Source organism: Hydrogenophaga sp., assembly GCF_030651625.1.
In the GTDB taxonomy this organism is placed as follows: Bacteria; Pseudomonadota; Gammaproteobacteria; order Burkholderiales; family Burkholderiaceae_C; genus Hydrogenophaga.
In genome coordinates this window covers 57,511-113,172 of the sequence record NZ_JAUSCF010000022.1, presented here as the reverse complement: position 1 = coordinate 113,172, position 55,662 = coordinate 57,511, and the positions used below count along the sequence as shown (strand labels likewise).

Below are 55,662 nucleotides of genomic sequence, written 5' to 3'. Positions count from 1 at the left end.
GGCAACGGTGAGTGGCCGAACATGGCGCCCGTGTCACCCAGGCAGAAATCCACCAGTGTGTGACCATCTTCGTCGACCACGTGGGCGCCGCTGGCGTGCGCCACTTGCAGAGGGAAAGGGGTGCCCCAGTCGCGCATCCAGTGCAGGGGCACACCGAACAGCAGGTGCGCGTCGGCCTGTGCCGCCAGCGCTGCCGAACGCGGATTGCGCGCTGCATACATCGCGCGCTCACGCGCCAGGAAGGACTGGGCGCGGGGCCAGTCCAGGCGTTCTCGGCCATTCGGAGACGGCGTAGCAGGTTGGTTCGCGGGCAAAAGGAATCTCCCGTGGGCAAAAAGGGATGAATCGATGTTGGGGCATTGAACCAGACGACGGTGTCGATGGGGAGGCCAATGGAGGCCTGGTCGCGGGTGTCATTTCGGCATATTGCATTTGGAGATGCAGAGGCGAAAAAAAGGCGGCCGAAGCCGCCTGGGTTGCTGATGCGGCGCGCTCCAATGGGGCAACTGCGCCGAAAGCAGAGTTCCTTATTCCACCTTGGCTTTGTCTCGCAGCGACTGCTGGAATTCGGCCATCTTCTGCTGGGTCATCTGTTGCTCGATCTGCGGCTTGACCTCTTCAAAAGCTGGCAACTGGGCTTCTCGGATGTCGTCCACCCGGATGACGTGCCAGCCAAACTGGCTCTTGACTGGCACTTCGGTCATCTGACCCTTGTCGAGTTTGACCATGGCCTCGGAAAACTCTGTCACGTAGCTGGCGGCCGCTGCCCAGTCCAGGTCTCCACCGTTGGCACCGGATCCAGGATCCTTGGACTGCTTTTTTGCGATGTCCTCAAACTTGGCACCGCCCTTGATGGATTTGACGATGGCCTTGGCCTCGTCTTCCTTCTCGACCAGGATGTGACGGGCTCGGTATTCCTTGCCGCTGTTGGCCGCCTTGAATTTGTTGTATTCGGCCTGCATGTCGGCCACAGACACCGGGTTCTTGGCCTGGTAGTCGGCAAACAGGGCCCTGATCATGATGGTCTGGCGCGCCAGCTCCATCTGGGTCTTGTATTCCTCGGTAGCGGCAATGCCCCGCTTCTGAGCTTCCTGCATGAAGATTTCTCGCAGGATCACTTCTTCCTTGATCTGCGCACGCACTTCGTCGTTGATTGGACGTCCGGAGGCCTCAATCTGCTGCGCCAGGGCATCGACCCGCGCGGTGGGCACGGCCTTGCCGTTCACGATGGCCACGTTTTGTGCGGCGGCCCAGGGTGACGCCGCGATGATCACAGCCACTGTCAGGGCCGACATTGAGATTTTCATGGAATTCCTCGGTTCGAAAAAATGGAATTTGAGCACGTGGGTTCGGCAAAGTTGCTCCTTGGCCCGGGCTCAAGGTGTCAGAAGGTATCGAAGCCGAAGGCCATCACCCTGGGTTGGCCCCGAAGGCAAGTGGCTTCGTCAGGATTTGATTTCAATGGCCAATGCGTGAAGACCGGCCGCGGTGAATTTGCGCAGCGCATCATACACAAGGCGATGTTGCGCGACGCGACTCTTGCCAGCAAACGCAGGGCCGCCGATCCGGACCCTGAAATGGGTGCCGCGGCCCAGGCCATTGGCTCCAGCATGACCTGCGTGGGCAGCGCTTTCGTCGAGTACCTCAAGCAACACGGGCGACAAGGCCGACTGCAGGGTCGTGTGAATCGCTTCCGCAGTGGGTACGCTGTCGGCAGGCAATGGTGTTGGGATCATGATTTCTCGACTCCGTCCTCATCTTTGAGGTAGCGCGATATGTAGAGCCCCTGACCCACGATGAAAACGAGGGGGAAGGCGTATCCCCACAGCTTGAAATTCACCCAGAATTCGGTCGAAAAATAGGCTGCCACATAGGCATTGATGGCGGCCATGAACAGAAAGTAGCCGATCCATATCACCGTCAAGCGCGCCCACACGCCATCGGGCAACGTGAGCTGGCTGCCCAGGAGAAGCTGAAGGAAATTCTTCTTCCAGATCCACAAGGCAGCACCCAGCACGATGGCCATGCTGGCATAAAGCACCGTGGGCTTCCACTTGATGAAACGCTCGTCCTGCAGGAACAGCGTGAGTGCACCAAAGACAATCACCAGCACCAGCGTCACCTTGTGCAGCGTCTGAAGCTTGCGGTCGATGGCATAGATGATGCCGGTCTGCACCAGCGTGGCCAGCATGAGCACGGCGGTGGCGGTGTAAATGTCGTGCAGCTTGTAGGCAGCGACAAACAGCCCGATGGGGAAAAAGTCAATCAGAAATCGCATGAGGGGATTATCGACGCAAGGCGAAGTGCCGTCTGTAGGAGGGGCTCGCCACCGTTTCCACCCCACTGAACTACATTGCAGTTCTGTCCATTCAAACTGCGCAAGCCACCCATGAAAAACAGCGAACAACAAGCCCTGCTCACCATCGCCCTGATGGCCGCCTTTGCAGACGGCGAGAAGGCCGACTCGGAGCGCGAGGCCATCAGGTCACTGGCGGAATCCCTTGGGCACGAAGCCGGCGGCGCGGGTCTTGCGCGTCTTTACCAAGATGTGTTGCTTGAACGAGTTTCGCTGTCAGAGGCAGTGAAGGGCCTGGGCAATGGTGGCCAGAGCCAACTGGCCTATGAAATGGCTGTCTGTGTGTGCGATGCCGATGGCCGGCGAAGCATTGCTGAATCGGCCTTTCTGTCCAGTCTGAAGGACATGCTGGGCTTGGACGTGGCGGCTGTAGCCGAATTCGAGCGTGAAGAGCAGGCCCTGGTTGCAGCTGCCGATGTCTCGCTGCCAGTGCTCATCCAGCCGACTACCGGGGTGGACACGCCTCCTTCGCCAGGGGCGACGGCACAACCATCCGCGAATGCTGAGCTTGATGCAGAACTGGATCGCGCGATCCTGAGCGCAGCCAAACTCAATGGTGCACTTGAATTGTTGCCCCAGTCATGGGCGTCCATGGCCATCATTCCATTGCAGGTGCGCATGGTCTACAACATCGGCAAGGCCCACGGGGTGGAGCTTGACCAAGGGCACATCCGCGAGTTCATCGCTGCCGTCGGCGTGGGGATGACCTCTCAATACCTTGAGCAATTCGGGCGCAAGCTGCTGGGCGGCCTGATCGGCGCGGTGGCCGGTCGAATGATCGGGGGCATCGGGCGGGCGGCCACAGGTGTGGCCTTTTCGTTCGCCACCACCTACGCGCTCGGGCAAGTGGCCAAACGGTACTACGCTGGCGGCCGGGTCATGAGCACTGCCTTGCTGCAGGAAACCTTCCAGAGCCTGCTGGGCCCTGCCAAACAGCTGCAAACACAGTGGCTCCCGCAAATTCGCGAGACGGCCGGCACACTGGACGCAGGCAAGGTGATGCAACTGGTGCGGGGCGCCTGAGAGTCGCCAAAGAGAGAAAGGGGGGTGACGAGCCTTGACCCCGGCACTGGCTACACAGTTAGGGCTGCTTGGTTCCCCACCTGACCCGGTTGGCCGCTTCACCATGCGGGAAGGCCCGTCATTTGCCATTGTAGGCGATGGTGATCACCCCCGTTGTTGACCTGTGCTCCGAAATGCATGCGAGGGGCGCCGCTTAGAATCGTTCGCATGTCTTACGTCGTCCTTGCCCGCAAGTACCGCCCGCGAAATTTCTCCGAAATGGTCGGGCAGTCTCACGTGGTGCAAGCCCTGAGCAACGCCTTGACGACCCAGCGGCTGCACCACGCCTACCTTTTCACGGGTACCCGGGGGGTCGGCAAGACAACGGTGTCGCGCATATTGGCCAAGTCGCTCAACTGTCTGGGCACAGACGGGCAGGGCGGCATCACGGCAGAGCCCTGCGGCGTGTGCCAGGCGTGCACCGACATCGACAGCGGCCGCTTCGTTGATTACACCGAACTCGACGCCGCCTCCAATCGGGGTGTGGATGAGGTTCAGGCGCTGCTGGAGCAGGCGGTGTACAAGCCGGTGCAAGGGCGATTCAAGGTCTTCATGATTGACGAGGTTCACATGCTGACCAACACGGCGTTCAATGCCATGTTGAAGACGCTGGAGGAACCGCCTGAGTATCTGAAGTTCGTGCTGGCAACCACAGACCCGCAGAAGGTGCCGGTGACGGTGCTTTCGCGCTGCCTGCAATTCAACCTCCGGCCCATGGCGCCCGAGACGGTGCTGGAGCATCTGCAGCAGGTGCTGCAGTCTGAGGCGGTCGACGCCGACACGCCTTCACTGCGCTTGTTGTCGCGTGCCGCGCGGGGTTCCATGCGCGACGCGCTCTCGCTGACCGACCAGGCCATTGCCTTCGGCGGCGGGCGCCTTCAGGAAGCCACTGTGCGCCAGATGCTGGGTGCGGTTGATCGTTCCTATGTGTTGCGGCTGATCGACGCGCTGGCCAGGGCAGACGGGGCGACGGTGGTGGACACGGTCGACACCATGCGCCTCAATGGTCTGAACGCAGCGTCGGCACTGGAAGAGATGACGGGCGTGCTGCAACGCATGGCGGTGATGCAGGCGGTGCCAGGCAAAGGCGCAGAGCAAGACTTCGATGACCCTGATGCTGGGGAGATGCTGCGCCTGGCACAAGCGCTGCCAGCGGACGAGACCCAGTTGTTGTACAGCCTTTGCCTGCATGGAAGGGCCGAGCTGGGTCTGGCGCCAGATGAATACGCAGCGCTCACCATGGTGTTGCTGCGCCTCCTGGCGTTCAAGCCCGCATCAAATGTTTCGGCGGCGCAACCGAATCTGGCGGAAAAAAAAACACTGAAAATTGACGCGGGTGTCCCTGCACGCAGGGTTGAACCTGTCAGCTCTCGGCCTGCTGCCCCCGAACCCGCCGTTACGGCGCCCTCGCAGCCTGCTTCGGGCGCGATTGCTGCACCAGCCCCATCAACCGCATCGGTCGCTGCCCAGAAACACGCTCCGGGCGATCACGCGCAGCATGCAGCGCCTGTGCCTGGCGCTTCTGAATCGCCTGCTTCAACGCCGAGCAGCCAAAAGTCCAGCGATCAACATCGGGACGACAACCGCGCGGATGCCGTGGAGGACGACGACCATCCGCCATGGGACGAGATTGCACCCTCTGAAGGCACAGTTCAGGCCACCCGGCCGGTCGTCTCGGTGCCTGTTCGCGACCCGGGTTTGTCCGAGCGCCTGGAACAACGCCATACCCAAGGAGCAGAGCGACCCACCAATGGCGTTCAACGCACGGTCGAAGGCGACTTTTGGTTCGATACGGTGATGGCACTGGCGCGAGCGGAGCTGATTTCTGCTCTGGTACGCGAATTGGGCCTGCAGTCGCAATTGGTGGCGCGCGATGTCGAACAGTGGGTGCTGCGTGTGGAGCGGGAGTCGCTCAACCAGGGCAACAACCGGGATCGCCTCGCGGCCGCCCTGAAGGCGCAGGGCCACGATGTGCGGCTGGTGGTCGAAATCGGTCGTGTCCACGACTCGCCAGCCTTGCGTGTGGCGGAAGATCTGCAGCGCCGGCAACAGGAAGCAGAACAGGTGATCAGGGACGACCCCTTCGTACAGAGCATGATGCGAGACTTTGGCGGCAGAATCGTACCTGGTACGTTGAAGGCGATTTCGGTCTAGCCACATTGCGCCGCACCCCAAGCCCTTTCATTTTTTACACTCAAGACTCAGGAAAACCACATGTTCAACAAAGGACAACTCGCCGGACTCATGAAGCAGGCACAGGCCATGCAAGACAACCTGAAGAAGGCCCAGGATGAACTGGCATTCATCGAGGTCACAGGTGAGTCCGGCGCTGGTCTGGTCAAAGTGCTCATGACCTGCAAGCACGACGTCAAGCGCGTGACCATCGACCCCAGCCTGCTGGCCGACGACAAGGACATGCTGGAAGACCTGGTGGCCGCAGCGTTCAACGCAGCCGTGCGCAAGGCCGAAGAAACTTCACAAGAAAAGATGGGCAAGCTCACTGCTGGCATGCCGGGCCTGCCAGGCGGGATGAAGTTTCCCTTTTGAGCTCCGGCCCAGTGAGCTGCCTGCGCCGCTTGGACGATCATCGTGGCTGAGGCACATTCGCTTGAACTGCTGGTGCAGGCCTTGCGCAAATTGCCCGGCGTCGGGGTGAAGTCGGCCCAGCGCATGGCTTTTCACTTGCTGCAACACGATCGCCAGGGCGCGCTCCAGTTGGCGACGGCCTTGCAGCACGCTTGCCAGCATGTGGGGCACTGTCTTCTTTGCCACACCTTCACAGAAGAAGAAGTCTGTCCGACCTGTCGCGATGCCAGACGCGACCGTAGTCTGTTGTGTGTACTGGAAAATCCGGCTGATCAGGCGGCTCTGGAGCGAACAGGGGCCTACAAGGGCATGTATTTTGTTCTCATGGGCAAGCTCAGTCCGCTAGATGGGGTAGGACCCAAAGAAATCGGCATGCAGAAGCTGCTGGATCGGATCGACGCACTGGTTGACGGCGTGCGGGAGGTGCGAGAAGTCATTCTTGCCACCAATTTCACCGCCGAAGGCGAAACCACGTCGCACGTGATTTCGCAAGCACTCAAGGCGCGAGGCGTGAAGGTGACGCGACTGGCGCGCGGGGTGCCGGTGGGCAGCGAACTCGAGTATGTCGATCTGGGCACGATTGCCCACGCGCTGGTCGACAGGCGTTGACATCTGCAAAGCTCTGCACCCGGATGTGCCCGGTCACGTTCTGTTGATGCCCCTTTTCTGCGATCAGGGTCGGTGAAAACCCGCTTGGGATTGGTCCCGATGCGCTGAGCTGCCCGCGCCACTAAGCTGAAACCCAGACCAAGAAGTATGTGAAGGGATGTTGGCATGTGGAATCGACGGGGCTTGCTGGGTGCAGGCATGACGCTGCTGGGCACCGGCATGCCAGTGGCCTGGACGCAGACCACCGGAGCGCCAGTGAAGGTGGTTATTGCTGTCGACCAGAAGTCGTCCTTTTGCTACCTGCCTCTGACCATTGCCGAGCGCAGAGGGTACTTTGCAGAAGAAGGACTTGACGTTGCGGTGCGCGAGTTGCCCGAGCCCGGCGAGGCGCTGAATGCCGTCAAGTCTGGCCTTGCACAAGTGATGTCAGGTCCTTACAGCACGCTCATCAGCCAGCAGATCAAGGGACACTCCCAAACCGCATTTGTGCTGCAAGGGCGAGCACCGCAAATGGTGATGGGTGTGTCGCTCAAGGCCATGGCTCATTACCGTGAGTTGCGCGATCTGCGAGGGCGCCGTATCGGCGTGATGGCTGAGGGCTCGGCTTCCGAACGCATTGCTCGACTGATGGTCGCGCGTGCTGGTCTGGGCGCGAGGAACGAGGTGCAGTTCATCAGGCTGGCGACTTCCACCGAAGCGCTCACGGCTTTCCATTCCGGCGGCATTGATGCCATTTGCTACAACGACCCGACGATCACCCAGCTGGAGCAGAGTGGTGCGCTTCGTGTGATCGCCGACACGCGCACGCTGCGAGGTTGCACCGAGGTGTTTGGCGGCCTCATGCCCGCGGGGTGCCTGAGTGCGACATCGGAGTTTGTTGCTGGAAATGCCAAAACCTGTCAGGCGCTGACGGATGCGATGGTGCATGGTTTGAAATGGCTGCAGACAGCTGGACCCTCAGACATCATCAAGACCGTCCCCGAACACTACTTCCTGGGTGATCGGGCGCTTTACCTGGCGGCCTTCAGCCGGGCTCGTGAAGCCTGGTCGCCAGATGGCGTGATGCCTGCGACGGGTCCGGGAACCGCAGCCAATTTGCTGGCCACTTTTGACAGCACCGGTGCGGTGCAGCGCGTCGATCTGACACGCACCTTCACCAACGACTTCGCCCGCAAGGCCAAAGCGCGATTCAAGGCTTGAACCCTGGTCCATGAGGACGGAGGATGCGCCACGATCTTCGCGATCGATCTGGCGCGAAACATGAGCAACATCAGCCCGGCGGGCGTTTGCTGCTGGACGCGGGTCTGCTCCCCGATGTGGTCGCGGGCGCCTGGCTGGCGCGAACTGGCTTTTTGGGCGTTGTCTGGGCCGATGCCCTTTTGGTGGAAGCAGGGGTATTCGCGGCGGCAGGCGCACGCGGAGGCATCATCAGTGTGATTCGCTGACCCGTAGTCAGTCTGGCATTGACCCCAAGCTTGTTCCAGCCCGCCACGCTCACAGGGTTCAAGCCGTGTCGGCGAGCCAGTTGCGTGAGGTTTTCACCTTTGCGTGCGCGAACCACGGTGCGCCGTGCCACCACCTCCGGCTGCAGTGTGAGGTGGCCATTGTCTGCAACGTGGATCGGCACGTCTCCGTTGCGTTGTTGGGTGCGGGGTACCAGCAGGCTGGAACCCGCGCGCACCATCATGCGCGGCGGTATGGCGTTGACCCGCCGCAGCTCGGCTTCGCTCATGCCCACGCGAGTCGCCGCTTGGGCCGGGGACATGGTCGTGGGCACGATCCAGGCAGTCCAGGTAGCAAGCGGGCCCGTGTGCGTCTTCAAGCGACTCTCGAAGATCGCCGCGTTGTCCCAGGGCAGGAGAATGTTGGGTGTTCCCGCCGCCATCACCACCGGCCGGTTCAGCGACGGATTGAGCGCCCTGAAGTCATCGATGGCCACCTCGGCCAGATTCGCAATGACATCGACATCCATGTCGCGGTCGATGGTGACCGTGTCGAAGAACGGGTGGTTGCCTATGGGTGGGAGATCAACGCCGAAATTCTTCGGGTTTGCCACGATGTTCTTGACCGCTTGCAGTTTGGGTACGTACTCGCGGGTTTCGTAGGGCATCGAGAGGCTGGTGTAGCTGGTCGGCAAGCCTTCTTTCTGATTGCGCGTGATGGCGCGGTTGACATTGCCCTGACCCCAGTTGTAGGCAGCCAGCGCAAGATGCCAGTCGCCAAAGCGCCGGTGCAGCTGTTCCAGATAGTCGAGCGCGGCTCTGGTGGATGCAAGAACATCGCGGCGGTCGTCACGGAAAGCGTTTTGCTTGAGGTCGAACGATTGCCCGGTAGCAGGCATGAACTGCCACATGCCCGCCGCGCGCGCGCTGGACACTGCCCGGGGGTTGAATGCGCTTTCAATGAAAGGCAGCAACGCCAGTTCCATGGGCAGGTCACGCCGCTCGATCTCTTCAACTATGTGGAACAGATACTTCCGCGAACGGTCGGTCATGCGGAAGATGTAATCCGGCCGACTGGCGTACCACTGCTCGCGGTCGTTCACGAGGGGGTTCTGCAAATCATTCAAGGCGAAGCCTCGGCGGATGCGGTCCCAGATGTCGGCTGGTGCAGCCAACGCCAGCACAGGGGGCGTCTCGCCTGCAGCCACGTTGATTTCGCTGAGTGGGGCGCCATACACAACGGGCGCCAATGGCTGCGCTGGGGTGCCAGTTGAAACGGGTGCGCCGCTCGATGCTTCCCCGGTGTTGGAGGGCGACGAGGGGACGGTGCTGCAGCCAGCCAGCCAGGCTGACATGAGCACAACCATGACCATCGGCCATGTTCTCAGGGAGCGAGGTGCAATTGGCGATGAAGGGGTCAAAAGGGGTGGGGAGCCGGCTTTGGGGTGGAGAGGAAAAGAGGGCATCAAAATCGGTTCTTCCATTCGCGTAGCGCTGTAAACACGGCCACCGGATCGTTGCTGGCGGAACCTGCTTGCGCACGTGCCGCCTCGACAACCTCATCTTGCGTGGTGCGCAGAAAAGGATTGATCCGTTTTTCCAGTCCGATAGAGCTTGGCAAGGTGACTAAGTTCTGGGCACGCAAAAATTCGCAGTGAGACAGGTGCTTCGCGAGATCGGCATTGCTCGGTTCAACGGCCATTGCAAAGCGAAGGTTTGACACGGTGTATTCGTGGGTGCAGCAGACGCGAGTGGCATCCGGCAACTGAGCAAGGCACGTCAGCGAGTTCAGCATCTGCGCTGGCGTACCTTCGAACAGGCGACCACAGCCGCCGGAAAACAGGGTGTCGCCACAAAAAATCAGGGGCTCGCCGTCGATGTCATCACAATAGTAGGCAATGTGCCCTGCCGTGTGCCCGGGGACTTCGATCACGTCGAATTTCAGACCCAGCACCTCGACACTGTGCCCGGCGCCCAGACGCTGGAGTGGTTCGGGCATCTGTTCCCTCAATGGGCCGAATACCCTCGCGCCCGTGGCACTTCGAATGGCGTCAACGCCGCCGGTGTGGTCGGCGTGGTGATGGGTGATCAGGATGGTGTCGAGGACAATGCCGTGCTCCTCCAGCCATGCGAGGACACCTGCGGATTCACCTGGATCCACCACCAACGCCCGTTCGTGATCGTGAAGAATCCAGATGTAGTTGTCTGAAAAGGCGGGAAGTGGGATGAGTTCCATTCGGCTGGGTGGCTGAGGACGTGTAGAGTTCGGCACATCAAGCCCGCAGCCGAGCGATTCAAGCGAAGGAGGCGGGATCATCCATTGCCTGCACACCACAAGCCATGTCTTCGCAAATTATAGGCCTGCAAGAGTGGTTTCAGACCCCTCCAGGCCAGTACCTGCTCGAATGGGAGCGAGCTCAGTTCGACTTGGCAGTGGCCGACCTGTTCGGCTACAACGCTTTGCAACTGGGGCTGCCAGAATTGTGGGCGCTTAAGGCAAACCGCATGCCACACCGGTGGCTAGCGCTGCCTGAAGAGGCGGTGGAGCCTGAAGGGCCTTTGTTGCAGCGGGCTGGAGGCGCTGTACCTCCCGCGACCGCGGCCTCTGTCGATGCGTCCACACCGAAGGTGGCTCTGGTGACAGACTCCGCTGCGCTGCCATTCCCGCCAGGCAGTCTGGACCTGGTGGTGCTGCCACACACCCTGGAGCTGAGCGCCGACCCCCATCACGTGCTGCGCGAGGTGGAGCGGGTTTTGGTGCCTGAGGGCCGGGTGGTGATTTCTGGACTGAATCCGGCCAGTCTCTGGGGGCTGCGGCAGGGGCGTGCTCACATGGCCGGGCGCATGGGCATGTCGGCATTGGGCGCCTCCAAGCTCTATCTCCCGGAAGTGGGCGATTTCATCGGCCCCTGGCGACTGCGGGACTGGCTTCGCCTGCTGAGTTTTGAAGTAGAGTCGGATCGCTATGGGTGCTACCGGCCTGCGGTCCGTACCGAAAAATGGTTGCAGCGCAACGCCTGGCTGGATCGGGCAGGGGCGAAATGGTGGCCCGTGTTTGGCGCTGTCTATTTCGTGGTGGCGGTCAAACGCGTGCGCGGCATGCGCCTGCTTGGGCCTGCCTGGAAGCCACGTCGGGCACCTTCCTCGGCACCGGTTCCAGCCGTCAACCGCCATTGACCACAACGAACTGGTCCTTTTCAAAGTCCGGTAGATTGACCGGCCATTACATCGATGCCTGGAGTTCCTGTTTTGAATCAAGTGGTGATCTACACCGATGGCGCCTGCAAAGGCAATCCCGGACCGGGCGGTTGGGGCGTCTATCTCAAGTCTGGAGACTTCGAAAAAGAGATGTGGGGCGGCGAAAGGGGTACCACGAACAACCGCATGGAGCTGATGGCGGTGATCGAGGCACTGACGGCACTGAAACGCCCATGCAAGGTGGCCCTGTTTCTGGACAGTGAATACGTGCGCAAGGGCATCACAGAGTGGATTCACGGCTGGAAGGCCAAAGGTTGGAAGACCGCCGCCAGACAGCCAGTGAAAAACGCCGACTTGTGGCAGCGACTGGATGCGCTGGTGCATGGCGGTGTGCATCAGATTGAATGGCATTGGGTCAGGGGCCATGCGGGCGATCCCGGCAACGAACGGGCGGACGCGTTGGCCAATCGCGGTGTGCCCATGTAATTGGAGATGCTTGCTGCCGCTGGTGAGCATTGGGGAAGGGAATCGGCACAACCTGTGGGAATGCGGGGTTGGAAGGAACTTGTCCGATGGTATTCCCTCATCCTTGCTACATTTCGACCCTTAGCCCTGAAGGTCGCTCTGCGGCTCCTCAAACTTCAATTGTCCTGAGTCATCGATCCCATGGCCAAAAATACATCGTTCTTGCTGGTGGCTGTGGCGGGCATAGCGCTGGCCTCTGTGGGAGCCTGGTGGGTGCAGAACAAGGATGCATCGGACGCGGCAACCGTGCAGGCACCGACAGGTGCTGGTGGTGGTGCAAATTCGCCTGCTGCGCGCGGTGGGGCGTCTGCTGTGCCCGGCGTAGAGGTTTCTCGCGTGGCGACCGTGAAACTGCAGGACGACGCGCAAGCGGTGGGTACGCTGCGGTCCCGGCAAAGTGTGGTGCTCAGGCCTGAAGTCAGCGGCCGCGTGGCACGAATTGACTTTGCTGATGGCGCCACAGTCCGCCAGGGACAGCTGCTGGTGCAACTGGACGACACCTTGCAGCGTGCGGAACTCAGCCAGGCGCAGGCACAGTTGTCGATCGCCAGGGCCAATCTGAACCGCAACAAGGAACTGGTCGCGGAGGGCTTCGTTGCACAGCGCGTGGTCGAGGAAAGTGAGGCCAATTTGCAGGTGGCCCAGGCCCAGGTGGCGCTGGCTGACGCGCGCCTCAAGCGCATGCGCATCTCAGCTCCCTTCAACGGAACAGTGGGTTTGAGCGGGACCAACCTTGGGGCATACGTGAAAGACGGCGATGCGCTGGTCAACCTGGAGGACACCTCGGCGCTCACGGTGGACTTCAATCTGCCTGAGCGTTACCAGAGCAGGCTTGCCACCGGACAGCCGGTCCAGGTGCAGCTGGACGCCTTGCCGGGTGAAATGTTTGAAGCCAGGGTGCTGGCGGTGGATCCTCTCGTGGATGCGAATGGGCGTTCCATTTCGGTGCGTGCCCAGATGCCAGCTTCTCGCAATGGCGCGCTGCGCCCCGGCATGTTCGCCCGCGTTCTGACCGTGTTCTCGGTTGACGAAGCGGCGCTGGTGGTGCCCGAAGAGGCCATCGTGCCGCAGGCGGGGAAACAGTATGTGTTTCGGATCGAGGAAGAGGGCGAGGGCGATGCGAAGAAGCTGGTGTCACGCCGGACCGAAGTCGAGATAGGGGTCCGTCGTGGCACCGAGGTGCAAATCCTCAGAGGCGTGTCCGCCGCTGATACCGTGGTAGTGGCTGGCCAGCAGCGCCTTCAGCGCGACGGCACCGCCGTGCGCGTGGTCGACATGACCCGTGCAGCCGCTGGCGCAGCGCCTGCGGCGACCGCAGCCTCCGGCAACTGACGCATCCGACCCACCGATTGCGGAGTAGTGCACATGCAACTGCCTGAAATATCGATTCGCCGTCCGGTGTTTGCCACTGTGCTCTCGCTGCTGGTCTTGCTCGTCGGCATGGTGTCCTTCGATCGCCTCACGGTGCGGGAGTACCCCCAGATCGACGAACCCACCGTGACGGTGAGCACCCGGCTGGGGGGAGCATCCAGCGAGGTGATTGAATCCCAGGTGACGAAGGTGCTGGAGGACTCCCTCGCGGGCATTGAGGGGGTTGACATCATCACCTCGATCAGCCGGCAGGAGCAAAGCCAGATCACGGTGCGCTTCAAGCTGGAACGCGACCCCGATTCCGCTGCCGCCGATGTGCGCGACAAGGTCAGTCGTGTTCGCCAGCGCTTGCCGCAGGATGCAGATGAACCGGTGATCGCCAAAGTGGAGGCCGATGCGCAGCCCGTGGTTTGGCTCGCACTGAACTCCGACGTCGTTTCACCGCTGGAGCTCAGCGATCTGGCCAACCGCTATGTCAAACCGAGGTTGCAGACAGCACCGGGTGCGGCGGATGTGCGCATCTTTGGCGAGCGCCGGTATTCCATGCGGATCTGGCTTGACCCTGACCGCATGGCCGCCTACAACCTGACCGTTCAAGACGTGGAAGATGCCTTGCGCCGCTCCAACCTGGAGGTGCCGGCCGGCCGCATCGAAAGTGCGCTGCGCGAATTCAATGTCACGGCCGCCACCGACCTGCAGACGCCGGAGCAGTTCACCGATGTGATGATTCGCAACGTGAATGGTCAGGCGATCCGCATTGGTGACGTGGCAAGGGTGCTTCAGGCACCCCAGGACGAACGCACGTCGGTGCGTTACAACGGGCGAGATGCCATATCGCTGGGCGTCATTCGGCAGGCCACCGCCAATCCGCTCGAACTCTCTGCGGGCGTGCGGGAAATGCTGCCGCGGATCGAGGCAGACCTGCCCGATGGCGTGCGGGTGGAGATCGCCAACGACAACTCCATCTTCATCGACCGATCGATCAAGGCCGTCTACATCACCATTGCCGAGGCGGTGGTGCTGGTGGCACTGGTGATTTTCGTCTTCCTGCGCACCCTGCGTGCTTCCATCATTCCGCTGGTCACCATACCCGTCAGCCTGATCGGCTCGTTTGCGCTCATGGCGCTGTTCGGGTTTTCGATCAACACCCTCACACTGCTGGCGTTGGTGCTGGCCATTGGACTGGTGGTGGACGATTCGATCGTGGTGCTGGAGAACATCTACAGGCACATTGAAGAGGGCATGAAACCCTTCGAAGCGGCCATCAAGGGGGCCAAGGAAATCGGCTTTGCCGTGGTGGCCATGACGCTCACGCTGGCAGCGGTGTACGCACCTCTGGCGTTCACGCCAGGGCGCACCGGACGACTTTTTGCCGAATTTGCACTGGCGCTGGCGGGTGCCGTTGTGGTTTCGGGATTCGTGGCGCTCACCCTTTCGCCCATGATGTGTTCCAAGCTGCTCAAGCACAACCCTCGTCCCGGGCGGTTCGATGCGTTCATGGAGCGGCAGCTCAACCACCTGACTAAGGGCTACGGGCGAGTGCTGGGAGCTTCGTTGCAGGTTCGCTGGATCGTGGTGGGTGTGATGCTGGCCAGTGCAGCGGGCAGTTGGTGGTTGTTGGGGTCCATGCGTCAGGAACTCGCGCCCATGGAAGATCGGGGCGTTGTCCTGGCCACCATCAACGGGCCGGACGGAGCCACGTTGGCCTACACCCGAAAGTACGCTGAGGCCATTGAAGGCATTGCCAGCCAATACCCCGAGTTCGAGCGCGTGTTCACCATCGTGGGGAACCCATCGGTGGCCCAGGGCAGCGTGATCCTGCGCGGCAAGGACTGGGAGGACCGAGACCGCACCACGATGGAGATTGCACGCGATCTCGCACCGAAGATTGCTGCGCTTCCTGGAGTCAGTTCGTTTCCGATCACACCCCCATCCCTGGGGCAGGGCTTTCGGGAGCGGCCCGTCAACTATGTGATCGTGACCAGCGACACCTACGAAAACCTCTCCCAGGTGGTGCGCCAGTTTCAGGACCGGCTGGCGCAGAACCCTGGCTTCGTTCAGGTCGATACCGACCTTCGATTGAACAAGCCTGAGATCCGGATGGATGTGGATCGGGAGCGGGCAGCAGATATGGGCGTTGGGGTGGATGTGATTGCCCGCACGGTGGAAACCATGCTCGGCGGACGCACTGTCACGCGTTTCAAGCGCGATGGCGAGCAGTACGACGTGGTCGTACAGACCGTGTCGGCCAATCGAAGCACACCCGAAGACATCGACCGCCTGTTTGTGCGTGGCCGTGGCGACGCCATGATCCCGCTCGCGGCATTGGTGACCACCAGGGAAGTGGTAGTGCCCCGGGAGCTCAATCACTTCGCCCAACGCCGCAGTGCCTCCATCACGGCCAATATTTCGCCAGACTACTCGCTGGGTGAAGCGCTCAGTTTTCTGGATCAGGTCGCAGGTGATATCTTGCCTGCGGGCTACACGACCGAACTCAATGGCCAGAGCCGGGAGTTCCGGAATTCATCGGGCTCGCTGGCAATCGTGTTTGTGCTTTCATTGTTGTTCATCTATCTGGTGCTGGCGGCCCAGTTCGAGAGTTTTGTGGATCCACTCATCATCATGCTGAGCGTGCCTTTGTCGATGCTGGGTGCCCTGCTGGCGCTCAAGCTCACTGGTGGCACGCTCAATGTGTTCAGTCAGATCGGGTTGATCACCCTGGTCGGACTGATCACCAAGCACGGCATTCTGATCGTGGAGTTCGCCAACCAGATGCAGGAGCAGGGCATGGACAAGTTGCAGGCCGTGAAGCGATCGGCGGCGCTTCGCTTGCGTCCGATTCTGATGACGACCGGTGCCATGGTGCTGGGAGCCATTCCGCTGGCGTTGGCCAGTGGTGCGGGTGCAGAAAGCCGTCAGCAGATTGGTTGGGTCATCGTGGGGGGCATGAGCCTGGGCACCTTGCTCACCATCTTCGTCGTGCCAACCATGTATACGTTGCTGGCGCGCACCAAAAAACATTCTGAGGCCATTCCCGGCGGTGCGACGCCGGCTGAGGGTGGCACATTGACACCGGCCGCTGCCAAGTAGTCTGCGACAAGGCCTGCAGCGGTTCTACAGAGCGCCTTCGAACATCATGACGTCCACGAGGTCGCCCACGGCCACGTTCCCCTGCTCATGGTGCAACACGATCAGGCCATTGGCCTGAACCATGGAACTGAGCACACCCGAACCCTGGTTCCCTGTGGTCCGGACCTGCAGGTTCCCATCGGCTGAGCGAAACACGATGCCGCGCTGGTATTCTGTGCGGCCAGGTTTCTTGCGCAGTGGTTCTGCGCAGTGGGCCTTGAGCAGCACCGATTCGCTTCCACTGCAACCCATGAGGCGGTGCAACGCGGGACGAACAAAGGCCAGGAATGTGACCATCACCGCAACCGGGTTGCCTGGCAACCCGAACAGCACCGCCGATTTTTCGCCTTGTTCAATTCGGCCAACCGCCATGGGCCTGCCAGGGCGCATGGCGATGCGCCAGAACGCCACATCACCGACCTTCTTCATCATCGCCTTGGTGTGGTCGGCTTCGCCCATGCTGACGCCACCACTGGTGATGATCGCATCGGCTTTGGAGGCGGCGTCGCGAAAGGCCGCCTCCAGCAACACCGGGTCGTCACCGATCACACCCATGTCGATGACTTCGACACCCATGCGGGAGAGCAGTCCAAACACGGTGTAGCGATTGCTGTCGAATACGGCCCCCTCGCGAGATTCATCGCCCAGGCTAAGGATTTCGTCACCGGTGGAGAAATAGGCGACCCGAACCCGCCGACACACGTTCACGGCTGGTATTCCAAGGCTGGCGATCAGGCCGAGTGCAGCGGGCCCGAGGCGTTGCCCTTTGCTGAGCGCGGGCTGCCCTGCCATGAGGTCTTCGCCCAGCAGGCGCCTGTTGTCACCAGGCTGCACCACGTCTGGAGGGAGTGCGATGGCATCGTCCTTGTGCTGCACAAACTCCAGCGGAACCACAGTGTCCAGCGCGGGCGGCATGATCGCGCCAGTCATGATCTTCAGGCACTCGCCCGAACCCACCGTTCCTTGCCATGCCTTGCCTGCGAAGGCGGTGCCCACGACGCGAAGGGTCAGCGCTTTTCCAGGCGGCATTTGGCGGCTGTCGAAGGCGAAGCCGTCCATTGCCGAGTTGTCATGAGGCGGGACACTGATCGGCGAGACCACGTCCTCCGCCAACACCCGACCGAGCGCGTCCATGACGCTCACCGATTCGGATTGTGGCACCGGCTCAACCAGTCTGGCGAGAAATTCGTTGACTCGGTAGGCACTGAGCGCCTGAGGATCGTAGCCTTGAAGCTCAGCCGCGATTTGATCGATCGTTTTCATGGGCAGGATGCGGTGGAACACGAAAGTCGATCGGCATGTCAGGGGTTCTCAAGCGCGTGCAACTCAGCCAGCGTATTGGCATTGAAGAACGCCTTCGTGTCGTCAGAGGGCAGATCAAAAGGGACCATCACGGTGCGGTGACCGGCAGTCCAGCGATCAATCTTTCGGCCGCCGCCCTGGGTGAATGCCGCAAGGCTTTCCAGCAACCCCACCTTCAACAGGCAGAAGACCGGTTGTGCACGAAGCTGCCCGTCTTCTTCCCTGGCGGCTGCCATCGCGATTTCGGTTTCGTCTTTTTCAAAAGCCTGCGCCAGGCGCGCGGCCAGGTCCAGTGGGTAGAGCGGTGTGTCGCAAGGGACAGTCAGCAGGTAGGGTGTTTCACAGCGTTCCAGGCCAGTCATGAATCCGGCCAAAGGGCCGGCATAGCCGTCGAGTGTGTCGGGCCACACCTGTACCCCAAACGCTTCATAGGCCGCGAGGTTGCGGTTGGCGTTGATCATTTGATCGCCCACCAGGTCCCCTTCCTGCATTTGCAGGCGCAACAGCGTGTGCAGGGCCAAGGGCGTGCCGTTGAAGTTCTGCAATCCTTTGTCTGCGCCGCCCATGCGTGAGCCTCGGCCGCCAGCGAGGACAATGCCGGTGATTTGCTTGGAGTGGATCATTTCAATGAGGGTGGTTCAAAGGTTAGGCCACGGAGGTCGGCTGCCATCGGGAGGAGCAGACTCGACCGGAGGTCGAACGGAGCGGCTGCGCAGCGCGTTTCGTTCATCCACCGATGTAGCTCATCTCGATGCGTCGGGCAGAGCCACCATTCGCGTCTGGCGGCAGACTCGCCCGCAGCTCCGAATAGCGATCGCGCCTCGGGCGCCAGATAGCGGCGATGGCAGCAGCGAGTTGTTCGTCCGTCGCGGTGCTCCGGATCAGAGGTTTCAGATCGTGACCCTGTGTACCGAACAGGCACAGATACAGCTTGCCTTCGGTCGACAAGCGCGCACGGTTGCAGTCGCTGCAAAACGCTTGTGTCACGCTGCTGATGACACCGATTTCACCGGCCTCTGTGTCGTGTTTGCCGTTGGCATCGGCATAGCCCCAGCGCTCGGCGGTCTCACCCGGCGCTGCAGGGTCGAGCTGGACAAGCGGAAGCTCTGACTGGATCCGCTCGATGACTTCGGCACTGGGCATCACTTCGTCCATGCACCAGCCGTTGGTGGCACCCACGTCCATGTATTCGATGAAGCGCAGCACCACGCCCGATTTTTTGAAGTGGTGTGCCATGGGCAGGATCTCGTGATCGTTGGTCCCGCGCTTGACCACCATGTTGACCTTGATGGGTCCCAGTCCGGCACTGCGGGCCGCTTCAATGCCGCGAAGCACGTCGTCCACCGGAAAGTCCACATCGTTCATGGCCCGAAAGATCGTGTCGTCCAGGCCGTCGAGGCTGACGGTCACGCGTTGCAAGCCCGCGGCCTTGAGGGACGCTGCCTTGCGCTCCAACAGCGATCCGTTTGTGGTCAGGGTGATGTCCAGCGGAAGGCCATCGACTGTGCGCAACTGGGCCAGTTGCTCAATCAGGATTTCGATGTTCTTGCGCAGCAATGGCTCTCCGCCGGTCAGACGGATCTTCTGCACACCATGAGCCACGAATTGCCGGGCGACCCGGGTGATTTCTTCGAAGCTCAACAGGGCGTTATGCGGTAGGTAGGGGTAGTCCTTGTCAAAGACATCCTTGGGCATGCAGTAGCTGCACCGGAAATTGCACCGGTCGGTGACGCTGATTCGCAGGTCTCGCAGCGGCCGCCCCAAGGCGTCACTCAGCAGGCCAGTGGGTGGCTCATGCGTCCATGGAAGTGGCACGGGGATCGCCGCCAGGCGCTGATCAACAAGAGGAATGACTCGTTCCGACATGGGACGATTATGGTGGACGCGCGCTTGTGGGGGGTGCAGCGAGCCCAGTGGGCATGGGGTCTATTGGCAATGGCAGTACGCTCAAGCGGGTGAGCCGCTTGGGTTCATGCGACTCGTCAGGCGGCGCCTTCTACCTTCACATAGAGCTGTGCGTTCTCATTCAGCCAGTTGCTCGAGAGATCACTGGATTGCTGGTTTGGGTGGAAGTCGGGTTTGAAGTACGCACGCCAAGGTCTGAAGGTGCACCGCAACAGTCCATGCCGGCCCAGCAGGTTTCTCCCCGCACTGCGCCAGGTGCGCCACTGCCAGAGCGTGCCGTCCCGTTTCAGATTGTTCGCGGTCTGGCGCAATGTATCGGTCAGGAAAATGAGCGTGACCCTGCGCATCCAGCGGGTGCGCCAGGCTTCGCTTCCGCCGAGGTGCTGGTAAAGATCAAAAGCAGTGCATTTGTGTTCGGCCTCCTCTGCGCTGTGCCAATGCCAGAGGGCTCTCAGACGCGGTTCGCAGTCATCCAGCAAGGTGGGATGGGAAAGCAGCCACTCCGCAAACAGGGCGGTGAAATGTTCGTTCGCTGCCGTGATGGCGAGCCCGTGTCTGGGATCGGTCCCATCCAGCAGTCGCAGGCGCTCGCGCGCCCGTGGCTCCCATTCATTGACGAGGCCGTGCTTTTCGATCTGTGCATTGAACAGGGCGTGAATGCGTCGGTGCGTGGCTTCCTGTCCAATGAAGCCCTTTATTTCGGTCATGAATGCCGCTTGCTCTGCCTCGGGCAGTGCCTTGAACCCGTTGCGCACCGCGTCTATGAAAAACTGTTCACCCACAGGAAAGCTCATGGACAAGGCGTTGAACCACGCCGTCAGGAAAGGGTCCCCATTGCACCAGTGGCGGTCGACCGGCTGGCTCAGGTCGATCAGGAGGCGGCGTACGACGAGTTCGGTCATTGGATTCAAGGGGCCTGCAGAGCCCTGGAAATGGCGATTTGGTACCGCTTGGTACCATTGATGGGCCTACTTTGGCGGATATCACACTGGATGTCAAGCCGTCACCCTCCGTGGTGACCACTTCGAAACAGCAAATAGAGGTAACGGTGCTTCGCGCGGTGGCTGCGCACCCCTAAGATCCGCGTTAGATGAAGCAACCCGAATCCCCTGAGCAACTCGAAGCGAAGTCAGAACACCGTGGCAGGCTCTTGCGCGCCATGGCCGATGTGGCTGCAGACAAAGGTTACGCCGAGGCCACCATCGCCGACATCGTGCGCGAGGCCGGTGTGTCCAAGCGGACGTTCTATGAAAACTTCGCGAGCAAGGACGCTTGCTTTCTTGAGTTGTACCGCTCTGCCAGTCTCTCCGCATTGCGGGCGCTGCGTTCGTCATTTGTGACAGACAAACCTTGGCAGGCACAGGTGGAGCATGCGTTGAGCGCCTACTTTTCGCACTTGGCCAAGGGGCCGGTGCTGGTACGAACGCTGTTCGTGGAAATTCACCAATTGGGACCAGCCGGCATGCAGATGCGGCGCGAGGTCATGCGCCACATGGCGGACTTCATGCTGGCCACGGTCAACGCACCTGCCGCAGTTCACCCAGCCGTGGGTGACCTGTCCGCATCGGCCACGTCAGCGTCAACGCCACCACCGGCATTGACGCGCACCATGGCGCTGGCCGCTGTGGGAGGCATCAATGAACTGGTGCTGGAGGCCATCGAAAATGGCGAGATACAGCATCTTGAGAACCTGTCCGCGGCCGCTGGCGAGGTGGTTCGCGCATTGACTCACGCCCATTCTTCAGACACCCGGGCGATTGGAGTCGAAAAAAAGCCCGCCGAAGCGGGCTGAAGAACAGCTGCCTGGCATCAGGCAAGTGGAAGCAAAGGCACGATCAGCAAGGCCACGATGTTGATGATCTTGATCAAGGGATTCACTGCGGGCCCAGCGGTGTCCTTGTAGGGGTCACCCACGGTATCACCGGTCACGGCGGCTTTGTGGGCCTCACTGCCCTTGCCGCCATGATTGCCGTCCTCAATGTACTTCTTGGCGTTGTCCCAGGCACCGCCACCGGTGCACATGGAAATGGCCACAAAAAGGCCGGTCACGATGGTACCCATGAGCAGACCGCCCAGGGCTTTCGGCCCCAGGAAGACGCCCACCAGAATGGGCGCCACCACCGGCAGAAGGCTGGGAATCACCATTTCCTTGATGGCTGCCGTGGTCAGCATGTCCACCGCCCGACCGTATTCCGGTTTGGCTGTGCCTTCCATGATCCCGGGGATCTCCCGGAACTGGCGCCGCACTTCCACCACCACGGCACCCGCCGCCCGGCCCACCGCTTCCATCGCCATGGCGCCAAACAAATAGGGGATCATGCCGCCAATGAAAAGCCCAACGATGACCATCGGGTCGCTCAGGTCGAAGGTGATCTGATGACCGTAGGACTCCAGTTTGTGCGTGTAGTCGGCAAACAGCACCAGGGCGGCCAGGCCGGCCGATCCAATGGCGTAGCCCTTGGTCACGGCCTTGGTGGTGTTGCCCACGGCATCCAGCGGATCCGTCACGTCGCGCACGCTGCTGGGCAACTCGGCCATTTCTGCAATGCCGCCAGCGTTGTCGGTGATGGGGCCGTAGGCGTCGAGCGCGACCACAATGCCCGCCATGCTGAGCATGGACGTGGCGGCCACGGCGATGCCATAGAGCCCGGCCAACTGGTACGAGGCCAAAATGCCCACGCACACGAACAGAACCGGCCACGCGGTGGATCGCATGGACACGCCGAGACCCGCAATGATGTTGGTGCCGTGTCCCGTGGTGGAGGCCTGGGCAATGTGCTTGACCGGTGAATACTGCGTGCCGGTGTAGAACTCGGTGATCCAGACAAGTGCGGCGGTAAGAGCCAGGCCAACGGCGCAGGCGCCCCAGAGCCGAAGCTGGCTGCCGGTGGCTGTGATGGCGTTGTCCGGCATGATCCATGCGGTGGCGAACCAGAAGGCAATCAGCGAGAGGCCACCTGCGATGGCCAGGCCCTTGTACAGCGCAGGCATCACGTTCTTCATGCCCGGGCTGGCCTTCACAAAAAAGCAGCCAACGATGGACGCCAGAATGGACACGCCACCCAGTACCATTGGGTACAGCACCGCCTGCATCGGGGCGGCCGCCACCATCAGCGCGCCCAGCACCATGGTGGCAATCAGCGTGACCGCGTAGGTTTCGAAGAGGTCGGCAGCCATGCCGGCACAGTCGCCCACGTTGTCGCCGACGTTGTCGGCAATGACCGCGGGGTTGCGCGGATCGTCTTCAGGGATTCCCGCCTCCACCTTGCCCACCAGATCCGCTCCCACATCGGCGCCTTTGGTGAAGATACCGCCGCCCAGACGTGCAAAGATGGAGATGAGCGAAGAGCCAAAGGCGAAGCCGATCAGTGGATTGAGAAGCTTGGCAAGGTCTTGGACCGGCGTGAGGTTCCCGTTGCCCACGAGGAACCAGAAGAAGCCCGCCACACCCAGCAAACCCAGGCCCACCACCAGCATGCCGGTGATCGCGCCCCCCCTAAATGCCACATCCAGCGCCGGCCCAATGCCCTTGGTGGCAGCCTGTGCGGTCCGCACGTTGGCACGCACGGAGATGTTCATTCCGATGAAGCCGCAGGCGCCCGAGAGAACCGCTCCCAGCACAAAGCCCACCGCGCTGAGCCCGTCCAGAAAAACACCGATCAGCACCGTCAGAACCACGCCGACGATGGCAATGGTTTTGTACTGCCGCGCGAGGTAGGCGGCTGCTCCGGTCTGGATGGCTCCAGCAATCTCTTGCATCCGGGCGTTGCCCGGGTCTTGGGAAAGAATCCAACTTCGAGACCAGAAGCCGTAGATCACGGCCACAAGTCCGCACACCAACGCAAATATCAGCGCAGTTTGACCAACCATTAATTTCTCCTGCTGTTTTCGACTTGGAGGGGGCAACGCCTCCGGGGCTGCCCCCGCTGCGTTGCTTCCTCGTTGCCGTCTCGGTGCGCAGCGATGCGGCAGAGAAGGGCGATTGGCCAACGGGAGCAATTTAGCGGGAATTGCGCTTCGTGGGAAGGCCATGGCGCCTGGTGAGAATCGATCCAGAGCGCAGAGTAAGCGTGGAATCAGTAAAATCAGGGTAAATCCTAGGGCTTACTTTCAGCGCACTCACGACGCATTCCCCGCTCCCAGGCTGTTTACCCTTTCCTTTCAACCTTCAGCAATCAACATGTCCCTCGACAACGTCACCCCCGGCAAGAATGTTCCTGAATCGTTCAACGTGATCATTGAGATTCCGATGAACGCCGATCCGATCAAGTACGAAGTGGACAAAGAGACTGGCGCCATCTTTGTGGACCGTTTCATGAGCACTGCCATGCACTACCCCACCAACTACGGGTATGTGCCCAAGACACTGTCGGGTGATGGCGACCCGGTCGACGTGCTGGTGATCACGCCGGTGCCATTGATCCCTGGTGTGGTGGTGACCTGCCGCGCAATTGGTATCCTCAAGATGCAGGACGAAGCCGGCGAAGACGGCAAGGTGCTGGCGGTGCCCACCGACAGGATTCTGTCCATCTATTCCCAATGGCAGAAACCATCAGACCTCAACCCGATGCGTCTGAACACCATTCAGCATTTCTTTGAGCACTACAAGGACCTGGAGCCGGGCAAGTGGGTGAAAATTCTTGGTTGGGAAGGCCCGGAGGCTGCACACAAAGAAATTCTTGACGGCGTGGCCAACTACAACAAGCAGGCGAACTGACCGTTTCTGTGGTCGCATACAAAAAAGGGCCTGCCGGGTGTAATCCTGGCAGGCCCTTTTTACAGTTCAGCGGACGAGCGTCAGCGTTGCTCTGCGTCGATATCACCGCGGTATTCGATCTTGCCGCGCACCCGCGCACGCGGATGCATGTCGATCAGATCGTCGTAGCTTGCGTCTCCGATCAGCGTGGCCGAACCCGTGATCTCCAGTGATTTGCGTGCAATCACGGTACCGACCACCTTGCCCTCGATGAACACGTAGTCGGCCTCCAGGCGGGTGTTTTCAATCACGCCGGTGGCGCCGACATGAAGGGTACCTCCGGATTCAAAAGTGATGTTGCCCAGAAGCCGGCCATCGACCTTGATGCCCTGGTCGCTTGAGGTGTGGAAGTTGCCTTCGAACACGGCGCCTTCGGCGATCAGGCTGGTGATGGCCGTGAGGCGGTCGACGGGAACCAGTCGGGTGGCGGTGGGGTTCTGACTCATGGATCAAGGCTCCTTGCTGTGCGACCCGTTGTCGGGCGTGCGTACGGGGTTGAGGGTGGTCGTTGTGTCGATGTCGTCAGGGCCGGTTTGGCCATGGTCACCATGGTTTGAAGAGGGGAAGCTGCTTTCGGGGCGCAGTTGGATGGGGCCTTGATCATCATCACTTTGACCCGGCTGCGCTGGCGTCATCTCGCTGCGCTCTTGCTTGCCAGCAGGCGGCAGGTCGATGGATAGACCGATCGATGCCGGTGATGGCGCCGGAAGGCCGCTGGTTGGCCCCACATTCACTGTCGGAGAAGCCATCGGGCCGGTCAACGTTGTGAGCGCGGTTCGAAGCTGCGGAAGTCCCCAGATTGACACCGCGATGGCCGTTCCCAGGACAAAAAGCAGCGGCAACCCGTACCGGCAAAGCGCCCAGACTGCCCATCGAATCTTCAACCGCCGGGCGCTCACTTTCTTGTCGCGCTGCCAGCTTCGTTGCAAGGCTTCGCGACGGATCCGCTCGGAATCTGGCAGGGGTGCGTTTTCCGTCATCTCGACGGTCTGGACGGCGCTTGTCCACGGCATGGAATCTGATCAGACCAGTCAGTTCTGCGGTGCCGAAGGTGTGGCCCGCTCCAGCGTGGCGTTGAGGTCAGCGCCATTGACCTGGATGCGGCCATAGCGCACCAGCCCATGCACACTGGCCGTGTCGTGCAGCGACACCTCACCCTGGCCCGAATCGAGAATGCCGTCCGTGTGACCCATGACTGAAATCTTGTGCGCGGTGATGTCGCCCTTGACACGCCCAGACTCGGTCACCACCACAGCCACCTGCACATTCGGCGCTTGCTTGATGTTGCCTTCAATGTGCCCGCCAATGCTGCACGGCCCGCGGAGCTCTGCATTGCCGACAAACCGCATGCCTTCTGCCACCATGCTGCGAGCTGCGCCTGCTTCCTGTGCATCCAGCATGGGCAGGGTTTGTGGCTCCGGCTGGAGCAGCGGCAGATTCGAGGGTTGCGAAGGTGGCATGGCATTGCCCACATCCACTTCCATCTGGGTGGCCGGTTGGTCCTGAGGGTCCTGTTGGTCTGGCTGGTAGCCCTCATCGCCAGTGTGTCGATCGTTCTGGTCGGACGGGTTGTTCTGCGTAAACTGGTCGTTCATGTCGGGGTCTTCCTGGTCCTGTTCAAGGTGGCGGTCGGGGTGCAGGTAGCGTTGGGATTTCATCAGCTCTTGCCTGTGTGAACGTCGTGCAGCACGGGCAGTTTGTCACCCAGTTTGAGCGTCTTGAACGGTCCTTGCAAGTCGGCACCCTCGTAAAGCTGCAGGCGGCGGGCCATCAATGTGCCCGTGGAGATGCCCGAGTTCGCCACGTAGGCCATGCCTTGGCATTCCAGCGTGGTGGCGTTGGGGCCTGCGTCTGGCGAGCCCAGGCGACCAAAGAGGTACAGATCGCCGGTGACACGGATGCGGCCCCTGACGACCCCGCCGGTCCAGACGATGAGATTGCCATTGACGTGCAGGAGCCCGGACAAATCGCCTTGCACCAGCAGACCGCCATCGAAGCGAAGCTCTCCACCCAGTTGGCTGCCAGCGGCCACCCGGTTGACCACATTCATGGCCACCGGATCGAGGGTGAGGGTGTCTTGGGGTGTCTTCAGAGCCATGACTGCAATGCCCAGAAAGCACCGGAAGCCAGCAGGGAAAGCAAGCCAAACCAGGCCAGCCACAGAGCATGCCGCTCCATCCAGAGACGGCCCTTGCCAGGCAACCGCCGGGTCCGGCCGGGTTTGTCTGTGGTGTGGTCCAGCACGAGCCAGTCTTGCCAGGTTTCGCTGAGCCCGTACGTGCCTGTTTTCAGATTGACTTCGAGGCCCGCCGCAGCCATTTCTTTTGGGCCGAGGCGCCGACCGAGCACCACGGAAAATGGTGCACCCACGATGGTTTGGGTGAAGAAGGCATCCGATTCGTTCATCTGGCGCTAGTGTAGCGAGCCAGCGAGGCTCGTTGCCGCTCAGTTGAAACCAGACGCTCAACCATTTTGCGACCCGCTACCTGGCATTTGCCTGGGCGCCAGGGACGCGCGCTTGACCGGGCTGCGTGCCTCCAGGTGGCGCACATACTGATCCACACCTTCCCCTTCACGCGCCAGAAACCGCTCCACCGCATCGGCGAAGGAGGGGTGTGCCAGCCAATGGGCGCTGGTGGTTTTGACGGGCAGCAGCGCTCTGGCCATTTTGTGTTCGCCTTGTGCGCCACCCTCAAACCGGATGTAGCCGTGCTCGATGCACCAGGCGATTGGCTGGTAATAGCAGGCTTCAAAATGCAGGCAATCCACCCGGGCCAGTGCGCCCCAGTAACGACCATAGGCCACGCCCAGGACCGGATCGATGGCGATGAGGCTGCAGGCGATTGGTTGCCCCGCCTGTTCAGCCACAAACAGCAACCAGTTTTCCGACATGGTCTGCGACATGCGATCGAAAAAATCGCGATTCAAGTAGGGCGCGTTGCCATGTTCCAGGTAGGTGCGTTCGTAGCAGCGGTAGAAAAAATGCCAGTCAGCCTTTTCAATGTCGCGACCCAGGCTCCAGCGAAAGCTCACACCCGCTTCAGCAACCTTTCTGCGTTCCTGGCGGATCTTCTTGCGCTTCTCCTGTTGCAGGCTGTCTAGGAAATGCCCGAAACTGGCATACCGACAAGATCCTGCGATGAAAGCATGCTCTGCATGGGGCGCCGCCTTGACGTCGTGCGCATCCGATTCGTCAGTCGATAGGCTTTCCAAGCCAGTTCCAGCGTTCTGCCAATGAAACTGCACGGTGTGGCGCAGCATCAAGCCATTGGCCTTGCAAACGCTGGCGTCTTCGGCTTGCAGGAAAAGCAGGTGAAGCGAAGATAGGTTTTCCCGGCTGGCGTGCTCCACCAGAGCCTGCACCAAAGCCGACCGGGCATGGGCATCGACGGCCAGCAAGCGTGCCCCGGGCACCGGGGTGAAGGGCACTGCCACCAAGGCCTTGGGGTAGTAGGCCAGGCCGTGCTGGTCGTAGGCGTTGGCCCAGGCCCAGTCGAACACGTACTCGCCATATGAGTGGTTCTTCAAATACATGGCGCAGGCAGCGCAGAGGCGTTCACCCTGCCAAAGCGTCATGAACTGGGCTTGCCACCCGGCGTCTGGCCCTGCGCTACCACTGAGGTGCAGCGCCGCCAGGTACTCGTGCTTCATGAAGGGGCTGGGGTCCGCTTCGTGTTTCAGCAGCTCATTCCAGCTTCCCGACGGCACCTCCATCGGCGAGGAAAAGACCCGGGTGACATAATTCGAACGCGTCAATTGCAGGCTCCTGGAAACCCCGGAATGCCATGCCTTGGCGCCAGCTGAAATCGCCCCGCCATTCTTCCTGTTTCAGCGGCCGATGCTGTTTCATTTCTTGACTGCATGACACTCTCAATTTGTGTGGCCCAGCTCAACTACGTGGTGGGCGACATGGCGGGCAATGCCCAAAAAATCATCGAGGCGGCACATGAGGCCCACGCCAAGGGAGTGCGCCTGTTGCTCACCCCTGAACTGGCCACTTGCGGGTACGCCGCAGAGGACCTGTTCTTGCGGCCCGCGTTCATCGACGCCTGTGATGATGCCCTGAAAGCCATAGTCAGCGCGACCGCAGGTCTTCACGGTTTGCATCTGGTGGTGGGGCACCCGACCCGGATCGCCGACGATGTTGGTATTGGAGTCCGGGACCGCAGCAGCTCGGTGGCCCAGCTCCACAACGCAGCCAGTGTGTTGCTTGAAGGGCAGGTGAAAGCCACATATGCGAAACGCATGCTGCCGAACTACCAGGTGTTCGATGAACGCCGCTACTTTGCGCCAGGCGTTGAAACCTGTGTGTTCGATGTGGCGACGGAAGAGGGCGATGCCGTGCGGGTCGGCCTGCTCATTTGCGAGGACGCCTGGTTTGAAGAGCCCGCCGCCGATGCCCTGCGCGCGGGTGCCGAAATTCTGGCGGTGATCAACGCATCGCCTTTTCACACTGGCAAAGGCGGCGAGCGAGAGGCCACCATGCGCCAGCGCGTGTTGGCCACCGGGTTGCCGCTGGTCTACGCCCACCTGGTGGGTGGGCAGGACGAAATCGTGTTTGAAGGGCGAAGCTTTGTGTTGTCGGCAGACGGCTCGCTGGCAGGGCGCGCCGCGAGCTTTGAAGAAGCTTTATTCGACTGCAGATTCACCCGACAGCCCTTCGGCTGGGACATCGCGTCTTCCACCGACCGGGACCATAGCCAGGAGGCGGATCTTTGGCATGCGCTGGTGCTGGGGGTGCGGGACTACCTCGGGAAGAACGGCTTTCCGGGTGCGTTGCTGGGCTTGTCGGGTGGCATCGACTCGGCGCTGGTGTTGGCCATTGCCGTGGATGCGCTAGGCAAGGATCGGGTGCGCACGGTGATGATGCCTTCGCCGTACACCGCCGACATTTCCTGGTTGGATGCGCGCGACATGGCCGCGCGTCTGAGCGTGCGCTACGACGAGATCTCGATTGCGCCGCAGTTCGAAGCCTTCAAGGCCAGTCTCGCCAGCGAATTCGCCGGCTTGCCCGAGGACACGACCGAGGAAAACCTGCAGGCACGCATCCGCGGCACGCTGCTCATGGCGCTGTCCAACAAATTCGGCAGCATCGTGCTGACCACGGGCAACAAGAGTGAAATGGCCACGGGCTATTGCACGCTGTATGGCGACATGGCGGGTGGCTTTGCGGTGATCAAGGACGTGGCCAAGACCATGGTGTTCAAACTGGCCCGTTGGCGAAACGCCCACGACCCCTATGGCACCGGCGCCAACCCGATCCCCGAACGCATCATCACGCGTCCGCCCAGTGCTGAGCTGCGGCCTGACCAGAAGGATCAGGACAGCCTGCCTGACTATGCCGTGCTCGACGCCATCATCGAACTCTACATGGAGAACGACCGAAGCCCTGCCGAAATCGTGGCCAGGGGTTACGAGGAAGCCGACGTGCACAAGGTGGTCAGGCTGATCCGCATCAATGAATACAAGCGCCGGCAGGCGCCGGTCGGTATCCGGGTCACGCACCGGAGTTTTGGCAAAGACTGGCGCTACCCCATCACGAGCAAGTACCGGGCATGAAGTCAGCCTGAGATGGGTGACAGACCTTCGCTGCGCTCAGACTCAGATGGCCTGCGTCACCTCAGCTTGCGAAACGCAGCGTGACCGCTGGGCGCATTTCGCCCACCTGCACACCCGCCGAGTTTTTCAGCGGTGGAGGCGTCAGTGAGGACAGTGCCTCTCGACTCTCATCATCCAGCCAACCCAGCTGCTCCAGTACCGCGACAAAGGCGACCATCAATGGCGTGAGCATGACGTCGCTGCACTTCGCGGCAATGGCCACACCGCGACTGAAGCTGGCCAGCACCTGCACGCCATCAGCGCCGACCTTGCTCACCCAGTCGCCACGTCCCGCCTTCATCAGCGTCAGATCGTTGCGCCCTTGTCCGCTGACCCATTCGGGGTGCCTGCTCATGGCTCTGGCGATGCGCTGAGGCGCGTCGCCGTATATGGGGTCTTGCCCGGTCAGGGTCAGCCTGGCAAACGCGCGCGCCAGTGCTTCGAGTGGAATGGCGTAGTTCGGTGCACTGCAGCCGTCCGTGCCCCTGATCAGCTTGTGCGCAGGCATACCTGAAAAATGGCTCACGCTTTGCGCGATCTGTTGTTGGACCGGATGATGCACGCCCAGGTAGCCTGCCAGGGGTGCATCCAGTGCGTGGGCCAGCATCAACATGCCACTGTGTTTGCCGGAGCAATTGTGATGAACCGCCGTGTAGCGCGCGCCCGCCGCCGGCGGCTGGCCGGTTGCGCCGAAAAAGTAGGGGGTATGGGTACCGCAGGCGAGATCGCTCTCGGCGGCGCCGAATCTGGACAGCAGCGCCGCGACACGCTCCACGTGCATGGGTTCGCCGTTGTGGCTTGCGCAGAGCAGCGCCACGTCGGCCTCCCCCAATGCGTATCGCTCTGCCCACTGCGCAATCAGCGGCAGCGCCTGGAAAGGCTTGAGGCAAGAGCGCGTGAAGAGAGGTGACGTCACATCTCCGGCGCTGGCGAGCAGGCGCCCATGGGGGTCAACCACGGCGACCGAACCGTGGTGGATATTTTCTGGATGCCCTCCTCGGTATGAAACGGCGATCGGGACGTGGTGGGGAAGCGGGGTAGGGTGCATGGTGCCAGAGGAGAGTTGAGCGTGGATTTCAGCACACCGGACCGTTCGCCGGCCTGGGTGAAACCAGTCTTCGGACACGTCCTGGCTTGACGTGCGGATGAGGGATGCGTGTTAAAGTTTTCGTCATCTATTTGTTACGCATCCCGGAGAGCGCCTCATGAAGCAGATCACCGCCGTCATCAAACCCTTCAAACTTGAAGAGGTGCGCGAAGCCTTGGCAGAACAAGGCGTCACAGGTCTGACCGTGACGGAAGTCAAAGGCTTCGGTCGTCAGAAAGGCCACACCGAACTGTATCGGGGTGCCGAGTACGTGGTGGACTTTCTGCCCAAGGTCAAGGTGGAGGTCGTGGTGAAGACCGACGATGTGGAGCGTTGCGTCGACGCCGTTGTTCGCGCTGCGCGGACCGGCAAGATCGGTGATGGCAAGATTTTCGTCACTTCCGTCGAGCGCGTCGTTCGCATCCGGACCGGGGAAGAAGACGAAACTGCGGTGTGAAAAAGAAGCACCCTGCTGGCGTGCCCGGTTGCAGTCTAGATTTCTTCCAGGCGGGGCTCGGGGGAAGACCCTGCGGCCTGAATCAGTTCCGGCAATAGGCGATCGGCTTCAGAATCTACCCGGATCAGGTCCATCTGCCATCCGCCCATGAATTCCTGTTGCACGGTGCTGCGCAGGAAGGTCATCAACCCGTCGTAGTAGCCGTTGGTATTGAGCAAACCCACCGGTTTGTCGTGATAGCCCAGCTGTCGCCAGGTCCAGGCCTCAAAAAATTCTTCAAACGTTCCGATGCCACCGGGCAGGGCCAGGAAGGCGTCACAGCGTTCGGCCATCAGGCGCTTGCGTTCGTGCATGGTATTCACCACATGCAGTTCGGTGCAGCCCTGATTGGCCCATTCCCTCTCCACCAGTGCTTTGGGAATCACACCCACCACTGTGCCGCCCGCATCCAGAGTCGCTTGCGCCACGGTGCCCATCAGTCCGTTGCGCCCACCGCCGTACACCAACTGGCCGCCGCGCTGACCAATCCACTGGCCCACGGTGCGCGCCACGTCGGTGAACTCCGGGCGGGCACCGGCTCGCGAACCACAATAGACGCAGAGGGAAAAGGGTGCTTCCACAGCTCAGTGCTTTCTTCAGAAACGATGCCAGACAGCGGCCGCCCAGACGCCTGCACACAGCAGGAGGCTCAACAGTACGGCAGCGCTGCCCATGTCCTTGGCGCGCTTTGAAAGGTCATGCCACTCTGGGCCGATGCGGTCGATGGCGGTTTCAATACCCGTGTTGAGCAGTTCCACCACCATCACCAAAATCACCGCGCCCGCCAGCAACCCCACTTCGACCCAGCTCTGGCCGAGCCAGAATGCCAGAGGCAGCATCACGAGGGACGCCAGCGCCTCCTGGCGAAACGCGGTCTCGCCCCAGCCGGCACGCAGTCCGGCCAGGGAGTAGCCCAGCGCATGCCACATGCGGCGCAGCCCTGTGCGCTGCTTCTGGGCGTTTGCCGGTTCGTGCGTCGTCATAAGTTGGTGGTCAAGAATTTCAGAGGTGCCAGAACTTGCGACCTTTGGCTGGCTCGGCGGGCTTGTGGTGTACCAGGCGCGTGCCGGCCAGTGCGTCGTGCAGAAACTGGCGCTGCGGATGAAATCGCGCCAGCAATGCCCAGATCGCTATCCAGCCGATCAGGATCACCGTCAGTTCGCCTCCTGACAAATGAAAGTAGCCACCAGCAGCCAGGGGCGGCAGAAACCATATCCACGACCACAGGTAGCGCAGCAAGGCCTTGGGCCGGGTGAGGGCGTGCCCCCATCGGTCCACCACGCGGATGTGCCAGGTCTTCATGGCCAGGGTCTGGCCTTTGACCCAGAACCATGTGAAATAGAGCGCCAGCAGAAGAAACACATAAGCCTGCAGTGAGTACCGGTTGTTGAATGCATCGCGCACAGGAATGAGCGAGGGCACGAGGTGGCCAGCGGCAAACAAGAGGCCGAAAAAGAACAACCCGGTTCCAAACAACACCCCGAACAAAAGTGTGCCTTCATACAGCCAGCAGGCCATGCGGCGGGTCAGGGAAGGCGCTGTCAGCACCTGAGCGGGCAGGGGGGAGGCTGGCGTTTCTGTCATGTCTGGGCCCATGCAGGGCCGAAGTCTCGAGGCTGGGTCTGGGAGGCTGCGATTGTCGCATCGCGGCCTCGCTGGTCCCTTTTTCTGTGTGCTGGCGTATCGCGGGACTTGAATGAGCTTGTTGCAGTGCGATAATAGAAGGCTGCAATTCAAAACAAGGCAAACGGGTCAAGGTCCGGCAGAGTATGTGTCTGCCCATGGCCATTGGCCTCAAGTCTCGACACCGCTTCACAAGAGTCGGTCTAGAGGCACCCAAGGTTTTTCGTTAGAGAAATTCTCGAAAGGTTCATCATGGAAATCAACAAGGCCGAACTGGCCTCCGCTGCCGCTGTGTCCGGCACGTCTCCCCAAGATCTCCGCGGCGCTGAAATTCTCGTCAAGGCCCTACAGGCCGAAGGTGTGAATTACGTCTGGGGCTACCCCGGTGGCGCGGTGCTCCACATCTACGACGCGTTCTACAAGCAGGACACCATCCAGCATGTATTGGTGCGGCACGAACAAGCCGCCGTGCACGCTGCAGATGGATTTGCCCGTGCAACAGGCGAAGTGGGTGTGGCCCTGGTCACATCAGGCCCTGGCCTGACCAACGCGGTGACCGGCATTGCCACCGCGTACATGGACAGCATTCCCATGGTGATCATCAGCGGGCAGGTCCCCACCGCCGCCATTGGCCTGGACGCCTTCCAGGAATGCGACACCGTCGGCATAACGCGGCCCATCGTCAAGCACAATTTCCTGGTGAAAGACGTGCGCGACATGGCCGTCATCATGAAGAAGGCCTTCCACATTGCTCGCACCGGCCGACCTGGCCCGGTCGTGGTCGATGTGCCCAAAGACGTGTCCTTCAACAAGACCGCCTACACCGGCTACCCCGAGTCGGTGGAAATGCGCTCCTACAACCCGGTGCGCAAGGGTCATGGCGGTCAGATTCGCAAAGCCCTGCAGCTCTTGTTGTCGGCCAAGCGACCCTACATCTATACCGGTGGCGGTGTGCTGCTGGGCAATGCCGTTCAGGAATTGCGCACGCTGGTGGATCTGCTGGGCTATCCGGTCACCAACACCCTGATGGGGCTGGGCGCCTACCCGGCATCCGACCGCAAGTTCCTGGGCATGCTGGGCATGCATGGCACTATTGAAGCCAACAACGCCATGCAGAACTGTGACGTGCTGCTGGCCGTGGGCGCCCGGTTTGACGATCGCGTGATCGGCAACCCCAAGCACTTTGCACAGAACGAACGCAAGATCATCCACATCGACATCGATCCCTCGAGCATTTCCAAGCGTGTCAAGGTCGATGTGCCCATCGTGGGAGACGTGAAGGATGTGCTGGTCGAACTGATCAACATGGTGCGCGAGAGCACCCTGCGCGCTGATGAAAAGTCGCTGGCATTGTGGTGGGAGACCATCGAGGCCTGGCGTTCACGCGACTGCCTGAAATACGACCGGGGCAACAAGGACGTGATCAAGCCTCAGTACGTGGTGGAAACGCTGTGGAACATGACCAAGGACGCCGACACCTACATCACGTCGGACGTGGGTCAACATCAGATGTGGGCGGCACAGTACTACCGTTTCGATCAGCCACGGCGCTGGATCAATTCGGGTGGGCTGGGCACCATGGGCGTGGGCATCCCCTATGCCATGGGCATCAAGATGGCCAAACCTGACAGCGAGGTGTACTGCGTCACGGGTGAAGGTTCGGTGCAGATGTGCATTCAGGAACTCTCCACCTGTCTCCAGTACAACACGCCCATCAAGATTGTGTCGCTCAACAACCGCTACCTTGGCATGGTGCGGCAGTGGCAGGAAATCGACTATGAGGGTCGTTATAGCCACAGCTACATGGATGCACTGCCGAATTTCGTGAAGCTGGCTGAAGCTTATGGTCACGTGGGCATGCTGATCGAACGTCCACAAGACGTCGAACCTGCCTTGCGCGAGGCGCGCAAGCTCAAGGACCGCACGGTTTTCATGGATTTCCGCACCGACCCGACCGAAAACGTGTTCCCGATGGTGAAGGCCGGCAAGGGCATCACGGAAATGCTGCTGGGGTCTGAAGATCTCTGAAGCGTGGGTACATCGGGTGAACGGCGCTTTGCGCACGCTCACCCCTGCACACCGCTTCGCTCCCATCCATCCCTGAAGAATCTATTTGCAGCCAAGCCTGCGCATTACCGTGCGCAGGGGAGGGCTCAGAAAAGAGGAATCCTTTCATGAAACACATCATTGCCGTGCTGCTCGAAAACGAGCCAGGTGCTCTTTCGCGCGTGGTGGGCTTGTTCTCCGCCCGGGGATATAACATCGAGTCGCTGACCGTGGCGCCCACCGAGGATGCCTCCTTGTCGCGCATGACCATCCAGACCACCGGGTCGGATGACGTGATCGAACAGATCACCAAACACCTCAACCGCTTGATTGAGGTGGTCAAGGTCGTGGACCTGACGGAAGGCGCCTACACCGAGCGCGAACTCATGCTCGTCAAGGTGCGGGCCGTTGGCAAGGAGCGCGAAGAAATGAAGCGCATGGCCGACATCTTTCGTGGCCGCATCATCGACGTCACGGAAAAGAGCTACACCATCGAACTCACGGGTGACCAGAGCAAGAACGACGCCTTCCTGGAGGCGATCGACCGGGGCGCCATTCTTGAAACCGTGCGTTCTGGTGCCAGCGGCATCGGCCGAGGGGAACGCATTTTGCGCGTTTGATTTTTTCAGGGCTCGGCCATTTGTCCGTTCTGGCCGGGCCTGTCGAAGCCTTGATCCGTTTCCTGGCGGAACAAGACACCCGAGAGCCCTTCGACAGGCTCGCGAAGAACGGCATTACATTCACCAACTGGATTTCACTGGAGCAAGAACATGAAAGTTTTCTACGACAAGGACTGTGACCTGAGCCTGATCAAGGGCAAGACGGTGGCCATCATTGGCTATGGCAGCCAAGGCCACGCCCATGCGCAGAACCTCAACGACAGCGGTGTCAAAGTGGTGGTGGGTCTGCGCAAGGGTGGCGCGTCATGGGACAAGGTCGGCAAAGCCGGCTTGACCGTGATGGAAGTCGATGAAGCCGTCAAGGCCGCCGACGTCGTCATGATCCTGTTGCCCGACGAAATGATCGCCGAGGTGTACAACAACAATGTCGCCCCCAACATCAAGCAAGGTGCTTCGCTGGCCTTTGCCCACGGCTTCAACGTGCATTACAACCAGGTCGTGCCCCGCGCTGACCTCGACGTGTGGATGGTCGCTCCCAAGGCGCCGGGTCACACCGTGCGCAACACCTATACGCAGGGCGGCGGTGTCCCCCACCTGGTGGCCATTCATCAGGACAAGAGCGGCAAGGCACGTGATCTGGCGCTGTCGTACGCCATGGCCAACGGCGGTGGCAAGGCTGGCATCATCGAGACCAACTTCAAGGAAGAAACCGAGACCGACCTGTTCGGCGAACAGGCCGTGCTGTGCGGTGGTGCGGTTGAGTTGATTAAGATGGGCTACGAGACGCTCGTGGAAGCCGGTTACGCGCCCGAGATGGCCTACTTCGAGTGTCTGCACGAACTCAAGCTGATCGTCGATCTGATCTATGAAGGCGGCATCGCCAACATGAACTACTCGATCTCCAACAACGCGGAGTATGGCGAGTACGTGACCGGACCCGAGGTGATCAATGAAGAGTCCCGCAAGGCCATGCGCAACGCACTCAAGCGCATCCAGAACGGCGATTACGCCAAGATGTTCATTCAGGAAGGTCGCTTGAACTACCCGAGCATGACCGCACGCCGCCGCAACACCGCGGACCACCAGATCGAGGTGGTGGGCGCGCAACTGCGCGCGATGATGCCCTGGATTGCCAAGAACAAGCTGGTGGACCAGACCCGCAACTGATGCCTCGGTGACCCCACTTGGGTCACCAGATTGAGAGTCAGCCCAGGGCCACTTCGGTGGCCTTCGGTTTTTTGGGGCCGGTCACTGGCTTACACTGGACCTTTGGTGTTTTGCGGCCCATGGCAGGCGCCCATTGTGGGCCACTGAACCGCCACAGAGAAATTCATGCACGACGGAACCGAACCTTTGATCCCGCCCGCTTCGGACGTTCCAAGGCGCAAGGGCATCTACATGTTGCCCAACATGATCACGCTTGCAGCGCTCTTCGGAGGCTTCTATGCCGTGGTGATGGCCATGAACGGCCGCTTCGATCTCGCCACCGTGGGCATCTTTGCCGCCATGTTTCTGGACAGCATGGATGGGCGGGTTGCGCGCATGACAAACACCCAGAGTGCATTTGGCGAGCAGATGGACTCGTTGTCGGACATGGTCTCTTTTGGCGCAGCCCCCGCCCTGATTGCATACGAATGGACGTTGCGTGACCTGGGCCGTTGGGGCTGGATTGCGGCGTTTGTCTATTGCGCCTGTGCAGCACTTCGCCTGGCAAGATTCAACGTGAATACCGGGGTTGTGGACAAGCGGTACTTCCAAGGGCTTCCGTCGCCTGCCGCTGCGGCGTTGGTCGCAGGATTCATCTGGTTGATGACCGAACTGGCGGTACCGCGTGCCGATCTCGCATGGGCCATGTTCGCACTGACGCTCTATGCCGGGCTGACCATGGTGACCAACGTGCCGTTTTACAGTTTCAAGGACCTGAGCCTGAAGCGCAGCGTGCCGTTTGCAGCCATTGTGCTGGTGGCGCTCGGCATCGCAGCGATCAACATTCATCCGCCAACGGTGTTGTTCGGTCTGTTCGTCCTGTACGGCCTTTCAGGCTATGCGGTATACGTGTGGCGCAAGGCAAAAGGCAAACAAACCAGCGTGATCAGTACGTCCACTGACGAACCGGACGAACGCGGCTTGCATGACTGACTTGCCAAGTCGTCGTTTGTGCTACATTTCCTGAATGTCCTTTCGCACCCTGTCCCTACTACTGGATGTCCTTCACGGGCAGAGTTGACAGCGCGAAAGCACTACCAATCCAAACGGCCCGTTTGCACCCGCAGCGGGCCGTTTTGCGTTGGGGCTGTGGGGGTTTTACCATTGAGAGCAAATCATGTTTTACCAGTCAGCCAGTCCATACCCAGGCTTTCCAGCCGCCTCCCATTCCATGTCCGGCTGCCTGCTGCTGTTGAACGGGGAGAAGCATGTGCCGGTGCGTGCCCATCGATCTGCTCACCCTGGTGCATGAACCGCTGTTCCGATTTTCTGGTCTCAAGCTGACAACTGCCCCGTTTGGCACTACCACCTACAAACACTCTTCCAAATACCGGAGAAAACGATGGCCGACAAACTGATCATTTTTGACACCACCTTGCGTGACGGTGAACAATCGCCCGGCGCTTCCATGACGAAGGATGAAAAACTGCGCATTGCGCGACAGTTGGAGCGCTTGAAAGTGGACGTGATCGAAGCGGGCTTCGCCGCCAGTTCAAACGGTGACTTTGAATGCGTGCAGGCCATTGCCAACACGATCAAGGACTCCACGATCTGCTCGTTGGCCCGCGCCAACGACCGCGACATTTCACGCGCGGCCGATGCGTTGAAAGGGGCCGCCAGCGCGCGCATTCACACCTTCATCGCCACCAGTGCGCTGCACATGGAAAAGAAGCTCCGCATGACCCCGGAGCAGGTGCTTGAGCAGGCGATACAGTCGGTGCGTTTTGCACGAAATCTGTGTGGAGATATCGAGTTCAGTCCCGAAGATGGCTACCGCAGCGACCCGGACTTTTTGTGCCGTGTGCTCGAGGCGGTGATCAAAGAAGGTGCCACGACACTGAACATTCCCGATACCGTGGGCTATGCCATCCCAGAGCTGTACGGTGACTTCATCCGCACCCTTCGTGAGCGCGTACCCAACTCGGACAAGGCCATCTGGTCGGTGCACTGTCACAACGATCTGGGCATGGCCGTTGCCAATTCGCTTGCAGGCGTGAAGATTGGCGGGGCACGCCAGGTGGAGTGCACCATCAATGGTCTGGGGGAGCGGGCGGGCAATTGCTCGCTTGAAGAGATCGTGATGGCGGTGCGCACGCGGCGCGACTACTTCGGTCTGGATGTGGGTGTGGATGCCACACAGATCGTGCCAGCGAGCCGCATGGTGAGCCAGACCACGGGTTTTGTGGTTCAGCCCAACAAGGCCGTGGTGGGCGCGAATGCGTTTGCCCATGCCAGCGGCATTCATCAGGATGGCGTGCTCAAGGCGCGGGACACCTACGAGATCATGCGTGCGGAGGACGTGGGCTGGAGTGCCAACAAGATCGTTCTGGGCAAGCTCAGCGGGCGCAATGCATTCAAGCAGCGCCTGCAGGATCTGGGTATCGAGATGGCGTCCGAAAGCGAGGTCAACACGGCTTTTGCAGCGTTCAAGGAGCTTGCGGACCGCAAGAGCGAGATTTTCGATGAAGATATCCTTGCGCTTTGCAGTGACGAAAGCGTGACCGCCGAGAAAGAACAGTACGGGCTGGTTTCCCTGTCCCAGTCGAGTGAAACCGGTGAACGTCCTCATGCGCAGGTCGTCTTCACCATCGACGGCAAGGAGTTTCAGGGCGCTTCGGAAGGCAACGGGCCAGTGGACGCCTCGCTCAAAGCAATCGAAACCCATGTCAAGAGCGGTGCCGAACTGTTGTTGTACTCGGTCAATGCCATCACCAGCGGCTCAACGGAAAGCCAGGGCGAGGTCACCGTGCGCTTACAGCACGGAGGGCGCGTGGTCAACGGCGTCGGTGCGGACCCGGATATCGTCGTCGCTTCCGCCAAAGCCTATCTCAGCGCCTTGAACAAGTTGCACAGCAAAGCCGTCCGGGTGGCTGCACAAGGATGAAAAAGACTTGATAAATCAAAGGCTTGTGAATGCTTCTGGGCTAATGCTACAAACAGCTACGGAAATTAACACCAGTTCTACCGAACACTGAGGTTCAATTCACAAGTTTTTGATATTGCTAGTTTTTTTTGATCGCCCTATACTCCAGACAGCCCGATTGTCTGCTTGGAGTGAAGAGATGAAACTTTGTGCAAAACGTGTTCGAAAATCTTTGACGGGCTTTGCGACGCTGATCATTTCTTTAGCGCTGGCGGTGCCAGTTTCCGCCACGGCCAGTGCCAGTTCCAGCAAGCGCCCTGTCGCTGCGAAGCCTGGCCCTAAAGCCAAGGAAGTCAAGCGACCAGTCGCCAAGAAGCCCGTGGCCGCAAGCGCTCAACGTGCGCAGGCCAAAGCGCCTCAAAAGCGTGTGGTGGCTCAAATTCGAAATGCGCCTGTGAGAACCACCGGCGCGAGCAAGGTGGCGCATGCGGGCAACGGAAATTCCGCCAGGGTGATACCGGTAGCGACTCAGGCCCGGTTGTCGAACGGAGAGCGAATGGGTTTGCGCCATGGTTCCGACCCTCTCGAACTCAGCTCCAGCGTGGCGCTGGTGATTGATCAGGAGACCAACGAGGTCCTCTTCAGCAAGAACGATGAAGCCGTTTTGCCTATCGCTTCGCTAACGAAGCTCATGACCGGGTTGCTCATAGCCGAAGCGGGCCTTTCCATGGATACGCCCATCACGATCACGCGAGCTGACCTGGATACTTACAAGGGTACCGGGTCGCGACTGGCCGTCGGTACCACACTGAGCCGCGGTGAAATGATGCACATTTCGCTGATGTCCAGCGAAAATCGCGCTGCCAACGCGCTGGGGCGCACCTACCCCGGGGGCATGAACAAATTCGTGCAGGACATGAACGCAAAGGCCCGCGAACTGGGCATGCACGACACGCGTTTTGTGGAACCTACGGGTCTTTCGAGCGAAAACAAGTCCAGCGCACGCGACTTGGCGACCCTGGTATCAGCCGCCTACGAACGGCCCATGCTCCGAGATCTCTCGACTTCTCCAGGTCATCAGCTCGACTTCGGCCGTCGAACGCTGCAGTACATCAACTCCAATCGCTTGATCCACAACCCGGCATGGAACATCGGTCTGCAGAAAACGGGTTATATCTCTGAAGCCGGGCGCTGCCTCGTCATGCAGGCTCGAGTGGCAGGCCGGGAGGTGATCATGGTGTTTCTCGACGCCGCAGGCACACTCAGCAGGAACCAGGACGCCGAGCGAGTGCGTCGATGGGTCGAGGCTCAGACCCACGCGCAAACCGCCATCAGACCTCAGGGCTGATTGACGCTGCCATCGAAAGCAATGCCTGGCGCGGAGCTCAGTGCGAGCTGTTGTGCAACCAGTCTTTTTGAATTGCTGCCAGTGGCTGAGCGCGCGCATGACATCGCAATGCAACGGCCTGTCAGGCCTTGGGGCAACCCAATGCAGCTGAAATTTCGGATGCCGTTGCCCGCAATTTGGAAACCCAGTTCTCGTCGATGCGGTCAGCAGGCGCGGAAATTGACAGACCAGCCACCAATTTGCACTGGTCGTCATAAATGCCGGCGGCCATGCAGCGCACACCCATCTCCAGCTCTTCGTTGTCGCGTGCAATACCTGCCTGGCGGCACTGATTGAGTTCTCGCTCAAGGCTTGCCAGCTGGGTGAGACTGTTGCGGGTGTTCCCAGCCAGTCCCGTGCGCGTGGCGTAGGCTCGCACGCGCAGGGGCTCATCAGCAGCCAGAAACAGTTTGCCCACGGAAGTGAGGTGCAACGGCGCTCTGCCACCGATGGCGCGAACCACTTGCATGCCGGACCTTTCACTGTAGGCCCGTTCCACATAAACGATTTCGTCGCCCTGACGAACGCTGAGATTGACAGGTTGCTGAATCAGCTTGTGCAGCTCTCGCATCGGAGTCAACGCGGCATCTCGAACATTCAGTCTGGCTTTGACCAGATTGCCAAGCTCAAGAAGGCGCATGCCGAGGCGGTAGCTACCCGCTTCAGGCCGATCGACGAATCGACCAATGGTCAAGTCGTTCAGGATGCGATGCGCTGTGGACGGATGCAGTCCCGTCTTTTCGCTGACTTCCTTCAAGGAAACCGGATCTTCCCGGGATGCCAGAACTTCCAGCAAATTGAACATGCGTTCAATGACCTGGACGGTGGGGGTGGTGGGCTGCTGATCAGAGCGTTTTGTCATGGTCTCACAAAGGTTGCCATGATTTTACAAGATGAAATTAAAAGCCCATGACCTGTCTGCGAGGCGCGGTGTCACCGGAAGGCTGGCCGCCAACGTTCAGGGTGAAGAGGTGGTGGCCAACGACCGTGTGCCGCACCAACGGCCATCCACCAGAAGTTCGTAGGGACGAAAGCTCGACTTGTAGCTCATCTTCCCGCTGTCTGCGATCCAGTAGCCCAGATACACATGCGGAAGATCCAGTGCTCTTGCCTGTTCAATCTGCCACAAGACGTTGTAGGTCCCATAGCTGGCTTGATCGGCTGGTTCATAGAAGGTGTAGACGGCCGACAGGCCGTCATTGAGCACATCGACGATGGACACCATGACCAGCCGTGCAGGTTGTGTTTCGGTGGCGGGATCGTAGAACTCGACCAGGCGTGAATTCACCCGGCTTTGCAGCAGGAACTGGGTGAACTGGTCGATGCTGTCGTGATCCATGCCGCCGCCGGCATGTCGATGGTTCTGGTAGCGCAGGTAAAGCTGGTAGTGCTCAGGCACAAAACACAGCTTGAGCACCCTGGTTTGCAATCGTCCAAATCGCGCCATGCACCGTCGTTGGGTGCGGTTGGGCGTGAAGCTGGCCACAGGAACCCGCAAGGGCACACAGGCGCTGCATCCGTCGCAATATGGCCTGTAGGTGAACATGCCACTCCGCCGGAACCCATGCACGACAAGGTCGGAGTAGGCGTCGTTGTGGATCAAGTGGCTTGGAGTGGCCACCTGGGATCGGGCCTGGCGGCCTGGCAGGTAGCTGCAAGGGTAGGGCGCCGTCGCGTAAAACTGCAGCGCCTGAAGCGGAAGTTCTTTGAGATGTGTCACTCGCGCGCACCGTCCTCAATCGTCCTGGATTCAATGAGCCGTTCCCAGTATACGGGCTGAAAATTCCAGACTGGAGGTGGCAGGGCAATGGCCGTTTTCAGGAAGCAGCAAAAGTCACTTCGTGCAACGGGCCGCGCGCCAAGGGAGGCCAGGTGCGGGGTGTCCTGCTGGCAATCGATCATGGCAATGCCTGATGCCCGACAAAACGCGACCAACGCTGCCAGTGCGTACTTGGAAGCGTTTGTCTGGTGGCTGAACATGGATTCGCCGAACACCATGCCCCCCAGCCCGACGCAATACAGGCCTCCAGCCAGTTCACCATCGATCCAGGTTTCCACGCAATGAGCCAGCCCGGCGCGGTGCAGACGCATGTAGGCCTGCACCATGGGCGGAAGTATCCAGGTACCACTCTGCCCTCCACGGGGTGTGTACGCGCATGCCTGGATGACCCGGTCGAAATCATGATCGATCCGTATCGTCAAGCGCTGTTCGTGCAGCAACTTGACGAGGGATTTTCGCAAGGATCGGTGAAGTCGGAAGCTTTCCGTTTGCAGCACCATGCGGGGATGTGTGCTCCACCACAGGATGGGTTGCCCCGCGCTGTACCAGGGGAAGATTCCCTGGCTGTAGGCCGCCACCAGCGTGGGCACGTCCAGCACCCCGCCGGCAGCCAACAACCCCGGCGCGGGATCGTTCTCTCCCCAAGCCAGCTCCACAGAGGGAAAGTCCTGGTGCGGCTCTAGCCATGGCAGTGGCCGGACAGGGGGCGTTGTCTGGGTCATTCGGGCTATTGTGAACTTTCCTGGCGAGCCCTTGGTGCCGGTTGGGAAATTGCAGGAGTGACCATGCGGCCAAACTCAATGCCTAAGACTTGAGGTGCTTGACGAGCATCCAGAGAGCTGCGCCAGCCAAAATACCAACCAGATCGGCGAACAGATCCTGAAGGTCTCCGTGGCGCCATCCGGTGGCATGCTGGGCCAGTTCAATCAATGCCCCGATCACGAGGAGGCCGAAGCAAATCCGCTTGAGACGGTCCGGGTATCCCATCAAACCCAACACAGTGAGTCCGGCAAATCCAGCGGCATGTTGTGCCTTGTCCCAGATCAGAGACACCTGATCCGGCAATTGTTCAGTGGGCAGCAAAGAGAGCACGACCACGCCGAACAAGCTGATCCAGAATGCGGCTCTGATCCCTGAGATGAGTTGGCGGTCCATCGGCATATATTGTTGGACGCTGAAAACAGAAAAGCCTTCCGAAGAAGGCTTTTGCGTGTTGCTTGTCTTGGCTCCCCGACCTGGACTCGAACCAGGGACCTGCGGATTAACAGTCCGTCGCTCTACCAACTGAGCTATCAGGGAACAGCCTCAAATTATAGCGCTGTTTTTTCCTGATTTTTGAGGCAGGAGGAATTTGGCAAATTTTTGTCGCGCGGTGTTGGAGGCAAATGTCTTGATCAGTCAAACACCGGAGACTCGACACCCAGCACCTTGTGCAGCTTGGGGCTGGTGGTGGTGTACTGTAGGAACACCTTTTTGTCCGGGAAGACGATGGGCATGGCGCCGAAGGCTGCCAGAGCGCATTCGTGGAATCCGGAGAGGATGAGCTTCTTTTTGCCGGGGTAGGTGTTGATGTCTCCCACGGCGAAGATACCCGGTACATTGGTTGAGAACTTTTCTGTATCCACCACCAGTTGCTTGCGCTCGATCTGGAGACCCCATTCGGCAATCGGTCCCAGCTTGGGTGACAGACCAAAAAACACCAGCAAGACGTCCAGCGGCACGACACGCGTGACCGCATCGGCACCTGTGACCTTGAGACCGGTCAACAGTCCATTCTTTTCTTCGTAGCCGGTGACCTGACCAACGATGAACTGCATCTGATACTGATCGCAAAGTTCACGCATGCGAGCCACGTTGGCGGGTGCCGCCTTGAAGCCGTCGCGACGATGGATCAGGATCACGCTCTCGGCCTTGTTGGGCCCCTCGTTTGCAAAGTTCAATGACCAGTCGAGGGCGGAGTCGCCGCCCCCGACGATGACAAGGTTCTTGCCTGCGAAGGTGGCTGGATTCTTCACGCGGTAAAACAGTTGAGTACCTTCGAACCGATCCAGGCCGTCGACTTTGAGCGTGCGCGGTTGGAATGCGCCCACGCCAGCTGCAATGAAGATGGTCTTGGTGAGAAAACGGGTGCCTCTGGACGTTTCCACATGAAAACGCCCGTCGTCCTGTCGTTCGACCTTGCTGACCTCCTGCCCGAGGTGAAAGGTGGCGCCAAAAGGTTCGATCTGTTTGAGCAGGGCGTCGGTGAGTTCCTGTCCCGTGCATACAGGAATCGCTGGGATGTCGTAGATCGGCTTGTCCGGGTACAACTCCACTGGCTGACCACCGGGGTATGCCAGTGAGTCAATCACATGCGCCTTGATCTCCAGCAGGCCGAGTTCGAAGACCTGGAACAGCCCCACTGGACCGGCACCCACGATCACTGCGTCGGTTTCGATCGGTCCGTCGTGAACGATGAACGTGTCCACCACTTCCTGGTTCAGTTGGGGCTCCATGTTCAGCGCAGCAGTTCAGGCAGTTTGCCTGTTTTGTCTTTCCAGTCGTCCGCGTCGGGCAAGGGCTCTTTGCGCTTGGTGATGCTCTTCCATCCTGGCAACCTGGCGAGTTCGGCGTTCAGATCCGTCATGTGCAGTTGATCTTTTGGCAAATCTTCTTCCGCGTAGATGGCGCTTACAGGGCATTCCGGAATGCAAACTGCGCAGTCGATGCACTCGTCGGGATCGATGGTGAGGAAGTTTGGGCCCTCACGGAAGCAATCCACGGGGCAGACATCTACGCAGTCGGTGTATTTGCAGCGGATGCAGGATTCGGTGACAACATGGGTCATGGTGATTGCGCGGATTCGGTAAAACGCTGAATTTTAGGGTTTCCCCAAAGAGTAGGGCATGGCCATGCCCCTTGCATTGACATAAGTTAAAGGGCCGGAGGGCAGATCAGTTCACCAGCACTGCCCCTGAGGTCTTGTGGGAGGCGGTGTCGACCAGCACCAGCGAGCCTAGCGCACGAGAGCGCTCGAAGGGCATGGTGGCCAGGGGTTCCTGAAGCGCCAGCTCAACGTGACCAATGTCGTTTGGCTCCAGTGAGCTCGCATCTTCTTCGGCCAGGGTATGGATGTCGAGCCGGTGAACGATGCGTTTGACTTTGGCTTTGACCCAGCGATGTCCGTGCAGCGCCCAGTAGACACGCCCTGGAAGCAATGGCTCGTCGTCAAGCCAGGCCACTGTGACCTGCAAGTCGCGTGACGAGCTGATCTCAGGTGTACCGTCATCTGTCGCAAGCAGCCAGTCACCCCGCGAGACATCGACCTCGCGGTCCAGCACCACGCCGGCGCTGTGTCCTGCCGTCACGGAATGATGTTGGCGAACATGGTCAAGAACTTGCGAGACGATCGCCGACTGGCCGTTGGGCATGACGCGAACCCTTTGACCGGGCGTAACAGCACCGGTTGCCACGCGACCCCAAAAGACTCGTCGCCCCTGGCTGGTATCGGAAGAGGACGAAAACTTTTCGACCCATTGCACCGCAAAGGCAAACGGCAATGCCGTGTCGGCAGCCGTGACAGGAAGATGTTCGAGGATGTCGAGCAGGGTGGGTCCCTGGTAGCCGCACCAGGCCATTTCAGCCGGGGCGTCGACCACGTTCCATCCCTTGAGTGCCGAGATGGGCACGATGGCAGTGACGGGCATGCCAGCTTCGGCAGCGAAGTTTCGCAGGGCAACGCTCACATGGGCAAAGGCCAGCGCGCCGTCGTCGACCGCATCCAGCTTGTTGATGGCGAACACAACAGAAGGTACCCGCAGGAGTTTGAGCAGCAGGCTGTGGCGGCGGGTTTGGGGAAGCAGCTTGAGCGTTGCGTCCTGCCAGTCAAGTTTGGTAGCGTCGACCAGTACCACTGCGGCGTCGGCACTGGAAGCAGCCGTCACCATGTTGCGGGTGTACTGCTCGTGGCCAGGCGCGTCGCCAATGATGAACTTGCGGGTTTCAGTGCTGAAGTAGCGGTAGGCCACGTCGATGGTGATGCCCTGTTCGCGCTCGGCCGACAGTCCGTCGGTCAGCAGCGCGAGATCGGTCTCGCCCTTGCGCTGCACGCCTGCCAAATGGTCTTGCAGAACGGCCTTGCTGTCGACCAGCAGGCGGCCGATCAGGGTACTTTTTCCATCGTCTACGCTGCCGCAGGTGATCAGACGCAGGGCAGAGTTGGTGTCAGGTTGCAGGGCATCGACAGGCTCAGCCCGAACGGAGGTGGTGGTGTTCATATCAATTTCTTCAAGAACGTGCATGGGCCGCAGGAGGTGCCTCAATCCAGGGGTACCGCAGAACCGGCTTTGTCGGGCTGCAGGTTCCGCCCCCTTGAGGGGGTGGCGCGCCGCAGGCGCGACGCGGGGGTGGTCAAAAGTACCCGTCTTTCTTGCGCTTTTCCATCGAAGCATCGGAAGTCTTGTCGTCCATGCGGGTGGCGCCGCGCTCGCTCACCTCGGCAGCCAGCGTCTCGATCACGATGTCGTCTGCTGTGGCGGCATTGCTCTCCACAGGGCAGGTGCACGTGATGTCTCCCACAGTGCGGAAGCGCACGTCGCGCACCTGCACGGTTTCACCGTCGAGCGGTGGCGTCAATTCAGTCACCGGCACCAGCAGGCCGCGACGGTCCACCACCTGGCGCGGGTGCGTGTAGTAGATGGACGGGAGGGCGATGTTCTCGCGGGCGATGTATTGCCACACATCCAGCTCGGTCCAGTTGCTGATCGGGAAGACGCGGAAGTGTTCGCCGGGCTGCAAGCGGGTGTTGAACAGGGTCCAGAGTTCGGGTCGCTGGGCCTTGGGCTGCCACTGGCCAAAGCTGTCGCGGTGGCTGAAGATGCGTTCCTTGGCACGCGCTTTTTCTTCGTCGCGTCGAGCGCCACCAATGAGGGCATCGAAGCGGAACTCGTCGATGGCTTCGAGCAGCGTGACCGACTGGTGCACATTGCGGCTCTCGCCAGGGTGCGACAGGCGCACGGTGCCGCGCGCCATCGAGTCTTCCACGCTGCGCACGATCAGTTCGGCACTCAGTTCCTTCGCACGAAGGTCGCGGAAGTCGGTCACTTCGGGGAAGTTGTGCCCGGTGTCGATCATCAGCAGCGGGTAGGGAATGCGCCCCGAGCCAAAGGCCTTTTCGGCGCAACGCAGCATCACCAGGGAGTCCTTGCCGCCAGAGAAAAGCAGGGCAGGGCGTTCGAAGGCTGCGGCCACTTCGCGCAGGATGAAGATGGTTTCCTCTTCCAGCGCGTCGAGGTGGGCGTTGCTCAGGTGGTGCTCGCTGTCGTGCACCAAGGCAGACTGGATGACGGCGGGTTCGGTGCGGGCGTTCATGAAGGGGTCCGTTCGAGAGTCGATGCTGGGAGATCGGAGACGGGCAGCGCATGCAGGCCACATTCCTTGGCGCTTTCCCGTTCCCACCACCAGCGTCCCGCGCGGAAGTCCTCGCCGACACTGATGGCGCGCGTGCAGGGTGCGCAACCGATGCTGGGAAAGAACTGGTCGTGCAGGGCGTTGTAATCGAGCTGGTGCGCGCCAATGAAGTGCCACACGTCACCCCAGGTCCACTCGACCAGCGGGCTGATCTTGATGCGGTCGGGTTCCTGAACAATCTCGCCCACCTCTGCGCGCGCATTGGACTGTTCGCGGCGCAGGCCGGTGATCCAGCCATCATGCCCGGCGAGCGCGCGAGTCAGCGGCTCCAGCTTGCGGATGTCGCAGCACTGTTTGCGCAGGTCGATGCTCTGGTACATGGCCTCTTCACCGTGGTGCCGCACGAACTTGACCACGGCCTCGTTCTTTGGCCGGTAGAGGGCCACGCTGCGTGCATAGCGCCGTTCAATCTTGCCAACCAGTGCCAGCGTTTCAGGATGAAGCTTGCCGGTTTCCAGGACAAAAATGTCCGTCTTGATCCCGGCGAGGTGAATCAGATGGGTCACCACCATGTCTTCCGCGCCCAGGCTCGAAGCCTGTGTCAGCGCGGGGTGGCTGCTGGCAACTTCGCGCAGCAACGCCAGGCTGCGTTCCACCTTGGCAGCGAAGTCGGGCGAGGCCTTGTTGTAGAGGTCCAGAGCGTTCATGCAAGTGCTCCCGATGCCGGGGCGAAGTGGGGTGCGGTCTGCACCGCATCGCCTTGGTAGAACGCGGGATAGTGGGCCAGCAGTGCCTGACCGTGGGCCAGGTTCTGGTCTTCGCGCAGCACCGCCTGCGAAAAACCGCTGCGTTGCATCTGCAGCAACTGATCGATCAACACATCGCCGATGGCCCGGATCTGACCAGCGAAGCCGAGGCGCCGGCGCAGCAGGAAGGCCTGGCTGAAGGCGCGACCGTCGCTGAATTTGGGGAACTGCAGTTCGATCACGTCAATGCCGCTCAGATCGGCCTCTCGTGGGTCGGCGTCGTTGGCCAGGGTGAGCGTGCGGTCGTCGGCTTCGGCGGCGGAAAAGCGGCTGGCGATGAAGAGTTCAAGGGCTTGGGTCATTCGGTTTCTCCTCAAGCGGCAGCGCGTGCGGTGTGGGTGCGCACCGCGTTGGCGGCGCTCTTGAATGCGTCAGGGCCGGCTCGGCGAAGCGTGCCAATGAAGGTTTCGCCGTCTGCGCGGGTGGCGCGGTAGGTGTCGAGCAGGGCCTCGATCACGTCGGGCACTTCACTGGCTGCGAACGAAGGCCCCACCACTTTGCCGGGCACGGATTCGCCCGACAGGCGCGTGCCGTCCGAGCCGCCCAGCGTGATCTGGTACCACTCCTGGCCGTCCTTGTCGACGCCCAGGATGCCGATGTGGCCGCTGTGATGGTGGCCGCAAGAGTTGATGCAGCCACTGATGTGCAGGTCGATTTCGCCCAGGTCGTGCAGCTCGTCGAGGTCCGTGTAGCGGCCCAGGATGGCTTGCGCGAGTGGCAGCGAGCGCGCGTTGGCGAGGTCGCAGAAGTCACCACCGGGGCAGGCGATCATGTCGGTCAGCAAGCCGATGTTGGGCTTGGCCAGGCCGAGGCGGCGCGCTTCTCGCCAGAGTTCGGGCAACTGGTCGCAACGAACCCATGGCAACAGCAGGTTCTGTTCGTGGGTGACGCGGGCTTCACCTGCGGAGAACTTGTCGACCAGTTCAGCGGCTCGATCCAGTTGCTCGGCCGTGGCGTCGCCCGGGGCCTGTCCCAGTCGTTTGAAAGACAGCGTCACGGCACGCAAATCGGGATTCTGGTGCGGCTTGACGTTCTGGGTCAGCCAGCGGCTGAACTCCATGTCGTCTTCTGCCGCCGCCTTCAGGATGTGCGCGATCTTGGCGTCGGCGCTCTTGCGATCGCACTGCAGCGCAGGTGGCACAAAGAAGGCGTTCACGCGGTCAAGCTCGGCCTGGGTGATGGTGTGTGGCGCGCCATCTTTCTCCAGGATGTCGGCGTATTCGGCTTCCACCTGGTCCACAAACGCCTGGCCTTCGGCCTTCACCAGGATCTTGATGCGGGCCTTGTAGATGTTGTCGCGGCGGCCGAAGCGGTTGTAGGCGCGCACCACGGCTTCGAGGTAGTTCAGGATCTGGTTCCAGGGCAGGAACTCGCGAACGACCGCACCAATGATAGGGGTGCGTCCCATGCCGCCACCTACGCGCACCTGGAAGCCCAGGTCGCCGTCAACATTGCGCAGCAGGCGAAGGCCCACGTCGTGCCAGGCGGTGGCCGCCCGGTCTTCGCGCGCGCCGGTGATGGCAATTTTGAACTTGCGGGGGAGAAAGGCGAACTCGGGGTGCAGTGTGCTCCACTGGCGCATAATTTCCGCAAACGGGCGCGGGTCGGCGACTTCGTCCACCGCGATGCCTGCCAGTGCGTCGGTGGTGATGTTGCGGATGCAGTTCCCGCTGGTCTGGATGCCGTGCATGTTCACGCTCGCCAGCAGGTCCATCACGTCGGCCGAGCGGGCCAGCGGAATCCAGTTGTATTGCACGTTCTGGCGCGTGGTGAAGTGGGCGCAGCGGTCGGGCAGCGTGGGCACCTCGGACAGGCCCGCGTTGGCGTTCGAGGTGTCGTTTGCTTCCTTGTGATCAAAGTCGCGCGCGATCTTGGCCAGTACACGAATCTGGGCACTGGAGAGCTCACCGTAAGGCACAGCCACGCGCAGCATGGGTGCGAAGCGCTGCACATACCAGCCGTTCTGAAGGCGCAGTGGCTTGAACTCGAGTTCTGGCAGCGAGCCGCCTTGCCAGCGCTGGAGCTGATCGCGGTATTGATGGGCGCGCAGTTGAACGAACTGGCGGTCAAATACGGAATACTGGTACATCGTTGTTGTGGAAAGTGGAATCGGTAGTCAGCGGGTTGGAGCGCAGCCATATCCGCTTTGCATGAGGCTGCGCACCTGGGTGCGAACTACGGACAGGCCGTTCATGGGTGTTTACCTCAGGCGTGGGCCGAGCAATGAGGCCGACGGCAAAGCATGCAAATATGATCGCAACATCGGGCATGGCGGTGACTGTAGGCACCGTTGCATAGATTCCCAACGACTTTTTGCTTATTGCAATATAACTTCTGGAAATGAAAGGCTCGCGCGCTCGGCATACGAAAGGGCAGACCAACGCCTGGCCCAGGCCGTATGGGGCAGCGCAATAATCAACGCATGCAAAAACAAAGGGTATTGGTGGGTGTGGTGGGGTTCAGCGACGTCGAGCGCCACGCACTCAACACGGTATTTCGGCTTTCGGAAGAGCGCGGTCTTTCCTATGCGCCCTGGATTGCGCCTGCGCCTGGGGACGCGAATGCTGCGCTGGTACCGCCGCAGGTGATGCTGGTGGATGGCAGTTCGGCCGAGGCCGTGCTTTCTCACGCCAGACAACTCCCTCGGGGGCAGTGGCTCATCTGGGTAGGGCCAGATGCACCGGAACACGCCTGGCGGGTGCTGGAGCGGCCCATTCAGTGGGTGAACATCCTGCACGATCTGGATGCCGTCTTTGCTGTGCACCAGGCCGATTCGGGTTTGCTGGATCTGGACATCACTTCCCCAGCGGTCCTGCATGACGAACCCGACGCAGCAGGAAGCCCACCAAAGCGCGCCCTGTTGGTGGGTGTGAGCGACGAGGAGGCATCGCTGCTTCGCCACAACTTGAGTCTGGTGGGCGTGGAGGAGGTGGACATGGTGACCACCACCAACGACACGATCGATCTCCTTGGGCGCAACCTTTACTGCTTTGGCGTGTTCAATCTGGACGACCAGCATATCGACCCGTGGACATTGATGGCGCTGTTTCGTAAGCGCAACAGCGACGCGTTGCCCGTGGCGATCAGCGAGCTGGCGGGGCCGTTGGCTGGATGGTGGAGCCGCAGGCGAACCCGACGCAATGCCGAACGGCTGGGCATTGCTGCACTGCTGGCGCGCCCGCTTGAGTCGGAAGCGTTATCGAAATGGATGGAACGCCTTTGAGCCGATTGCGGGACAGGTCCTTCATGCCATTCGATTCATCAAGTGGATGACCTGCGCGCCTGCCTCCAGGCAAAACGGGCCGGGTCGACGGCTGCGACCAGATCCGGGTCTGCATCAAACGATTCGCCCTGAATCTGCGATGCGATCAACCTGGCGCACCAATGTGCGAGCGTGATGCCTCGAGAACCCAAGGCGCTCAGCATGTAAAGACCTGGCTCACGGGGCGTATCGGCAAGACTGGGCAGGTACCGCCGCCGGGTACCTTTGAGCTGAAGCAAGGCACTGTTGTCGGGAACGGCTCCCGCCAAGGGCAAGCGGTCCAGGGACGCGCATCGAACCTCTGCCCAGCCCAACAGTCTTTGGCTGCCCGCGGATTCACGCAGTCGCTCTGCTGCCTGCGGGTTCATCGCCTCCAGACTCTGTGCGTTGCGCTGGTGACCATCGTCTGTGACGTCGGTGCTGGCGTCGCCCCTGACGTAGGTTGAGCCCATGGCCCAGATTCGTGAGGGCCACCTGGGTGCCAGACCACTGTCCTCGTATTGAGGCACATACACGCCATTGTCCCGCTGTGGCCAATCGGCGAGGGCTTCCCCAGATAGCTCCGCCAGCGACATTTGTCCCTTGACAGGGCGCAGCGGCAGCGCGTTCGTCGGCAGTGCGACGCCTGTGCCGGACAACAGGGAGGCGCTACCAAATGCTGCGCACACCACCACCATGGGAGCCTCGGCCAAGGTCGATCCATCCGCTGCAACCGCCCGCCAGGTCGCGGTTGGTGTTGCTGGGCCACCGCCCTCGGCGTCGATGCCTGGCTGGACCCGCCACAATTGCGCCACCTCGTGATTCCAGTGTGCGGTCAGTTGCGCCAGGCGAGAGGCCTCGTCAAGCCAGGCATGGACCAACGCTGCCGGCCGCACCAGCGCCGCAGGCCACCGACCCACATCATGGCTCAGATTGTCCACCTCACATGCCTGCCACCCCTGGCCCTGTGGAATCAGGCGCTCCAATTCGGTACGGGTATCGGCTACGCCGAGTGCGGACAGTCTTGAAAGTGGCGTGGGCGCCCGCGTGACATGTGGGCTTAGCATGCCCACCGGCAGCGCAGATGCAGCCTGCGCTGGCCCGCTCCCAGCGTCCAGCAAGGTCAGTCGCCACCCCTTGCTCGCCAGCACCGAACAGACGGCTGCACCGGCCAGGCCAGCACCAATCACCAGCGCATGGCGGGGAGAGTCAGACTGCACAATGGGGCCCTGTGCTCCGGGTTGGCGCCCGGGCTCTCATCACGTCATGGCGCTCAGGTTGGTTCAGATGGGGGCACGTAGCCGACAGCGGCATCGGCGCCCTCGCCAAAGAAGTGCTTTTCCATTTGACGGGCGAGGTACTGGCGGGCGCGGGCATCGGCCAGGTTCAGACGATTCTCATTCAACAACATGGTTTGATGTTTGAGCCAGGCCGCCCACGCTTCCTTGCTCACGTTCTCAAAGATGCGTTTGCCCAGTTCACCAGGGTAGGGAGGAAAGTCCAGGCCTTCGGCTTCTTTGCCGAGCTTGATGCAATTGACGGAACGGGCCATGTCGAAATCCTTGCTGTGTCTGTTTGCGAAAGGTCAAATTGTGCCCGCTTTGGGAAACTTGCCTGGCAAATGGTGTTCCAATTGCCGCGCGGGCATCCAGTGATTGCCCCAATCCACGGCCCGTCCCTTCCTCTCATGCTGAACCTTTCGAACACCAGACTCTGGTTGACCCTGATCGCCACCGGCAGCGTTGCCATGCTTGCCTTCGGTCTGTATCTGCAGCACTCCGTGGGCCTGGAGCCCTGCCCAATGTGCATCGTTCAGCGGTATGCCCTGATTCTCGTCGCTGTGGTGGCCGGGCTGGCGGCGCTGTTGGGCCAGCGCGTGGTTCTAGCGTCCGGACTGGTATTCATGGGTGCCTTTGCTGCGTTCGGCGCCTTTGTGGCGGCGCGACAAAGCTGGCTGCAGTGGAACCCACCTGAAATTTTGAGCTGTGGCCGGGATTTTTTCGGGATGATCGAGGCGTTCCCGCTCAAGCGCGCCATCCCCATGATTTTCAAGGGCAGTGGCGACTGCTCGGAGATCGACTGGACTTTTCTGGGGCTGTCGATTGCCAACTGGACTTTTCTGGTCTTTTCAGCGATCACCGCCATGGCAGTCATCTTGCTGATGCAGCGCCGCAGCGTGTGAGACTTCGTAGCGAAGGCCTGGGCCAAAGTTGCTCGGCCACATGCCGTCTGAACGTTCGCAGCGTCATCCCACTTTCTTCACCAGCACCTGGCTCTTCCGGTCCCAGTTGTACTTGCGCTTGCGTGCTTCGGGGAGCCATTCGGCATTGACCTGCACGAAGCCCCGCTTGAGGAACCAGTGCATGGTCCTTGTGGTCAGCACGAAGATGCTCTGCAGCCCCTGCGCGCGGGCGCGGCTTTCGATGCGCTTGAGCAGCCGCTCACCATCGCCCTGGCTTTGCGTGTCTGGTGACACGGTCAACGCAGCCATCTCGCCCGTTCGTTCTTCCGGGTAGGGGTACAGCGCTGCGCAGCCGAAGATCACGCCATCGTGTTCGATGATGGTGTAGTAGCCAGCGTCACGTTCGATCTCGGTGCGATCGCGCTTGACCAGCGTGCCGTCTTTCTCGAACGGTTCGATCAGCGCAACGATGCCGCTCACGTCGTCAATGGTCGCTTCCCGCACACTCTCCAGCTTTTCATCGACCACCATGGTGCCGATGCCGTCGTGGGTGTAAATCTCCAGCAGCAGGGCACCATCGACCGAGAAGGGCAGGATGTGGCTCCGCTCCACACCGCCTTCGCAGGCACGAATGCAATGCTGAAGGTAGAAAGCCGGGTCGGTGGGCTGAGAGGGCGCAGGCAGGGCGCCAATCATCTTCTTGGCCTCGGCCAGAGGTAGTTCTGTGTCGATTTCGCTCTCGAGGTCGGCGGCGTTGACGCGGATGCCTGGCACCTCGGTCAGGAACATCAGTTTGTCCACCTGCAGCGCAACAGCCACCGAAGTGGCCACGTCTTCCATGGTCAGGTTGAAGGCCTCACCGGTGGGGGAGAAGCCAAAAGGCGAGAGCAGCACCAGAGCGCCCATGTCCAGCGTGCGCTGAATACCTTCCGTGTCCACCTTGCGTACCAGCCCGGAGTGAAGAAAGTCGACGCCGTCAATCAGGCCGACGGGGCGGGCTGAGATGAAGTTGCCCGAGATCACCCGAACGGTGGCGCCGGCCATGGGGGTGTTGGGCAAACCCTGGCTGAATGCCGCCTCGATCTCGTAGCGCAACTG

General features: G+C 60.8%; 56 protein-coding genes, 1 tRNA gene and 1 other RNA gene (2 of these 58 cut by a window edge). 21 read left to right on the top strand and 37 right to left on the bottom strand.

The window, feature by feature from the left end; genetic code table 11:
* The 4 genes from Q7V46_RS08480 to Q7V46_RS08465 all read right to left on the bottom strand — a co-directional run.
* Positions 1-314, bottom strand: partial view of an aspartate aminotransferase family protein gene (locus Q7V46_RS08480; RefSeq protein ID WP_304913094.1) — the beginning only. It extends 1,087 nt beyond the left edge of the window; 314 of the gene's 1,401 nt are visible here — the first part of the coding sequence; its start codon is at positions 312-314; the stop codon falls past the left edge of the window.
* A gap of 213 nt (positions 315-527) precedes the next feature.
* Complete coding sequence (locus Q7V46_RS08475; protein WP_304913093.1) at positions 528-1,307, bottom strand: peptidylprolyl isomerase; 780 nt, start codon at positions 1,305-1,307, stop codon at positions 528-530.
* Positions 1,308-1,445: 138 nt separating this feature from the next.
* Positions 1,446-1,736: a BolA family transcriptional regulator gene (locus Q7V46_RS08470; RefSeq protein ID WP_304913092.1), complete on the bottom strand. Its 291-nt coding sequence runs from the start codon at positions 1,734-1,736 to the stop codon at positions 1,446-1,448.
* Complete coding sequence (locus Q7V46_RS08465) at positions 1,733-2,278, bottom strand: septation protein A (RefSeq protein ID WP_304913091.1); 546 nt, start codon at positions 2,276-2,278, stop codon at positions 1,733-1,735. Before Q7V46_RS08465 ends, Q7V46_RS08470 begins: the two co-directional genes overlap by 4 nt.
* Before the next feature lie 111 nt (positions 2,279-2,389).
* Here Q7V46_RS08465 and Q7V46_RS08460 point away from each other — a divergent pair, with 111 nt between their 5' ends.
* The gene (locus Q7V46_RS08460; RefSeq protein ID WP_304913090.1) at positions 2,390-3,379 is read left to right on the top strand and encodes a DUF533 domain-containing protein; all 990 of its coding nucleotides are present in this window, start codon (positions 2,390-2,392) and stop codon (positions 3,377-3,379) included.
* Positions 3,380-3,402: 23 nt separating this feature from the next.
* Here the strand turns inward: Q7V46_RS08460 and ffs are convergent.
* Positions 3,403-3,499: signal recognition particle sRNA small type (gene ffs, locus Q7V46_RS08455), an RNA gene on the bottom strand.
* A gap of 87 nt (positions 3,500-3,586) precedes the next feature.
* On the opposite strand from ffs, the gene dnaX reads away from it, so the two are divergent.
* The 4 genes from dnaX (at position 3,587) to Q7V46_RS08435 (ending at position 7,813) form a co-directional block, all read left to right on the top strand.
* On the top strand, positions 3,587-5,572 hold the full coding sequence (gene dnaX, locus Q7V46_RS08450) for a DNA polymerase III subunit gamma/tau (protein ID WP_304913089.1): 1,986 nt from the start codon (positions 3,587-3,589) through the stop codon (positions 5,570-5,572).
* Between the two features lie 60 nt (positions 5,573-5,632).
* On the top strand, positions 5,633-5,965 hold the full coding sequence (locus Q7V46_RS08445; protein WP_304913088.1) for a YbaB/EbfC family nucleoid-associated protein: 333 nt from the start codon (positions 5,633-5,635) through the stop codon (positions 5,963-5,965).
* Between the two features lie 42 nt (positions 5,966-6,007).
* Positions 6,008-6,613, top strand: coding sequence for a recombination mediator RecR (gene recR, locus Q7V46_RS08440; protein WP_304913087.1), 606 nt, complete (start codon positions 6,008-6,010; stop codon positions 6,611-6,613).
* Between the two features lie 165 nt (positions 6,614-6,778).
* Positions 6,779-7,813, top strand: coding sequence for an ABC transporter substrate-binding protein (locus tag Q7V46_RS08435; protein WP_304913086.1), 1,035 nt, complete (start codon positions 6,779-6,781; stop codon positions 7,811-7,813).
* Between the two features lie 70 nt (positions 7,814-7,883).
* Here the strand turns inward: Q7V46_RS08435 and Q7V46_RS08430 are convergent, their stop codons facing one another.
* Together Q7V46_RS08430 and gloB are read right to left on the bottom strand one after the other, a co-directional pair.
* A complete protein-coding gene (locus Q7V46_RS08430; RefSeq protein WP_304913085.1) occupies positions 7,884-9,428 on the bottom strand; it encodes a transglycosylase SLT domain-containing protein in 1,545 nt (514 codons plus the stop codon).
* A 92-nt stretch (positions 9,429-9,520) separates the two neighbouring features.
* Positions 9,521-10,291 carry a hydroxyacylglutathione hydrolase gene (gene gloB, locus Q7V46_RS08425; RefSeq protein WP_304913084.1) on the bottom strand — a complete coding sequence of 257 codons (771 nt, stop codon included), beginning with the start codon at positions 10,289-10,291 and terminating at the stop codon, positions 9,521-9,523.
* 104 nt (positions 10,292-10,395) lie between these two features.
* Here gloB and Q7V46_RS08420 point away from each other — a divergent pair, with 104 nt between their 5' ends.
* The 4 genes from Q7V46_RS08420 to Q7V46_RS08405 all read left to right on the top strand — a co-directional run bounded on the left by Q7V46_RS08420 (position 10,396) and on the right by Q7V46_RS08405 (position 16,239).
* Entirely contained in the window at positions 10,396-11,232 is an 837-nt protein-coding gene (locus Q7V46_RS08420; protein WP_304913083.1) for a class I SAM-dependent methyltransferase, read from the top strand.
* Positions 11,233-11,304: 72 nt separating this feature from the next.
* Positions 11,305-11,739 (top strand): ribonuclease HI, encoded by a 435-nt coding sequence (gene rnhA / locus Q7V46_RS08415; RefSeq protein WP_304913082.1) that lies wholly within the window; start codon positions 11,305-11,307, stop codon positions 11,737-11,739.
* Positions 11,740-11,919: 180 nt separating this feature from the next.
* On the top strand, positions 11,920-13,110 hold the full coding sequence (locus Q7V46_RS08410) for an efflux RND transporter periplasmic adaptor subunit (protein WP_304913081.1): 1,191 nt from the start codon (positions 11,920-11,922) through the stop codon (positions 13,108-13,110).
* Between the two features lie 33 nt (positions 13,111-13,143).
* Complete coding sequence (locus tag Q7V46_RS08405; protein ID WP_304913080.1) at positions 13,144-16,239, top strand: efflux RND transporter permease subunit; 3,096 nt, start codon at positions 13,144-13,146, stop codon at positions 16,237-16,239.
* Between the two features lie 24 nt (positions 16,240-16,263).
* Here the strand turns inward: Q7V46_RS08405 and glp are convergent, their stop codons facing one another.
* The 4 genes from glp to Q7V46_RS08385 form a co-directional block, all read right to left on the bottom strand.
* Positions 16,264-17,541 (bottom strand): gephyrin-like molybdotransferase Glp, encoded by a 1,278-nt coding sequence (gene glp / locus Q7V46_RS08400; protein WP_304913079.1) that lies wholly within the window; start codon positions 17,539-17,541, stop codon positions 16,264-16,266.
* A gap of 38 nt (positions 17,542-17,579) precedes the next feature.
* Positions 17,580-18,203 carry a molybdenum cofactor guanylyltransferase MobA gene (mobA, locus tag Q7V46_RS08395; protein WP_304913078.1) on the bottom strand — a complete coding sequence of 208 codons (624 nt, stop codon included), beginning with the start codon at positions 18,201-18,203 and terminating at the stop codon, positions 17,580-17,582.
* Between the two features lie 103 nt (positions 18,204-18,306).
* Positions 18,307-19,446: a GTP 3',8-cyclase MoaA gene (gene moaA, locus Q7V46_RS08390; RefSeq protein WP_304913077.1), complete on the bottom strand. Its 1,140-nt coding sequence runs from the start codon at positions 19,444-19,446 to the stop codon at positions 18,307-18,309.
* Between the two features lie 116 nt (positions 19,447-19,562).
* Positions 19,563-20,387 (bottom strand): metal-dependent hydrolase, encoded by an 825-nt coding sequence (locus Q7V46_RS08385; protein WP_304913076.1) that lies wholly within the window; start codon positions 20,385-20,387, stop codon positions 19,563-19,565.
* Between the two features lie 188 nt (positions 20,388-20,575).
* On the opposite strand from Q7V46_RS08385, the gene Q7V46_RS08380 reads away from it, so the two are divergent.
* On the top strand, positions 20,576-21,277 hold the full coding sequence (locus Q7V46_RS08380) for a TetR/AcrR family transcriptional regulator (RefSeq protein ID WP_304913075.1): 702 nt from the start codon (positions 20,576-20,578) through the stop codon (positions 21,275-21,277).
* Positions 21,278-21,294: 17 nt separating this feature from the next.
* On the opposite strand, the gene Q7V46_RS08375 is transcribed toward Q7V46_RS08380, so the two are convergent.
* Positions 21,295-23,355: a sodium-translocating pyrophosphatase gene (locus tag Q7V46_RS08375; protein WP_304913074.1), complete on the bottom strand. Its 2,061-nt coding sequence runs from the start codon at positions 23,353-23,355 to the stop codon at positions 21,295-21,297.
* Positions 23,356-23,665: 310 nt separating this feature from the next.
* Between Q7V46_RS08375 and ppa the strand changes: the two genes are divergently transcribed.
* Positions 23,666-24,202 (top strand): inorganic diphosphatase, encoded by a 537-nt coding sequence (gene ppa, locus Q7V46_RS08370; protein ID WP_304913073.1) that lies wholly within the window; start codon positions 23,666-23,668, stop codon positions 24,200-24,202.
* Between the two features lie 80 nt (positions 24,203-24,282).
* Here the strand turns inward: ppa and Q7V46_RS08365 are convergent, their stop codons facing one another.
* Genes Q7V46_RS08365 through Q7V46_RS08340 form a run of 6 tightly spaced genes read right to left on the bottom strand, consistent with a single transcriptional unit; the run spans position 24,283 to position 27,955 of the window.
* Positions 24,283-24,687 (bottom strand): polymer-forming cytoskeletal protein, encoded by a 405-nt coding sequence (locus Q7V46_RS08365; RefSeq protein ID WP_304913072.1) that lies wholly within the window; start codon positions 24,685-24,687, stop codon positions 24,283-24,285.
* Between the two features lie 3 nt (positions 24,688-24,690).
* Complete coding sequence (locus tag Q7V46_RS08360; protein WP_304913071.1) at positions 24,691-25,254, bottom strand: hypothetical protein; 564 nt, start codon at positions 25,252-25,254, stop codon at positions 24,691-24,693.
* Positions 25,255-25,272: 18 nt separating this feature from the next.
* Positions 25,273-25,899, bottom strand: a complete 627-nt coding sequence (locus Q7V46_RS08355; RefSeq protein WP_304913070.1) for a polymer-forming cytoskeletal protein — start codon at positions 25,897-25,899, stop codon at positions 25,273-25,275.
* The gene (locus tag Q7V46_RS08350; RefSeq protein WP_304913069.1) at positions 25,899-26,339 is read right to left on the bottom strand and encodes a polymer-forming cytoskeletal protein; all 441 of its coding nucleotides are present in this window, start codon (positions 26,337-26,339) and stop codon (positions 25,899-25,901) included. The genes Q7V46_RS08355 and Q7V46_RS08350 overlap by 1 nt, the downstream gene beginning before the upstream one ends.
* Positions 26,330-26,647, bottom strand: coding sequence for a hypothetical protein (locus Q7V46_RS08345; protein ID WP_304913068.1), 318 nt, complete (start codon positions 26,645-26,647; stop codon positions 26,330-26,332). Before Q7V46_RS08345 ends, Q7V46_RS08350 begins: the two co-directional genes overlap by 10 nt.
* A gap of 57 nt (positions 26,648-26,704) precedes the next feature.
* Positions 26,705-27,955, bottom strand: a complete 1,251-nt coding sequence (locus Q7V46_RS08340) for a GNAT family N-acetyltransferase (protein ID WP_304913393.1) — start codon at positions 27,953-27,955, stop codon at positions 26,705-26,707.
* 147 nt (positions 27,956-28,102) lie between these two features.
* Here Q7V46_RS08340 and Q7V46_RS08335 point away from each other — a divergent pair, with 147 nt between their 5' ends.
* On the top strand, positions 28,103-29,800 hold the full coding sequence (locus Q7V46_RS08335) for an NAD+ synthase (protein WP_304913067.1): 1,698 nt from the start codon (positions 28,103-28,105) through the stop codon (positions 29,798-29,800).
* Between the two features lie 61 nt (positions 29,801-29,861).
* Here Q7V46_RS08335 and Q7V46_RS08330 read toward each other — a convergent pair whose 3' ends face one another.
* Positions 29,862-30,887 (bottom strand): asparaginase, encoded by a 1,026-nt coding sequence (locus Q7V46_RS08330; RefSeq protein ID WP_304913066.1) that lies wholly within the window; start codon positions 30,885-30,887, stop codon positions 29,862-29,864.
* A 157-nt stretch (positions 30,888-31,044) separates the two neighbouring features.
* Here Q7V46_RS08330 and Q7V46_RS08325 point away from each other — a divergent pair, with 157 nt between their 5' ends.
* Positions 31,045-31,383 carry a P-II family nitrogen regulator gene (locus Q7V46_RS08325; RefSeq protein WP_304913065.1) on the top strand — a complete coding sequence of 113 codons (339 nt, stop codon included), beginning with the start codon at positions 31,045-31,047 and terminating at the stop codon, positions 31,381-31,383.
* Positions 31,384-31,418: 35 nt separating this feature from the next.
* Here the strand turns inward: Q7V46_RS08325 and Q7V46_RS08320 are convergent, their stop codons facing one another.
* Genes Q7V46_RS08320 through Q7V46_RS08310 form a run of 3 tightly spaced genes read right to left on the bottom strand, consistent with a single transcriptional unit; the run spans position 31,419 to position 33,006 of the window.
* Positions 31,419-32,003 carry a TIGR00730 family Rossman fold protein gene (locus tag Q7V46_RS08320; protein WP_304913064.1) on the bottom strand — a complete coding sequence of 195 codons (585 nt, stop codon included), beginning with the start codon at positions 32,001-32,003 and terminating at the stop codon, positions 31,419-31,421.
* 15 nt (positions 32,004-32,018) lie between these two features.
* Positions 32,019-32,405: a diacylglycerol kinase gene (locus Q7V46_RS08315; protein WP_304913063.1), complete on the bottom strand. Its 387-nt coding sequence runs from the start codon at positions 32,403-32,405 to the stop codon at positions 32,019-32,021.
* 19 nt (positions 32,406-32,424) lie between these two features.
* A complete protein-coding gene (locus Q7V46_RS08310) occupies positions 32,425-33,006 on the bottom strand; it encodes an RDD family protein (RefSeq protein ID WP_304913062.1) in 582 nt (193 codons plus the stop codon).
* Positions 33,007-33,297: 291 nt separating this feature from the next.
* Between Q7V46_RS08310 and Q7V46_RS08305 the strand changes: the two genes are divergently transcribed.
* From Q7V46_RS08305 to Q7V46_RS08280, 6 genes are all read left to right on the top strand, one after another.
* The gene (locus Q7V46_RS08305) at positions 33,298-35,073 is read left to right on the top strand and encodes an acetolactate synthase 3 catalytic subunit (protein WP_304913061.1); all 1,776 of its coding nucleotides are present in this window, start codon (positions 33,298-33,300) and stop codon (positions 35,071-35,073) included.
* A 146-nt stretch (positions 35,074-35,219) separates the two neighbouring features.
* Complete coding sequence (gene ilvN / locus Q7V46_RS08300) at positions 35,220-35,711, top strand: acetolactate synthase small subunit (protein ID WP_304913060.1); 492 nt, start codon at positions 35,220-35,222, stop codon at positions 35,709-35,711.
* A gap of 150 nt (positions 35,712-35,861) precedes the next feature.
* A complete protein-coding gene (ilvC, locus tag Q7V46_RS08295; RefSeq protein WP_304913059.1) occupies positions 35,862-36,878 on the top strand; it encodes a ketol-acid reductoisomerase in 1,017 nt (338 codons plus the stop codon).
* A 165-nt stretch (positions 36,879-37,043) separates the two neighbouring features.
* Complete coding sequence (gene pssA, locus Q7V46_RS08290) at positions 37,044-37,850, top strand: CDP-diacylglycerol--serine O-phosphatidyltransferase (RefSeq protein ID WP_304913058.1); 807 nt, start codon at positions 37,044-37,046, stop codon at positions 37,848-37,850.
* 409 nt (positions 37,851-38,259) lie between these two features.
* A complete protein-coding gene (locus Q7V46_RS08285) occupies positions 38,260-39,801 on the top strand; it encodes a 2-isopropylmalate synthase (protein WP_304913057.1) in 1,542 nt (513 codons plus the stop codon).
* 178 nt (positions 39,802-39,979) lie between these two features.
* Entirely contained in the window at positions 39,980-41,128 is a 1,149-nt protein-coding gene (locus tag Q7V46_RS08280; RefSeq protein ID WP_304913056.1) for a serine hydrolase, read from the top strand.
* A 121-nt stretch (positions 41,129-41,249) separates the two neighbouring features.
* Here the strand turns inward: Q7V46_RS08280 and Q7V46_RS08275 are convergent, their stop codons facing one another.
* From Q7V46_RS08275 to Q7V46_RS08220, 12 genes are all read right to left on the bottom strand, one after another.
* Positions 41,250-42,029: an IclR family transcriptional regulator gene (locus tag Q7V46_RS08275; RefSeq protein WP_304913055.1), complete on the bottom strand. Its 780-nt coding sequence runs from the start codon at positions 42,027-42,029 to the stop codon at positions 41,250-41,252.
* A 96-nt stretch (positions 42,030-42,125) separates the two neighbouring features.
* A complete protein-coding gene (locus Q7V46_RS08270) occupies positions 42,126-42,887 on the bottom strand; it encodes an arginyltransferase (protein ID WP_304913054.1) in 762 nt (253 codons plus the stop codon).
* Entirely contained in the window at positions 42,884-43,669 is a 786-nt protein-coding gene (gene aat / locus Q7V46_RS08265) for a leucyl/phenylalanyl-tRNA--protein transferase (RefSeq protein ID WP_304913053.1), read from the bottom strand. The genes Q7V46_RS08270 and aat overlap by 4 nt, the downstream gene beginning before the upstream one ends.
* An 82-nt stretch (positions 43,670-43,751) precedes the next feature.
* Complete coding sequence (locus Q7V46_RS08260; RefSeq protein ID WP_304913052.1) at positions 43,752-44,102, bottom strand: VanZ family protein; 351 nt, start codon at positions 44,100-44,102, stop codon at positions 43,752-43,754.
* 68 nt (positions 44,103-44,170) lie between these two features.
* Positions 44,171-44,246 (bottom strand) — tRNA-Asn (locus tag Q7V46_RS08255).
* A 95-nt stretch (positions 44,247-44,341) separates the two neighbouring features.
* Positions 44,342-45,442, bottom strand: coding sequence for an NAD(P)/FAD-dependent oxidoreductase (locus tag Q7V46_RS08250; protein ID WP_304913051.1), 1,101 nt, complete (start codon positions 45,440-45,442; stop codon positions 44,342-44,344).
* A 2-nt stretch (positions 45,443-45,444) separates the two neighbouring features.
* Complete coding sequence (gene fdxA / locus Q7V46_RS08245) at positions 45,445-45,774, bottom strand: ferredoxin FdxA (RefSeq protein WP_304913050.1); 330 nt, start codon at positions 45,772-45,774, stop codon at positions 45,445-45,447.
* A 106-nt stretch (positions 45,775-45,880) separates the two neighbouring features.
* Positions 45,881-47,203 (bottom strand): sulfate adenylyltransferase subunit 1, encoded by a 1,323-nt coding sequence (locus tag Q7V46_RS08240; RefSeq protein ID WP_304913049.1) that lies wholly within the window; start codon positions 47,201-47,203, stop codon positions 45,881-45,883.
* Positions 47,204-47,336: 133 nt separating this feature from the next.
* A complete protein-coding gene (cysD, locus tag Q7V46_RS08235) occupies positions 47,337-48,296 on the bottom strand; it encodes a sulfate adenylyltransferase subunit CysD (protein ID WP_304913048.1) in 960 nt (319 codons plus the stop codon).
* The gene (locus Q7V46_RS08230) at positions 48,293-49,042 is read right to left on the bottom strand and encodes a phosphoadenylyl-sulfate reductase (RefSeq protein ID WP_304913047.1); all 750 of its coding nucleotides are present in this window, start codon (positions 49,040-49,042) and stop codon (positions 48,293-48,295) included. The genes cysD and Q7V46_RS08230 overlap by 4 nt, the downstream gene beginning before the upstream one ends.
* Complete coding sequence (locus Q7V46_RS08225) at positions 49,039-49,443, bottom strand: DUF934 domain-containing protein (RefSeq protein WP_304913046.1); 405 nt, start codon at positions 49,441-49,443, stop codon at positions 49,039-49,041. The genes Q7V46_RS08230 and Q7V46_RS08225 overlap by 4 nt, the downstream gene beginning before the upstream one ends.
* A gap of 11 nt (positions 49,444-49,454) precedes the next feature.
* Positions 49,455-51,230 (bottom strand): nitrite/sulfite reductase, encoded by a 1,776-nt coding sequence (locus Q7V46_RS08220; RefSeq protein ID WP_304913045.1) that lies wholly within the window; start codon positions 51,228-51,230, stop codon positions 49,455-49,457.
* A 333-nt stretch (positions 51,231-51,563) separates the two neighbouring features.
* On the opposite strand from Q7V46_RS08220, the gene Q7V46_RS08215 reads away from it, so the two are divergent.
* The gene (locus tag Q7V46_RS08215) at positions 51,564-52,364 is read left to right on the top strand and encodes a hypothetical protein (protein ID WP_304913044.1); all 801 of its coding nucleotides are present in this window, start codon (positions 51,564-51,566) and stop codon (positions 52,362-52,364) included.
* Positions 52,365-52,402: 38 nt separating this feature from the next.
* Here the strand turns inward: Q7V46_RS08215 and Q7V46_RS08210 are convergent, their stop codons facing one another.
* Together Q7V46_RS08210 and Q7V46_RS08205 are read right to left on the bottom strand one after the other, a co-directional pair.
* Positions 52,403-53,602, bottom strand: coding sequence for an FAD-dependent oxidoreductase (locus Q7V46_RS08210; RefSeq protein ID WP_304913043.1), 1,200 nt, complete (start codon positions 53,600-53,602; stop codon positions 52,403-52,405).
* 53 nt (positions 53,603-53,655) lie between these two features.
* A complete protein-coding gene (locus Q7V46_RS08205) occupies positions 53,656-53,934 on the bottom strand; it encodes an oxidative damage protection protein (protein ID WP_304913042.1) in 279 nt (92 codons plus the stop codon).
* A 135-nt stretch (positions 53,935-54,069) separates the two neighbouring features.
* Between Q7V46_RS08205 and Q7V46_RS08200 the strand changes: the two genes are divergently transcribed.
* Complete coding sequence (locus Q7V46_RS08200; protein WP_304913041.1) at positions 54,070-54,564, top strand: disulfide bond formation protein B; 495 nt, start codon at positions 54,070-54,072, stop codon at positions 54,562-54,564.
* Positions 54,565-54,627: 63 nt separating this feature from the next.
* Here Q7V46_RS08200 and argA read toward each other — a convergent pair whose 3' ends face one another.
* On the bottom strand, positions 54,628-55,662 hold the 3' portion of the coding sequence (gene argA / locus Q7V46_RS08195; protein ID WP_304913040.1) for an amino-acid N-acetyltransferase. 306 nt of this gene lie beyond the right edge of the window; 1,035 of the gene's 1,341 nt are visible here — the last part of the coding sequence; its start codon lies off the right edge, out of view; its stop codon occupies positions 54,628-54,630.

Coding starts and splice junctions, on each gene's coding strand:
- Q7V46_RS08285 (WP_304913057.1), top strand. CDS start 38,260: ATGGCCGACAAACTGATCATTTTTGACACCACCTTGCGTGACGGTGAA.
- Q7V46_RS08330 (WP_304913066.1), bottom strand. CDS start 30,887: ATGCACCCTACCCCGCTTCCCCACCACGTCCCGATCGCCGTTTCATAC.
- Q7V46_RS08465 (WP_304913091.1), bottom strand. CDS start 2,278: ATGCGATTTCTGATTGACTTTTTCCCCATCGGGCTGTTTGTCGCTGCC.
- Q7V46_RS08460 (WP_304913090.1), top strand. CDS start 2,390: ATGAAAAACAGCGAACAACAAGCCCTGCTCACCATCGCCCTGATGGCC.
- Q7V46_RS08410 (WP_304913081.1), top strand. CDS start 11,920: ATGGCCAAAAATACATCGTTCTTGCTGGTGGCTGTGGCGGGCATAGCG.
- Q7V46_RS08360 (WP_304913071.1), bottom strand. CDS start 25,254: ATGCCGTGGACAAGCGCCGTCCAGACCGTCGAGATGACGGAAAACGCA.
- ppa (WP_304913073.1), top strand. CDS start 23,666: ATGTCCCTCGACAACGTCACCCCCGGCAAGAATGTTCCTGAATCGTTC.
- glp (WP_304913079.1), bottom strand. CDS start 17,541: ATGAAAACGATCGATCAAATCGCGGCTGAGCTTCAAGGCTACGATCCT.
- Q7V46_RS08275 (WP_304913055.1), bottom strand. CDS start 42,029: ATGACAAAACGCTCTGATCAGCAGCCCACCACCCCCACCGTCCAGGTC.
- Q7V46_RS08365 (WP_304913072.1), bottom strand. CDS start 24,687: ATGAGTCAGAACCCCACCGCCACCCGACTGGTTCCCGTCGACCGCCTC.
- ilvN (WP_304913060.1), top strand. CDS start 35,220: ATGAAACACATCATTGCCGTGCTGCTCGAAAACGAGCCAGGTGCTCTT.
- Q7V46_RS08430 (WP_304913085.1), bottom strand. CDS start 9,428: ATGGTCATGGTTGTGCTCATGTCAGCCTGGCTGGCTGGCTGCAGCACC.
- Q7V46_RS08305 (WP_304913061.1), top strand. CDS start 33,298: ATGGAAATCAACAAGGCCGAACTGGCCTCCGCTGCCGCTGTGTCCGGC.
- Q7V46_RS08315 (WP_304913063.1), bottom strand. CDS start 32,405: ATGACGACGCACGAACCGGCAAACGCCCAGAAGCAGCGCACAGGGCTG.
- Q7V46_RS08225 (WP_304913046.1), bottom strand. CDS start 49,443: ATGACCCAAGCCCTTGAACTCTTCATCGCCAGCCGCTTTTCCGCCGCC.
- Q7V46_RS08405 (WP_304913080.1), top strand. CDS start 13,144: ATGCAACTGCCTGAAATATCGATTCGCCGTCCGGTGTTTGCCACTGTG.
- pssA (WP_304913058.1), top strand. CDS start 37,044: ATGCACGACGGAACCGAACCTTTGATCCCGCCCGCTTCGGACGTTCCA.
- moaA (WP_304913077.1), bottom strand. CDS start 19,446: ATGTCGGAACGAGTCATTCCTCTTGTTGATCAGCGCCTGGCGGCGATC.
- Q7V46_RS08310 (WP_304913062.1), bottom strand. CDS start 33,006: ATGACAGAAACGCCAGCCTCCCCCCTGCCCGCTCAGGTGCTGACAGCG.
- Q7V46_RS08435 (WP_304913086.1), top strand. CDS start 6,779: ATGTGGAATCGACGGGGCTTGCTGGGTGCAGGCATGACGCTGCTGGGC.
- gloB (WP_304913084.1), bottom strand. CDS start 10,291: ATGGAACTCATCCCACTTCCCGCCTTTTCAGACAACTACATCTGGATT.
- Q7V46_RS08260 (WP_304913052.1), bottom strand. CDS start 44,102: ATGGACCGCCAACTCATCTCAGGGATCAGAGCCGCATTCTGGATCAGC.
- fdxA (WP_304913050.1), bottom strand. CDS start 45,774: ATGACCCATGTTGTCACCGAATCCTGCATCCGCTGCAAATACACCGAC.
- Q7V46_RS08420 (WP_304913083.1), top strand. CDS start 10,396: ATGTCTTCGCAAATTATAGGCCTGCAAGAGTGGTTTCAGACCCCTCCA.
- Q7V46_RS08335 (WP_304913067.1), top strand. CDS start 28,103: ATGACACTCTCAATTTGTGTGGCCCAGCTCAACTACGTGGTGGGCGAC.
- dnaX (WP_304913089.1), top strand. CDS start 3,587: ATGTCTTACGTCGTCCTTGCCCGCAAGTACCGCCCGCGAAATTTCTCC.
- ilvC (WP_304913059.1), top strand. CDS start 35,862: ATGAAAGTTTTCTACGACAAGGACTGTGACCTGAGCCTGATCAAGGGC.
- Q7V46_RS08220 (WP_304913045.1), bottom strand. CDS start 51,230: ATGTACCAGTATTCCGTATTTGACCGCCAGTTCGTTCAACTGCGCGCC.
- mobA (WP_304913078.1), bottom strand. CDS start 18,203: ATGATCCACTCCAAGCAAATCACCGGCATTGTCCTCGCTGGCGGCCGA.
- Q7V46_RS08445 (WP_304913088.1), top strand. CDS start 5,633: ATGTTCAACAAAGGACAACTCGCCGGACTCATGAAGCAGGCACAGGCC.
- Q7V46_RS08470 (WP_304913092.1), bottom strand. CDS start 1,736: ATGATCCCAACACCATTGCCTGCCGACAGCGTACCCACTGCGGAAGCG.
- Q7V46_RS08355 (WP_304913070.1), bottom strand. CDS start 25,899: ATGAAATCCCAACGCTACCTGCACCCCGACCGCCACCTTGAACAGGAC.
- cysD (WP_304913048.1), bottom strand. CDS start 48,296: ATGAACGCCCGCACCGAACCCGCCGTCATCCAGTCTGCCTTGGTGCAC.
- Q7V46_RS08380 (WP_304913075.1), top strand. CDS start 20,576: ATGAAGCAACCCGAATCCCCTGAGCAACTCGAAGCGAAGTCAGAACAC.
- aat (WP_304913053.1), bottom strand. CDS start 43,669: ATGACCCAGACAACGCCCCCTGTCCGGCCACTGCCATGGCTAGAGCCG.
- Q7V46_RS08325 (WP_304913065.1), top strand. CDS start 31,045: ATGAAGCAGATCACCGCCGTCATCAAACCCTTCAAACTTGAAGAGGTG.
- Q7V46_RS08250 (WP_304913051.1), bottom strand. CDS start 45,442: ATGGAGCCCCAACTGAACCAGGAAGTGGTGGACACGTTCATCGTTCAC.
- Q7V46_RS08340 (WP_304913393.1), bottom strand. CDS start 27,955: ATGGAGGTGCCGTCGGGAAGCTGGAATGAGCTGCTGAAACACGAAGCG.
- Q7V46_RS08205 (WP_304913042.1), bottom strand. CDS start 53,934: ATGGCCCGTTCCGTCAATTGCATCAAGCTCGGCAAAGAAGCCGAAGGC.
- Q7V46_RS08385 (WP_304913076.1), bottom strand. CDS start 20,387: ATGACCGAACTCGTCGTACGCCGCCTCCTGATCGACCTGAGCCAGCCG.
- Q7V46_RS08350 (WP_304913069.1), bottom strand. CDS start 26,339: ATGGCTCTGAAGACACCCCAAGACACCCTCACCCTCGATCCGGTGGCC.
- Q7V46_RS08200 (WP_304913041.1), top strand. CDS start 54,070: ATGCTGAACCTTTCGAACACCAGACTCTGGTTGACCCTGATCGCCACC.
- Q7V46_RS08375 (WP_304913074.1), bottom strand. CDS start 23,355: ATGGTTGGTCAAACTGCGCTGATATTTGCGTTGGTGTGCGGACTTGTG.
- Q7V46_RS08475 (WP_304913093.1), bottom strand. CDS start 1,307: ATGAAAATCTCAATGTCGGCCCTGACAGTGGCTGTGATCATCGCGGCG.
- Q7V46_RS08240 (WP_304913049.1), bottom strand. CDS start 47,203: ATGAACACCACCACCTCCGTTCGGGCTGAGCCTGTCGATGCCCTGCAA.
- Q7V46_RS08280 (WP_304913056.1), top strand. CDS start 39,980: ATGAAACTTTGTGCAAAACGTGTTCGAAAATCTTTGACGGGCTTTGCG.
- Q7V46_RS08215 (WP_304913044.1), top strand. CDS start 51,564: ATGCAAAAACAAAGGGTATTGGTGGGTGTGGTGGGGTTCAGCGACGTC.
- Q7V46_RS08230 (WP_304913047.1), bottom strand. CDS start 49,042: ATGAACGCTCTGGACCTCTACAACAAGGCCTCGCCCGACTTCGCTGCC.
- Q7V46_RS08345 (WP_304913068.1), bottom strand. CDS start 26,647: ATGAACGAATCGGATGCCTTCTTCACCCAAACCATCGTGGGTGCACCA.